The 55,764-nt window shown below is 64.3% G+C and carries 54 protein-coding genes, 1 tRNA gene and 1 pseudogene (2 of these 56 only partly in view); 40 read left to right on the forward strand and 16 right to left on the reverse strand.

The window, feature by feature from the left end:
• The 7 genes from JX25_RS00280 to JX25_RS00310 all read left to right on the forward strand — a co-directional run.
• Nucleotides 1-577, forward strand: the final stretch of a protein-coding gene (locus JX25_RS00280; protein WP_128253144.1) for a glutathionylspermidine synthase family protein. Its footprint begins 626 nt before the window's first position; only the last 577 of its 1,203 coding nucleotides appear in the window; its start codon lies off the left edge, out of view; it ends in the stop codon at nucleotides 575-577.
• 5 nt (nucleotides 578-582) lie between these two features.
• A complete protein-coding gene (locus JX25_RS00285) occupies nucleotides 583-1,149 on the forward strand; it encodes a DUF1190 domain-containing protein (RefSeq protein ID WP_128253145.1) in 567 nt (188 codons plus the stop codon).
• 3 nt (nucleotides 1,150-1,152) lie between these two features.
• Nucleotides 1,153-2,277, forward strand: a complete 1,125-nt coding sequence (locus tag JX25_RS00290) for an NAD(P)H-dependent glycerol-3-phosphate dehydrogenase (RefSeq protein WP_128253146.1) — start codon at nucleotides 1,153-1,155, stop codon at nucleotides 2,275-2,277.
• A 150-nt stretch (nucleotides 2,278-2,427) separates the two neighbouring features.
• The gene (locus JX25_RS00295; RefSeq protein ID WP_241557822.1) at nucleotides 2,428-3,867 is read left to right on the forward strand and encodes an efflux transporter outer membrane subunit; all 1,440 of its coding nucleotides are present in this window, start codon (nucleotides 2,428-2,430) and stop codon (nucleotides 3,865-3,867) included.
• Between the two features lie 52 nt (nucleotides 3,868-3,919).
• Nucleotides 3,920-4,504 (forward strand): uracil-DNA glycosylase family protein, encoded by a 585-nt coding sequence (locus JX25_RS00300; protein ID WP_128253147.1) that lies wholly within the window; start codon nucleotides 3,920-3,922, stop codon nucleotides 4,502-4,504.
• An 8-nt stretch (nucleotides 4,505-4,512) separates the two neighbouring features.
• Nucleotides 4,513-5,283, forward strand: a complete 771-nt coding sequence (locus JX25_RS00305) for a 2-dehydro-3-deoxygalactonokinase (RefSeq protein WP_164876012.1) — start codon at nucleotides 4,513-4,515, stop codon at nucleotides 5,281-5,283.
• Nucleotides 5,284-5,331: 48 nt separating this feature from the next.
• On the forward strand, nucleotides 5,332-6,204 hold the full coding sequence (locus tag JX25_RS00310; protein WP_128253149.1) for an SMP-30/gluconolactonase/LRE family protein: 873 nt from the start codon (nucleotides 5,332-5,334) through the stop codon (nucleotides 6,202-6,204).
• Here the strand turns inward: JX25_RS00310 and pssA are convergent, their stop codons facing one another.
• Together pssA and JX25_RS00320 are read right to left on the reverse strand one after the other, a co-directional pair.
• Nucleotides 6,205-6,945: a CDP-diacylglycerol--serine O-phosphatidyltransferase gene (pssA, locus tag JX25_RS00315; protein WP_128253150.1), complete on the reverse strand. Its 741-nt coding sequence runs from the start codon at nucleotides 6,943-6,945 to the stop codon at nucleotides 6,205-6,207.
• Nucleotides 6,945-7,637 (reverse strand): phosphatidylserine decarboxylase, encoded by a 693-nt coding sequence (locus JX25_RS00320; protein WP_128253151.1) that lies wholly within the window; start codon nucleotides 7,635-7,637, stop codon nucleotides 6,945-6,947. The genes pssA and JX25_RS00320 overlap by 1 nt, the downstream gene beginning before the upstream one ends.
• 157 nt (nucleotides 7,638-7,794) lie before the next feature.
• On the opposite strand from JX25_RS00320, the gene JX25_RS00325 reads away from it, so the two are divergent.
• Complete coding sequence (locus JX25_RS00325; protein WP_128253152.1) at nucleotides 7,795-9,900, forward strand: TonB-dependent siderophore receptor; 2,106 nt, start codon at nucleotides 7,795-7,797, stop codon at nucleotides 9,898-9,900.
• A 192-nt stretch (nucleotides 9,901-10,092) separates the two neighbouring features.
• Nucleotides 10,093-11,088 (forward strand): siderophore-interacting protein, encoded by a 996-nt coding sequence (locus JX25_RS00330; protein WP_128253153.1) that lies wholly within the window; start codon nucleotides 10,093-10,095, stop codon nucleotides 11,086-11,088.
• 94 nt (nucleotides 11,089-11,182) lie between these two features.
• On the opposite strand, the gene JX25_RS00335 is transcribed toward JX25_RS00330, so the two are convergent.
• Nucleotides 11,183-11,267: transfer RNA gene (locus tag JX25_RS00335), tRNA-Leu, on the reverse strand.
• A gap of 142 nt (nucleotides 11,268-11,409) precedes the next feature.
• Here JX25_RS00335 and JX25_RS00340 point away from each other — a divergent pair.
• The 9 genes and pseudogenes from JX25_RS00340 to JX25_RS14700 all read left to right on the forward strand — a co-directional run bounded on the left by JX25_RS00340 (nucleotide 11,410) and on the right by JX25_RS14700 (nucleotide 22,139).
• Nucleotides 11,410-12,390 (forward strand): complex I NDUFA9 subunit family protein, encoded by a 981-nt coding sequence (locus JX25_RS00340; protein WP_128253154.1) that lies wholly within the window; start codon nucleotides 11,410-11,412, stop codon nucleotides 12,388-12,390.
• A 6-nt stretch (nucleotides 12,391-12,396) separates the two neighbouring features.
• The gene (locus JX25_RS00345) at nucleotides 12,397-13,194 is read left to right on the forward strand and encodes an undecaprenyl-diphosphate phosphatase (protein ID WP_128253155.1); all 798 of its coding nucleotides are present in this window, start codon (nucleotides 12,397-12,399) and stop codon (nucleotides 13,192-13,194) included.
• Between the two features lie 155 nt (nucleotides 13,195-13,349).
• Nucleotides 13,350-14,786 carry an NAD(P)-dependent oxidoreductase gene (locus JX25_RS00350; protein WP_128253156.1) on the forward strand — a complete coding sequence of 479 codons (1,437 nt, stop codon included), beginning with the start codon at nucleotides 13,350-13,352 and terminating at the stop codon, nucleotides 14,784-14,786.
• The gene (locus JX25_RS00355) at nucleotides 14,783-15,439 is read left to right on the forward strand and encodes a hypothetical protein (RefSeq protein ID WP_128253157.1); all 657 of its coding nucleotides are present in this window, start codon (nucleotides 14,783-14,785) and stop codon (nucleotides 15,437-15,439) included. The genes JX25_RS00350 and JX25_RS00355 overlap by 4 nt, the downstream gene beginning before the upstream one ends.
• An 11-nt stretch (nucleotides 15,440-15,450) precedes the next feature.
• A complete protein-coding gene (locus tag JX25_RS00360) occupies nucleotides 15,451-15,873 on the forward strand; it encodes a GFA family protein (RefSeq protein WP_128253158.1) in 423 nt (140 codons plus the stop codon).
• Nucleotides 15,870-20,399: pseudogene (gene gltB, locus JX25_RS00365) on the forward strand (glutamate synthase large subunit). Before JX25_RS00360 ends, gltB begins: the two are co-directional and overlap by 4 nt.
• Before the next feature lie 67 nt (nucleotides 20,400-20,466).
• Nucleotides 20,467-21,189 carry a monofunctional biosynthetic peptidoglycan transglycosylase gene (gene mtgA, locus JX25_RS00370; protein ID WP_128253159.1) on the forward strand — a complete coding sequence of 241 codons (723 nt, stop codon included), beginning with the start codon at nucleotides 20,467-20,469 and terminating at the stop codon, nucleotides 21,187-21,189.
• Between the two features lie 64 nt (nucleotides 21,190-21,253).
• Nucleotides 21,254-21,910: an FtsZ-binding protein FzlA gene (gene fzlA / locus JX25_RS00375; RefSeq protein ID WP_128253160.1), complete on the forward strand. Its 657-nt coding sequence runs from the start codon at nucleotides 21,254-21,256 to the stop codon at nucleotides 21,908-21,910.
• Between the two features lie 52 nt (nucleotides 21,911-21,962).
• Complete coding sequence (locus tag JX25_RS14700) at nucleotides 21,963-22,139, forward strand: hypothetical protein (protein WP_164876013.1); 177 nt, start codon at nucleotides 21,963-21,965, stop codon at nucleotides 22,137-22,139.
• Nucleotides 22,140-22,175: 36 nt separating this feature from the next.
• On the opposite strand, the gene JX25_RS00380 is transcribed toward JX25_RS14700, so the two are convergent.
• On the reverse strand, nucleotides 22,176-23,045 hold the full coding sequence (locus JX25_RS00380) for a branched-chain amino acid aminotransferase (protein ID WP_128253161.1): 870 nt from the start codon (nucleotides 23,043-23,045) through the stop codon (nucleotides 22,176-22,178).
• Nucleotides 23,046-23,189: 144 nt separating this feature from the next.
• Between JX25_RS00380 and JX25_RS00385 the strand changes: the two genes are divergently transcribed.
• The 6 genes from JX25_RS00385 to JX25_RS00410 all read left to right on the forward strand — a co-directional run bounded on the left by JX25_RS00385 (nucleotide 23,190) and on the right by JX25_RS00410 (nucleotide 28,763).
• The gene (locus tag JX25_RS00385; protein WP_128253162.1) at nucleotides 23,190-23,687 is read left to right on the forward strand and encodes a MarR family winged helix-turn-helix transcriptional regulator; all 498 of its coding nucleotides are present in this window, start codon (nucleotides 23,190-23,192) and stop codon (nucleotides 23,685-23,687) included.
• Nucleotides 23,684-24,385 carry a response regulator gene (locus JX25_RS00390; RefSeq protein WP_128253163.1) on the forward strand — a complete coding sequence of 234 codons (702 nt, stop codon included), beginning with the start codon at nucleotides 23,684-23,686 and terminating at the stop codon, nucleotides 24,383-24,385. Before JX25_RS00385 ends, JX25_RS00390 begins: the two co-directional genes overlap by 4 nt.
• A gap of 58 nt (nucleotides 24,386-24,443) precedes the next feature.
• Nucleotides 24,444-24,674: an exodeoxyribonuclease VII small subunit gene (locus JX25_RS00395; protein WP_128253164.1), complete on the forward strand. Its 231-nt coding sequence runs from the start codon at nucleotides 24,444-24,446 to the stop codon at nucleotides 24,672-24,674.
• A gap of 50 nt (nucleotides 24,675-24,724) precedes the next feature.
• A complete protein-coding gene (locus JX25_RS00400) occupies nucleotides 24,725-25,537 on the forward strand; it encodes a polyprenyl synthetase family protein (protein ID WP_128255123.1) in 813 nt (270 codons plus the stop codon).
• A gap of 6 nt (nucleotides 25,538-25,543) precedes the next feature.
• A complete protein-coding gene (dxs, locus tag JX25_RS00405) occupies nucleotides 25,544-27,454 on the forward strand; it encodes a 1-deoxy-D-xylulose-5-phosphate synthase (protein WP_128253165.1) in 1,911 nt (636 codons plus the stop codon).
• Between the two features lie 112 nt (nucleotides 27,455-27,566).
• Complete coding sequence (locus JX25_RS00410) at nucleotides 27,567-28,763, forward strand: MFS transporter (protein ID WP_128253166.1); 1,197 nt, start codon at nucleotides 27,567-27,569, stop codon at nucleotides 28,761-28,763.
• Here the strand turns inward: JX25_RS00410 and JX25_RS00415 are convergent.
• Both JX25_RS00415 and JX25_RS00420 read right to left on the reverse strand, forming a co-directional pair.
• On the reverse strand, nucleotides 28,673-29,533 hold the full coding sequence (locus tag JX25_RS00415; protein ID WP_128253167.1) for an SDR family oxidoreductase: 861 nt from the start codon (nucleotides 29,531-29,533) through the stop codon (nucleotides 28,673-28,675). The genes JX25_RS00410 and JX25_RS00415 overlap by 91 nt on opposite strands.
• 36 nt (nucleotides 29,534-29,569) lie before the next feature.
• Nucleotides 29,570-30,574: an MGH1-like glycoside hydrolase domain-containing protein gene (locus JX25_RS00420; RefSeq protein ID WP_128253168.1), complete on the reverse strand. Its 1,005-nt coding sequence runs from the start codon at nucleotides 30,572-30,574 to the stop codon at nucleotides 29,570-29,572.
• 115 nt (nucleotides 30,575-30,689) lie between these two features.
• Between JX25_RS00420 and JX25_RS00425 the strand changes: the two genes are divergently transcribed.
• From JX25_RS00425 to JX25_RS00445, 5 genes are read left to right on the forward strand one after another with little or no spacing between them, the layout of a single operon-like run.
• The gene (locus tag JX25_RS00425; RefSeq protein ID WP_164876014.1) at nucleotides 30,690-31,859 is read left to right on the forward strand and encodes an efflux RND transporter periplasmic adaptor subunit; all 1,170 of its coding nucleotides are present in this window, start codon (nucleotides 30,690-30,692) and stop codon (nucleotides 31,857-31,859) included.
• Nucleotides 31,859-33,790, forward strand: coding sequence for a MacB family efflux pump subunit (locus JX25_RS00430; RefSeq protein WP_128253170.1), 1,932 nt, complete (start codon nucleotides 31,859-31,861; stop codon nucleotides 33,788-33,790). Before JX25_RS00425 ends, JX25_RS00430 begins: the two co-directional genes overlap by 1 nt.
• Before the next feature lie 56 nt (nucleotides 33,791-33,846).
• Nucleotides 33,847-35,550, forward strand: a complete 1,704-nt coding sequence (locus tag JX25_RS00435; RefSeq protein WP_128253171.1) for an ABC transporter ATP-binding protein — start codon at nucleotides 33,847-33,849, stop codon at nucleotides 35,548-35,550.
• A 60-nt stretch (nucleotides 35,551-35,610) separates the two neighbouring features.
• Nucleotides 35,611-36,309 carry an endonuclease/exonuclease/phosphatase family protein gene (locus JX25_RS00440; RefSeq protein ID WP_128253172.1) on the forward strand — a complete coding sequence of 233 codons (699 nt, stop codon included), beginning with the start codon at nucleotides 35,611-35,613 and terminating at the stop codon, nucleotides 36,307-36,309.
• Nucleotides 36,306-37,841: a phospholipase D-like domain-containing protein gene (locus tag JX25_RS00445; RefSeq protein ID WP_128253173.1), complete on the forward strand. Its 1,536-nt coding sequence runs from the start codon at nucleotides 36,306-36,308 to the stop codon at nucleotides 37,839-37,841. Before JX25_RS00440 ends, JX25_RS00445 begins: the two co-directional genes overlap by 4 nt.
• Here JX25_RS00445 and JX25_RS00450 read toward each other — a convergent pair.
• On the reverse strand, nucleotides 37,838-38,332 hold the full coding sequence (locus JX25_RS00450) for a hypothetical protein (protein WP_128253174.1): 495 nt from the start codon (nucleotides 38,330-38,332) through the stop codon (nucleotides 37,838-37,840). The two genes, JX25_RS00445 and JX25_RS00450, sit on opposite strands and share 4 nt — an antisense overlap.
• Nucleotides 38,333-38,505: 173 nt before the next feature.
• Nucleotides 38,506-39,315, reverse strand: a complete 810-nt coding sequence (locus JX25_RS00455; RefSeq protein WP_128253175.1) for a response regulator — start codon at nucleotides 39,313-39,315, stop codon at nucleotides 38,506-38,508.
• A 101-nt stretch (nucleotides 39,316-39,416) separates the two neighbouring features.
• Here JX25_RS00455 and JX25_RS00460 point away from each other — a divergent pair, with 101 nt between their 5' ends.
• The 4 genes from JX25_RS00460 (at nucleotide 39,417) to JX25_RS00475 (ending at nucleotide 43,515) form a co-directional block, all read left to right on the forward strand.
• Entirely contained in the window at nucleotides 39,417-39,560 is a 144-nt protein-coding gene (locus JX25_RS00460; protein WP_128255124.1) for a NepR family anti-sigma factor, read from the forward strand.
• Complete coding sequence (locus tag JX25_RS00465; protein WP_128253176.1) at nucleotides 39,560-40,144, forward strand: RNA polymerase sigma factor; 585 nt, start codon at nucleotides 39,560-39,562, stop codon at nucleotides 40,142-40,144. Before JX25_RS00460 ends, JX25_RS00465 begins: the two co-directional genes overlap by 1 nt.
• On the forward strand, nucleotides 40,141-41,904 hold the full coding sequence (locus tag JX25_RS00470) for a sensor histidine kinase (RefSeq protein ID WP_128253177.1): 1,764 nt from the start codon (nucleotides 40,141-40,143) through the stop codon (nucleotides 41,902-41,904). Before JX25_RS00465 ends, JX25_RS00470 begins: the two co-directional genes overlap by 4 nt.
• Before the next feature lie 69 nt (nucleotides 41,905-41,973).
• Complete coding sequence (locus JX25_RS00475) at nucleotides 41,974-43,515, forward strand: phospholipase D family protein (RefSeq protein ID WP_241557823.1); 1,542 nt, start codon at nucleotides 41,974-41,976, stop codon at nucleotides 43,513-43,515.
• Here JX25_RS00475 and JX25_RS00480 read toward each other — a convergent pair whose 3' ends face one another.
• The 3 genes from JX25_RS00480 to JX25_RS00490 form a co-directional block, all read right to left on the reverse strand.
• Nucleotides 43,516-44,586: an AI-2E family transporter gene (locus tag JX25_RS00480; protein ID WP_164876015.1), complete on the reverse strand. Its 1,071-nt coding sequence runs from the start codon at nucleotides 44,584-44,586 to the stop codon at nucleotides 43,516-43,518.
• Nucleotides 44,587-44,693: 107 nt separating this feature from the next.
• Nucleotides 44,694-45,500, reverse strand: a complete 807-nt coding sequence (locus tag JX25_RS00485) for a hypothetical protein (RefSeq protein ID WP_128253179.1) — start codon at nucleotides 45,498-45,500, stop codon at nucleotides 44,694-44,696.
• A 41-nt stretch (nucleotides 45,501-45,541) separates the two neighbouring features.
• Nucleotides 45,542-45,844, reverse strand: a complete 303-nt coding sequence (locus JX25_RS00490; RefSeq protein WP_128253180.1) for a hypothetical protein — start codon at nucleotides 45,842-45,844, stop codon at nucleotides 45,542-45,544.
• Nucleotides 45,845-45,911: 67 nt separating this feature from the next.
• Here JX25_RS00490 and JX25_RS15015 point away from each other — a divergent pair, with 67 nt between their 5' ends.
• Entirely contained in the window at nucleotides 45,912-46,181 is a 270-nt protein-coding gene (locus JX25_RS15015; protein WP_241557824.1) for a DUF1328 domain-containing protein, read from the forward strand.
• Nucleotides 46,182-46,222: 41 nt separating this feature from the next.
• Here the strand turns inward: JX25_RS15015 and JX25_RS00500 are convergent, their stop codons facing one another.
• The 4 genes from JX25_RS00500 to exbB are packed head-to-tail and all read right to left on the reverse strand — an operon-like array spanning nucleotide 46,223 to nucleotide 48,752.
• On the reverse strand, nucleotides 46,223-46,504 hold the full coding sequence (locus tag JX25_RS00500) for a DUF2218 domain-containing protein (RefSeq protein WP_128253181.1): 282 nt from the start codon (nucleotides 46,502-46,504) through the stop codon (nucleotides 46,223-46,225).
• A gap of 7 nt (nucleotides 46,505-46,511) precedes the next feature.
• The gene (locus JX25_RS00505) at nucleotides 46,512-47,351 is read right to left on the reverse strand and encodes an energy transducer TonB family protein (protein WP_128253182.1); all 840 of its coding nucleotides are present in this window, start codon (nucleotides 47,349-47,351) and stop codon (nucleotides 46,512-46,514) included.
• Entirely contained in the window at nucleotides 47,348-47,785 is a 438-nt protein-coding gene (gene exbD, locus JX25_RS00510) for a TonB system transport protein ExbD (RefSeq protein WP_128253183.1), read from the reverse strand. The genes JX25_RS00505 and exbD overlap by 4 nt, the downstream gene beginning before the upstream one ends.
• 4 nt (nucleotides 47,786-47,789) lie before the next feature.
• Nucleotides 47,790-48,752, reverse strand: coding sequence for a tonB-system energizer ExbB (exbB, locus tag JX25_RS00515; RefSeq protein ID WP_128253184.1), 963 nt, complete (start codon nucleotides 48,750-48,752; stop codon nucleotides 47,790-47,792).
• Nucleotides 48,753-48,930: 178 nt separating this feature from the next.
• Here exbB and JX25_RS00520 point away from each other — a divergent pair, with 178 nt between their 5' ends.
• Genes JX25_RS00520 through JX25_RS00545 form a run of 6 tightly spaced genes read left to right on the forward strand, consistent with a single transcriptional unit; the run spans nucleotide 48,931 to nucleotide 55,570 of the window.
• Nucleotides 48,931-49,755, forward strand: a complete 825-nt coding sequence (locus tag JX25_RS00520) for a flagellar motor protein MotB (RefSeq protein WP_128253185.1) — start codon at nucleotides 48,931-48,933, stop codon at nucleotides 49,753-49,755.
• 59 nt (nucleotides 49,756-49,814) lie between these two features.
• A complete protein-coding gene (locus JX25_RS00525; RefSeq protein WP_128253186.1) occupies nucleotides 49,815-51,095 on the forward strand; it encodes a flagellar hook protein FlgE in 1,281 nt (426 codons plus the stop codon).
• A 7-nt stretch (nucleotides 51,096-51,102) separates the two neighbouring features.
• Nucleotides 51,103-52,398, forward strand: a complete 1,296-nt coding sequence (flgK, locus tag JX25_RS00530; RefSeq protein WP_128253187.1) for a flagellar hook-associated protein FlgK — start codon at nucleotides 51,103-51,105, stop codon at nucleotides 52,396-52,398.
• Between the two features lies 1 nt (nucleotide 52,399).
• Complete coding sequence (locus JX25_RS00535; protein WP_128253188.1) at nucleotides 52,400-53,383, forward strand: flagellin; 984 nt, start codon at nucleotides 52,400-52,402, stop codon at nucleotides 53,381-53,383.
• Entirely contained in the window at nucleotides 53,383-54,468 is a 1,086-nt protein-coding gene (locus tag JX25_RS00540) for a flagellar basal body P-ring protein FlgI (protein WP_421779861.1), read from the forward strand. Before JX25_RS00535 ends, JX25_RS00540 begins: the two co-directional genes overlap by 1 nt.
• Nucleotides 54,469-54,526: 58 nt before the next feature.
• On the forward strand, nucleotides 54,527-55,570 hold the full coding sequence (locus JX25_RS00545; protein ID WP_128253190.1) for a saccharopine dehydrogenase: 1,044 nt from the start codon (nucleotides 54,527-54,529) through the stop codon (nucleotides 55,568-55,570).
• Here JX25_RS00545 and mutL read toward each other — a convergent pair.
• A protein-coding gene (gene mutL / locus JX25_RS00550) for a DNA mismatch repair endonuclease MutL (RefSeq protein ID WP_128255127.1) crosses the window boundary here: on the reverse strand, nucleotides 55,567-55,764 show its final stretch. It continues 1,593 nt past the right edge of the window; 198 of the gene's 1,791 nt are visible here — the last part of the coding sequence; its start codon lies beyond the right edge, outside the window; its stop codon occupies nucleotides 55,567-55,569. The genes JX25_RS00545 and mutL overlap by 4 nt on opposite strands.

Consider the following 55,764-nt stretch of genomic DNA (forward strand, 5'->3'; position numbering starts at 1 on the left):
GACGGAGGAAGGTCAGTTCTCTGATGCCGAGGATCGCGTCATCGGCACGCTGTTCAAGCTTTATCCGTGGGAAGACATCTTCCATGACGAATTCGGCGCGGCCATCGGGCCATCGGGCTGCCGCTTCATCGAGCCGCCGTGGAAGGCGCTGGTGTCCAACAAGGCCATCCTGCCCGTGTTGTGGGAGATGTTCGAGGGCCACCCGAACCTGCTGCCCGCGTTCTTCCTTGATGATGTGGGCGGCGCACTGCGCGACGGATCGCCGTCCGTTCCCTTGTTCGACCGGGCCCGCGATGCGCTGAAGTCGCACGTGGTCAAGCCGATCTTCTCGCGAGAGGGGTCGTCCATCGACATCATCGAGAACGGCCGCCCGCTGGAGGTCGCAACCGATCGCGGTTACGATAACCAGCCGAAGATCGTGCAGGCCTATGCACCGCTGCCGGTGTTCGACGGCTTCCGGCCCGTCCTTGGCGCATGGGTTGTCGGCCCTACCTGTGTCGGCCTTGGCATCCGCGAAGACCGCGCCCGGATCACGCAGGATCTTTCGCGTTTCAAGCCCCATTTCATCGAAGGATGAGTCCCATGCGCAAACGTTCAGCCACTGTGGCCCTCACGTTGATGGGGGCGGCCTTTGTTCTTTCCGGCTGCAAGGAAGACCAGACGGAGGCTGCGTCCTTTCCCGATCTCGCCTCGTGCAGGGCGCAGGCCGATCAAGGCAGCCTGGCCTTCACCGCCGAGGATTGCGAGGCGGCTTTCGCGCAGGCGCAGGCGGATCACCAGGAGACGGCCCCCCGATATGACGCGCTGGCCGTGTGCGAGGAACAGCACGGTGCAGGCAATTGCGAACAGCAGGCGCAGCAGGGCGGCGGCTTTTCCTTCATGCCGCTGCTGGCGGGGATGATGATCGGGCAGATGCTGTCGGGCGGCCGGGGTTTCATGAGCCAGCCGCTGGTGAACACTGCCAACGGGCGCTATGCGACGCCCGGCGGGGCGCAGGTTGCCTCCAACTCCGGCCGTGGGGCGATGAACACCGCCGCGTTCAACAAGGCGCCCACCACGGCAGGGCGTCCGCCGATGACGCAGGCCGATGTGATGCGGCGCGGCGGTTTCGGTGCCAGCGGCGCCGCCCGTTCGTCGTTCGGGGGGTAAGGCATGGACAAGAAGATCACCTCGCTTGGCACCACCCACCCTTTTGACCGCATCGCCGTGATCGGCGGCGGGGCGTGGGGCACGGCCCTTGCCAGTGTTGCCGCCCGCGCAGGGCGGGAAACGCGGCTGTGGATGCGGGATGCCGAACTGGCCTCGGAAATCGCGACCACGCATCGCAACAGCCGCTATCTTGGCAAGATCGGCCTGCCCCATGCCATCCGCCCCATGACGGACATGGCCGCAGCGCTGAAGGATGCCGAGGCGGTGCTGCTTGTCACGCCGTCTGTCACCATCCGCGCTGTCGCGGCCGAGATCGGACGCCTTGCCGCGCCGGGCGTTCCGATTTTCGTTTGTGCCAAGGGGATCGAAGCCGAAACCGGCCTTCTGATGTCGGCCCTTGTGGAAGAGGTTGCCCCGGGCCGCCCCGTCGGCACCGTGACCGGCCCCACCTTCGCTGCCGAAACCGCAGCCGGCCATCCCACGGCGGTGACGGTTGCCTGCACCACGGACCCGGGGCTGAGCGCGAGCGAACAGGCCGCCACGCGCATGGCGATGTCGCTGACGACCGGAAGTTTCCGTCCCTATGTCTCGGATGACATGGCAGGGGTGGAGGTTGGCGGTGCCGTCAAGAACGTCATCGCCATCGCTTGCGGGATTCTTGCCGGTGCCGGCTTCGGGGACAATTCCCGCGCCGCGATCATCACGCGCGGCCTGGACGAGATGAAGGAACTCGCCGTGCGTCTTGGCGGGCGGCGCGAAACCGTGGCGGGGCTTGGCGGGCTGGGGGATCTGATCCTCACCTGCTCCTCCCGGCAGTCGCGAAACTTCTCCTATGGCATGCAGCGGGGGCAGGGCATCCCCGACGACAAGGTGTTCGAGGGGCGTCCCGTCGTGGTGGAAGGGCGCCATGCCGCCATCACCGTGACCGATCTGGCGCGACGTCTGGGCCTGCACATGCCGATTTGCGAAATGGTGCGTGCGATCACCGCCGATGGCCAGCCCATCGCGATCGCCTTTGCCGGTTACTGGGCCGCGCCCATCCACGCGGAAGCCCGTACGGCGGATCTGGCCTTCGAACATCCGGCCGCCGAAGCCGTAACCCGCCATTTCGAGGAGAAGTTTCCCTGACACCCGCGTTGTCAGGGCGTGCCAACGGGTGTTTACTCGTCCCCGATGCCAAAGTAAGCAATGACAAGTATCCGAACGAACGTTCCGTTTTGGCGGAACCCGTAACGGATCGCGCAAACGGAACCGAGGAACGGGCTCATCCCGCCCGTCATGAGTGAGATCGATATGATGAGCGAGATGCCCTTTTCCCTGCTTCGCGTCGCCCGCAACGGAACGGCGCTGGCGCTCGTGGCGGTCATGATGGCCGGTTGCGGCCTTGCCGATTACACCCCGCCGACGGCCGAGCTTCCCGCCAGCTTCAGCGCCCCCGCGCCCGAACGCGACGCGACGCGCAACATGCTGTGGTGGACCGCGTTCAACGATGCGCAACTGAACGCGCTGATGCAGGCCGGCCTTGCCCGCAACCTTGACGTGGCACAGGCGATCGAGGCGATCAACGAAGCGCGCGCCAATGCGCGGCTGGTCGGTGCCAATGACCTGCCCGAAGTGTCGGCGGGCGCTTCGGCCACGCGCGGCGACCGCGACGGCGTTGGAAACGTGACCGACACGACCGCGGCCACGGCCAATGTTTCGTGGACGATCGATCTGTTCGGGCGCAACCGCAATGCGCGGGCTGCGGCCTCGGCGCAGCTTGATGCGGCCTATTTGTCGGTGGACGTGGCACGGCTGACGATCCTGCAGGCCATCGCTTCGGCCTATATCGACGTGCGCTATTTCCAGGAAAGCATCGCGCTGACGCGGCAAAGCATCGCCAGCCGCCGCGAGTCGCTTGGCCTGACGCAAAGCCAGGTGGAATATGGCAGCGCCCCGCGCCTTGATCTTGTGCAGGCCCAGCAGCTGGTCGCGCAGGCCGAGGCGCAGCTTCCGGCGCTGGAGGTCGGGTTCGACCAATCGGTGAACCGCCTTGCCTCGTTGACGAACCAGCGCACCGCAGCGCTGAAGGCGCAGTTGCAGCGCGGCGCACCCCAGCCCCGCCCGCGCTTCCGCGCCAGCGTCGGCGTTCCTGCCGAAGCCATCCGCAACCGCCCCGACGTCATCGCGGCAGAACGGCAATATGCGGCGAGGGTATTCAACGTGGGCGTGGCGCGCGCGGCTTTCTATCCGTCGCTGTCGCTTTCGGGCACCGTCACCCCGACAAACATCTCGGGCGGGGGCAGCCTCAAGACGTGGAGCTTCGGCCCGCAGCTGAACCTTCCGATCTTCAATGCGCAGAACAACGCCAACCTGACCGTCGCGCAATCGCAGGCCGTGCAGGCGCGGCTGACATGGCAGACAACGGTTCTGGGCGCGATCGAAGAGGTGGAGAACGCCCTTGCCGCCTATAACCGCGATGCGCGCAACATCGAAGCGCAGCGGCGCCTGGTGGAGGCGGCACAGGAAACGGTGAACCTGTCGCGCACCAGCTTCGATATCGGCGAGACGGAGTTCTTCACGGTGCTGGATGCCGAACGATCCTTGCTGGAGGCGCGCAATTCGCTTGCACAGGCAATCCGGCAGCAGGCGGCCAACTTCGTCACGCTCAGCGTTGCAACGGCAGGGGCGGGTATCGGATCGCGCCCGGCGGCCACGCAGGTTGCCGCCGCCGAATAACGGCCTGGCCCCGCCACTTCATCGCAAGGGCGGGGCTGCATATCTGAAGGGGATGGACGATCTTCAAACCCTTCTGGCGCAGGCGCGGTCCTGCACCGCCTGCGCGGCCCATCTTCCGCTGGGCCCGCGCCCCATCCTTCAGCTTTCCGCCGGGTCGCGCATCCTGATTGCCAGCCAGGCCCCCGGCACGAAGGCGCATCTGTCGGGGGTTCCGTTTGATGACGCTTCGGGCCGGCGGCTGCGCGAATGGCTGGGGGTGACGCCAGCGCAATTCTATGACTCTTCGAACTTCGCCATTCTGCCGATGGGCCTTTGCTATCCCGGTCGCAGAACGGGCGGGGATGCGCCGCCCCGGCCCGAATGCGCACCGCTTTGGCGGGACCGCCTGTTGCGGCAGGCCAAGGGTATTCGGCTTACGCTTCTGATCGGAAGCCATGCGCAGGTGCATGTTCTGGGCGCCGGCACGATGACCGACAGGGTGCGCGATTTCCGTTCCTTCCTGCCGGACCACTTGCCGCTGCCACATCCGTCATGGCGATCCACCGGCTGGATGCGCCGCAACCCTTGGTTCGAGGACGAGGTTTTGCCGGAACTGCGTCGGCGGGTGGCCGAACTGCTGCGCCCCGTCACCTATTGACCTTGGCCTTGCCCCGGCCCATCTGGCGCGAGATGGACTGGATTGCTGTTGACCGAAGCTCCCGCCTGCGCCTTTGGCGCATGTCGGGCACCGATGTTCTGGATCGCGCCGAAGCCCCGCGCCCTGAAACAAGGGATGCGCTGCTGGCCGCGCTGCCGGATTGGCCGGGCCCTGTCCGCGTTTCGGGGGCGGCCGATCTTTGGGGGCTGTGGGTGCCCGTTCCCTGCGCCGTTCCGGCACCGGTGGCAAAGGGGCGGATGACGGTCCTGCCGGGGCTGACGCAGGAACGCCCGCTGCCGGACGCAACAGCCGGAACGGCCGCCGTGGCGGGCCTTCTGGCCGTTCATCCGCAGTTCGATGGCACGCTGGTAACCACGGGCGCCCGCACGGTCTGGACCTCTGTCAGCGCGGGCGAGGTGACGGACATGCGCAGCACCGTCACGGGACGACTCTTTGCCTCGCTGGATCGTCCCGGCCCGCTGGACATGCCCGCGTTCGACGAAACGCTGCGCGCCACGCTGTCGCGCCCCGAAACGCTGGCGGCCCAACTGGCCTCGGCCCCGCTGGCGGCGCCCGACCAGGCCCGTGCGCGGCTGTCAGGTGCATTGCTGGGCGCAGAACTTGCCGCGACCAAGCCGTGGTGGCTTGGCCGCGAGGTTCTGGTGGCAGGCGAAGGCGATCTTCCCGCGCTTCTGGTGCGGGCCTTGCAGGCGCAGGGCGCTGCCGCCCGTTTCCTGCCGGAGGAGGATCTGTTGCTGAACGGCCTTCGTTCCCGCTGACAGACGCCTTCGCCCACACTATCGTCTGGCGGAGGAGTGGGAGGAAACATGCAGATTTTCGACGAAACACGGTGCGAGTTGGGCGAGGGGGTCTTCTGGCACCCCGAGCGGGGTCAGGTCTTCTGGTTCGACATCACTCGCAAGCGGCTGCACACGCGTACCGCTGAAGGCCATCGGTCATGGGAGTTCCCCGAGATGATCTCTGCCGGGGGGTGGATCGACCACGACCATCTTCTGATCGCTTCGGAAACGGGCCTGTGGCGGTTCGACCTGCGCGACGGCAGCCATGAACGGCTGGTGCCGATCGAGGCCGACGACGACCGCACCCGCAGCAATGACGGCGGACCCGATCCGTGGGGTGGGTTCTGGCTTGGCACCATGGGCAAGAAGGGCGAGACGGGCCTCGGAACCCTTTACCGCTGGTACAGGAACGAGCTGCGCGTGCTTCGCACGAAGATGAACATCCCCAATGCCATAGCCTTCGATGCAGACCGCTCGCTTGCCTATGTCAGCGATACGCCCACCCATACCGTCTGGGCCTATACGCTGGACAAGGACGGCTGGCCCGAGGGGGAGTCGCGGGTATTCCTGGACCTGTCGGACGAAGGGCTGCGTCCCGACGGGGGCACTGTCGATTCTGAAGGGCGCTTCTGGTCGGCGCCATGGGGATTGGGGCGGGTGGCCGTTTACCGCCCCGCAGGGCAGTTCATCACGGCAGAGGAGGTTCCCGCCGCGCGCAGTTCCCGCCCCGCCTTCGGTGGGCCGGACCTGACGACGTTGTTCGTGACTACAGCACAGGAAGGCATGGATGCCGCGGCCCGCAGGGACGAGCCGAAGGCGGGGATGACCTTTCATGGCAGCGTCACCGTGCAGGGTCGACCGGCGGTCGGGGTGCCGACGCCCCGCGTGGTGATCGGCTGATCACTCGGCCTCGGTGGTGCGCCTGCGATGGCGCATCCCGCGGCGCAGCGACCACAGGACCACCAGAAGATAGGCCAGATCCAGTGCCAGCAGCGCCTGCCATGGCCATGTGAACAGGATTGCCCCGACCGCGATGACGCCAACCACGACAAAGCGCATCCGGTCGGACCGCAGCCGCACCAGTTTCAGCGACGGGGTGCGGATCCTGCTGATCAGCAGCCAGCCGACCAGAACCAGCCACACCGCGATGAGGATGGGCGGCAGGCTGATGCCGGTACGGTCCAGCGCGATGGGCATCAGCGCCAGCATTGCCCCGGCGGGCGAAGGGACGCCCGTGAACCAGCCCGGAACGGCCTCGGGGTCGGGTGCCTTGGTGTCCACATTGAATCGTGCCAGCCGCATCACGCAGCAGATCACGTAGATCAGCACCGCAACCCAGCCAAGGCTATGTCCGCTGCCGAACACCGTCAGATAGACAAGGATGCCGGTTGCCGCGCCGAAGTTCAGGAAGTCGGCAAGGCTGTCCAGTTCAGCCCCGATGGCGCTTTCGCTGCGCAGCATGCGCGCCACGCGCCCGTCCAGTCCGTCAAGGATTGCGGCAAGGATGATCAGGGCAATCGCCTGATCGGGCCGCCCTTCAACCGCGAAACGGATGGAGGTGAGGCCGGCGCAGCTGGCGGCCAGCGTCATCAGGTTGGGCACCTGCTGTGCCAGCGAAAGGCGGCGGGGCTGCTTGTCCATCAGTCACTCCGCACCGCGCGCGGAACCTGCTCGCCCGTCAGGCGGGCAAGGACGGTTTCACCCGCGACCATCTTCTGGCCAACCGCGACCAGCGGTTCCACCCCTTCGGGCAGATAGATATCAAGGCGGGAGCCGAAGCGGATCAGGCCGAAGCGTTCGCCTGCCTGAAGGGGCGCGCCGTCCTTCACGAAAGGCAGGATGCGGCGGGCAACCAGCCCTGCGATCTGCACGCAGGCGATGTCCTGTCCCGTATCCGTCCGCAGCAGCAGGGCGTTGCGTTCGTTATCCACCGAAGCCTTGTCCAGCGAGGCGTTCAGGAACTTGCCGGGGGTGTAGGCCATCTTCACCAGCGTGCCGGTGACGGGCGAGCGGTTCACGTGCACATCGAACACCGACATGAAAATGGAGATGCGCATGCGCGGCGTCGGGTCCATCCCGAGTTCGGGCGGCGGGGCTGCCGGCTGCAGCAACGAGATGATGCCGTCGGCGGGGCTGATGACAAGGCCGTCGCCTTGCGGAACATGGCGCACCGGATCGCGGAAGAAGTAATAGCACCAGATCGTCAGGATCGTACCAAGCCATCCCAGCGGCTCCCAGAGCCAGAACAGGAGGAGGGTGATCACGGCGAAGATGCCGACAAAGCGCCACCCTTCCGGGTGCATCGGTTTCAGGACAACTTCGGACATGCGCATGCGGGTGGTTCCTTTCGGGGGCAATTCCTACCGATAACGTCACTGGGCCCTTGCCCGCAACTCCTCCGGAAATTCTTACTAAATTTATAGGAATAATTTGCGCGGTAATTGCCCGGCTGGTAAGGCGTGCACGTTTGTCCTTTCGGAGCATCGCGAAATGTCCCTATCCCGCCCATTCCTTTTGGGTGCCGGCGTAATGACGCTGGCCACGCAGGCTGTCGCGCAGGAAACCGTCACGGCCCTTCCGACCATTGTGGTGCAGCGGGAGGATGATCCCACCGCACCTGCGGGCGGGTTTGTCGCCGCCACTCTGGCCAGCACGACCAAGACCGGCACCCCGCGGATAGAGACGCAGCAATCCGACAGCGTCATCACGGCCGAACAGGTGCAAGCGCAGGGCGCAAGAACGCTGGGTCAGGCGCTGAACTATGCCGCAGGTGCGTTTGGAGAGCCGTTCGGCAGCGATTCACGCGGCGACAGCCCGCGCCTGCGCGGCTTCGATGGCGGAAACTCGCAATTCCTGAACGGGCTGAAGGTGCTGCGGACCTTCACAACCCCCGCCATCGAAACCTATGGACTGGAGCGGATCGAGGTACTGCACGGGCCCGCCGGCGTGCTGTATGGCGCGGGTAATCCGGGCGGGGTGATCAACCAGATCCAGAAGCGGCCCCAGTTCGCCGATTTCAACGAGGCCGGGCTGTCCTTTGGCACGAACCAGCGCGTGGCCGCCTTCTTCGACCTGAACCGCATGATCACCCCGGACGTGGCGTATCGCTTCACCGGCCTGCTGCGTGACCAGAAGGGCGACGCCGACCAGATCAACGACGATCGCGTGTATCTGGCCCCGGCGCTGACATGGAACATCAACGGGCAGGACAGGCTGACCTTCCTTGCCTCCTATCAGTGGGACAATCCCGAACAGCTCACGGCCAGGGACACCTCGGTGCTGCAAACGGGGCGCGATCCGCTTGGCCGCGACTTTTATCTGGGCGAGGAGGACTACAACCGCTCCGACCGCAAACAGGTCAATCTGGGGCTGGAGTGGGAGCATCGCTTCAACAGCGATTGGTCGCTGAACCAGTCCTTCCGCTACCAAAGCTTCGACTGGGATTACCAGTGGCTGTATCTCAATGCCTTTGGCGCGAATGGAACGGTGGAGCGTCAGGCCACCCGTCAGCACGAGGAAACCTTGTCGCTGAACCTTGATACGCGCCTGACGGGGCGGGCAACAACCGGTGCCGTGGAGCATAAACTGCTTTTCGGCCTTGATATCCGCAAGTCCGATGAGAAGTTGAGCACCGAGTTCGGGAATGGCGTTCCGCCGCTTTCCATGTCGGACCCGCAATACGGCGCGGCCATCGATCCGAACTGGTGGTATGTTGCCAACAGCGACCTGACGTTCCGCCAGACCGGCATCTACGTGCAGGACGAACTTGCGCTTGGCCGTTGGCGCGCCACGCTTGGCCTGCGTCACGACTGGTCCAGCCGCGAAGGAACCACCTATAACAATATTGCCGGGGAAACCGACATCTCTGAAAACAGCAGCGAGACGACCGGCCGTGCCGGTCTGTCCTATGTTTTTGGAAACGGGATCGCGCCCTTTGCCAGCTATGCCACCACGTTCGAGCCGCTGACGGGAACGGATGCGCTGACCGGCGACACCCTGGAGCCCACCACGGCAAAGCAGTGGGAACTTGGCGTGAAGTACAAGCCGACCTTCTTCGACGGCTTCTTCAGGGCGACGCTGTTCGATATCGAACAGAAGAACGTCAGCGTCCGCGTGCTTGATCCGGCAACCGGGGCCCCGACAGACCGGCCGCGGGGCAAGGTGCGCTCAAAGGGTCTGGAGCTTGAGGGCGTGGCGGATCTGACCGACAACTGGTCCCTTCGTGCCGCCTACAGCTATACCGACGCGGAAACCCGCAGCGGCGATTATGTCGGCCTCGTGCCCGAGAACACGCCGCAGGACGTGGCGAGCCTTTGGGTCGATTACACCTTCGGCGAGGGCAGCCGGTTGGACGGTTTCGGCCTTGGCGGCGGTGTCCGCTATGTCGGCGAACGATTCGGGGATGCCAGCAACAACTTCCGCATGGGCGACGAAACCCTGCTGGATGCCTCTGTCAGCTATGAGCGCGAGGCATTCAGGGCCAGCCTGACCGTCCAGAACCTGGCGGATGAAGAGTATCTGGCAAATTGCGGGCTGTTCGGCTGCACCTATGGCGCGGGCCGCACTGTTGTGGCGGATCTTGCCTATAAGTGGTGAGCTTCTGTCTTCTTGCGGCACCATGTGGGATGCCCCAGCGGGCAATTTGCCGGCCTGATGTGGCCGGGAAAGGGCAGCGCCATCCTGCCAAGGAAGACCGCTTGGAAAATCTTTACGAAAATAGTATGGATATCTTGGCCCAGCCATTGACCGGCATTCCGGTTGCGTTGGCGCGCTGAAGGAGATGTGGCGATGGAAAGAACGACGGCCTGTCTGGATGTTCCCGTTGGGGCGTTTCTGCCCGGTCTGATCCGCCGTGCAGCCGAGCTGGAGGTGGAGGTGCTGGACACCCCGCGCGGCAAGTCCGTGAACCTGTTCTATGGCACGCTGGAAGTGATCGAGACCGGCCTCCGCACCACGGTGGAACTGACCTCGACCGATGGTGCGCATCTTGTGAACCTGCGCGATACGCTGACATGGCATCTGGATCAGGAGGGCCTGAACCATTGCATCACATGGGCGCGGATGCGCGCCGGTGCCAGCCCCGCCAACATGGCAGTGGGGCGCGTGGTCGGGGCCTCCCAGATCTCTCCCAACTTCACGCGGGTGCGGCTGGCGGGTGATTATACTCGGTTCCTGGGAGGTGGGCTGCATTTCCGGCTGCTGCTGGGGCCGGCAGGTCTTGGCTGGCCTTCGACCGATGAAACCGGCGGCACCGTCTGGCCCGGCGGCGTGGAGGTGTGGCATCGCCCGGCCTATACCGTGCGCGACATTTGCCCCGAGGGGCGCTGGATCGAGTTCGACATCTTCCGCCACGAAGGCGGGCGTGTGAATGACTGGGCCGCTGCCCTGACCCCGGGCGAAGAGGTCGCGCTGACCGGCCCCGGCGGCACCGGCCTGACCGAAGCGGCGTGGGTCGGCCTGATGGGGGATGAAACTGCGCTGCCCGCCATCATCCGCATGATTCGCGGCGCACCCGAAGGAACGCGGGGCGAGGCTGTGATACTGGTTCCCGAACAGGCCGATGTTCAAGCGGTGGAGTGCCCTGTAGGCATCACCCTGCGCTGGATCTTCCGCAAAAACGGCGACACGCTGATCGATGCCTTCCGGTCGATGCAGGTGCCCGAAGGGCCGCGTTACGTTTATTTTGCGGCTGAAAAGGCCGAAGCCGCGGATGCGCGCGAACATGCTGCGAAGATCGGGCTGAAACGCGGCGAGGTGCATGCGCTGGCTTACTGGGCGAAGTGACGCCAAAATCGGTGCGCCCTGCTTCGGCGGGGCGATTTCATTTTTTTGAATACAAAAGAACCCGCAGTCGATGACTGCGGGCTCTTTTGTGGTATGGTGCCCAGAAGAGGACTCGAACCTCCACGCCTTGCGGCACACGGACCTGAACCGTGCGCGTCTACCAATTCCGCCATCTGGGCTGATGTCGTGGCGGGGGTTTACCTATTGGCATCAGGGGTGTCAACGACAAAACGCAACTTTTTTGCAGGAAGATGACAAGACTTGCCGGACCCTTGTTCGGCGCGTATTTCCAGCATGTGCCAAGACCCGGGAGGAATGGGGATGAGCAAGCTGGTCACGATCTTTGGTGGTTCGGGCTTTGTCGGACGCTATATCGCGCGGCGCCTGGCCCGCGAAGGCTGGCGTATCCGTATCGCAGTGCGCCGCCCGAACGAGGCGCTGTTCCTCAAACCCTATGGCAATGTGGGGCAGGTGGAACCGGTTTTCTGCAATATCCGCGATGATGCTTCGGTGCGGGCGGTTCTTCAGGGGGCGGATGCGGTCGTGAACTGCGTCGGAATCCTACAGGCCAGGGGCGCCAATAGCTTTGCTGCGGTTCAGGTCGAAGGTGCGGGCCGTATTGCGCGCCTTGCGGCAGAGGCGGGGGTCACCCGGCTGGTCCATCTTTCGGCCATCGGCGCCGATGCCAGTTCGGCCAGCGCATATGCCCGCACGAAGGCGGAAGGCGAGGCTGCGGTTCTGGCGGCTTTCCCACAGGCGATGATCCTGCGTCCTTCGATCATCTTCGGCCCCGAGGATGATTTCTTCAATCGCTTCGCCGAAATGGCACGCCGCTCGCGGTTCCTGCCGATCGTGCATGGCGACACGAAATTTCAGCCTGTCTATGTGGACGATGTGGCGCAGGCGGCGGTCATGGGTGTGAACGGCCTTGCCACCGGCACGTTCGAATTGGGCGGCCCCTCTACCGAGACCTTCCGCGAGCTGATGAGCCAGATGCTGACCGTCATCATGCGCAAGCGCCGGCTGGTGGATCTGCCGGTCGGGCTGGCCGGTGCGATGGCGGCCGTTCTGGACGGTTTGCAGAAGATCAGCGGCGGCCTTATCACCAACACCCTGCTTACGCGCGACCAGCTGCGCCTTCTGGCCCGCGATAATATCGTCGCACCGGGTGCGCGGGGTTTCACGGAACTTGGAATCGACTCCCTCGCGTTCGAGGCAGTCATCCCCGAATACTTGTGGCGCTTCCGTCCGAACGGACAATACGCCCGCATGCGGCCCACCGAAAAAAATCTGAAGGCTTGATACCTTATGCATGAAGCGCTTGAAGCCCTCTTCCTTGGCGTGGTCGAGGGATTGACCGAGTTCATTCCGGTTTCCTCTACCGGGCACCTTCTTCTGATCGGTCACTTCATCGGCTTCGAAAGCGCGGGGAACACCTTCGCGGTCATGGTTCAGTTGGGTGCCGTTCTGGCCGTGCTGTCGATCTATGCCGGCAGGTTGTGGAACGTGATGCGCGCGGCCCCGCATGATCCGGAGGCGCGGCGGTTCGTCTGGACGGTGCTGGTTGCCTTTGCGCCTGCGGTGGTGATCGGTGTCATGGCGCATGACATCATCAAGACGGTTCTGTTCGAAACCCCCCGCCTGATCGCGATGATGCTGATCCTGGGCGGCGTCGTGTTGCTGTTCGTGGATCGCCTTGCCATTGCACCCAAGCATGATGATGCCATGCGTTTGCCGATATGGACGGCGCTGCGCATCGGCGTGATCCAGTGCCTTGCGATGATTCCGGGCGTTTCCCGTTCGGGGGCAACCATCGTGGGCGCCCTTGCGCTGGGGTGCAGCAAGCGCGCCGCGGCAGAGTTTTCGTTCTTCCTGTCCATGCCGACCATGCTGGGCGCCTTCACCTATGATTTCTGGAAGAACCGCGATGTTCTGGATGCAGAGCAGTTCGGCTTGATCGGTCTCGGCTTTGTCGCGGCCTTTGTTTCGGGGCTTTGCGTGGTCCGGTGGCTTCTCGGGTTTGTTGCGCGGCGGGGCTACGCTGCCTTTGGTTGGTGGCGAATCATTGTGGGAACCATCGCGATGATCTGGCTTACGTTTGGCTGATGCGGAAACTGTGCTGACCTAATTTTCTCCAATCTGGACTGGATGGTTAGCGAGCGCTCCATAAATCTTCCATATAGGTCAGCGTGAGTGACTTTTTATGGCTTTGGCTTGTGGTAAGAAGGCGGTGACCGCCTTTCTGCAAGGATTGCCCAGCCATGGCCACGCAACGTATGCTGAAATTCGTCTCGACCTCGCGCGAGATGCCGGAGAAACGTCTGCCTGACCTCCGCTCTCGCGATTTCGACGAGATCTACCGCGAATTCGCGGATGCCAAGGCTGCCGAACAGTCCAGCCGGTGCAGCCAGTGCGGCGTGCCCTATTGCCAGTCGCACTGCCCGCTGCACAACAACATTCCCGACTGGCTGCGCATGACCGCCGAGGGCCGTCTGGAAGAGGCCTATGCCATCAGCCAGCTGACCAATACCTTCCCCGAGATTTGCGGCCGCATCTGCCCACAGGACCGTTTGTGCGAAGGCAATTGCGTCATCGAACAGTCGGGCCATGAAACGGTGACCATCGGCGCGATCGAGAAATACATCACCGACACCGCGTGGGACCGCGGCTGGGTGAAGCCCGGCCTTCCGGTGGCAGAGCGTACCGAATCCGTGGGCATCATCGGCGCGGGCCCCGGCGGCCTGGCCGCGGCCGACATGCTGCGCCGCCAGGGCGTACAGGTCACGGTTTATGATCGTTATGATCGTGCCGGCGGGCTGATGACCTATGGCATCCCCGGCTTCAAACTGGAAAAGCACGTCGTCATGCGGCGGGTGGAGCAGTTGGAAGCGGCAGGCGTGCAGTTCGTGCTGAACTGCAACGTGGGCGTGGATATCAGCTTCGATGCGATCCGCGGGCAGCATGATGCTGTTGTCATCGCAACGGGCGTTTACAAGGCGCGCGACCTGTCCGGTTCCGGTCTGGGTGCGGCGGGTATCGTGCCGGCGCTATCCTATCTGACCGCGTCGAACCGTAAAAGCTTCGGCGATGATGTGGAGGCCTACGACAACGGCCAGCTGAACGCGGCCGGCAAACGCGTCGTGGTGATCGGCGGCGGGGATACGGCGATGGACTGTGTGCGCACGGCGATCCGGCAGGGCGCGACCAGCGTGAAGTGCCTTTACCGCCGCGACCGTGCCAACATGCCCGGATCGAAGCGGGAAACGCAAAATGCCGAGGAGGAGGGCGTCGAGTTCGTCTGGCTGACAGCGCCCACCGGCTTCACCGGCGCAGATCACGTCGAAGGCGTGATCGTGCAGAAGATGCGCCTCGGGCCGCCCGATGCCTCGGGCCGCCAGTCCCCCGAACTGATCGAGGGGGCCGATTATGTCGAGCCTGCTGATCTGGTCATCACCGCCCTCGGTTTCGAGCCCGAAGATCTGCCCACGCAATGGAACGCGCCCGATCTTGGCACGACCCGCTGGGGCACGGTGAAGGCCGATTTCCGCAGCCATGCGACGAATCTTCCCGGCGTGTTCGCCGTGGGCGACATCGTGCGTGGTGCCTCGCTGGTGGTTTGGGCAATCCGCGACGGCCGCGAGGCGGCTGCGTCGGTCCTTGACTACCTTTCGGCGCCCGCACAGGTGGCGGCGGAATGATCCGCGCCGCGCTGATTTGTCTGGCGCTGCCGGTTTCGGCGCAAGCGGCGGGGTTTACCCCGCCACAAGGCTGCACCACGAAGATGACGGTGCAGTCCAAGCAATGCCGCGTTTCGAACTACTATACCTGCGGCAATGATCCGGCGGGAACGTCATGGCGCGTCGATTCCGATCAGGAAGGGCCGTTCTTCGCAACCCTGACCAATGCCGAGGGCGAGTGGCTGGAAAGCCTTGATGCCAACGGCCGGCGGATCATGGGCGAACGTGCCGACCCCGCCTCCATCAGCACGCTTTTCGCTGAAGGGCGGGACGAATACGATTTCTGGCTGAACCATGAACAGGGCACCCGCACCCATGTGACGGGCCGCGATGTGCTGACGGGACGGGCTGTCACGATCGACGGGCAGGTCCTGCAGCAGACCAAGTTCGCCTTCACCGAAATGGACGAGACGGGCCGCGTCCTGCGCCATTCGCACGGGAACGAATTCGTCAGCCAGGATCTTGGAAGTTTCTTTGCAGGTCCGTCCGAACATGATGACGGCAGTGGCAATGCCCTGGCCGTGGATGGAAGCCCAATGTCATTCGCCTTTCCGGGCGAGGACGGGTTCGAAGCCGGGCAACCGATCTTCGACTGTGACGCCGTGATTTCGTGAGGGAGAACGAGATGACTACCGGACACTGCCTGTGCGGCACGGTGCGCGTCACCCTGACCGATGCCCCCGCCGAGATGCATGCCTGCCATTGCGAGATTTGCCGCCGTCAGGGCCTGATCGGCTTTTCCGTGCAGGTGCCGGAGGGGGAAATCTCCATCAGCGGCGACACGATCCGCACCTATGCCTCGTCCGACTGGGGGCATCGTGCCTTTTGCGGCACCTGCGGCACCAACCTTTGGTTCCGCCTGAACGAAGGCGGCCCGTACTTTCTTTCCCCCGGCCTGCTGGACGATATGACCGGACTTGCCCTTGCGGACGAGATTTTCATCGATCGCAAGCCTGCCGGCTATGCCCTTGCGGGCGAACGTCCCCGCCTGACCGGCGATGAATTCTACAAAATGATCGCAAGCTCCTCGGAAGGAGGCCAGCCATGACCATCTATGACGAAAACTGGGTTGCTGCCGAGGAAGCCAAGCGCCAGTGGATGAACGATAACGGCCTGTTCCGCTTCGAGGATGAGAAATCCTCTTGCGGCGTCGGCCTTGTGGTGTCGCTGAACGGCAAGCCGGCGCGGCGCGTCGTGGAAGCCGGGATCGAGGCGCTGAAGGCCATCTGGCACCGCGGCGCCGTCGACGCCGATGGCCGCACGGGCGATGGCGCGGGCATCCATGTGCAGATCCCGGTGCCGTTCTTTTATGAACAGGTGCGCCGCACGGGGCACGAACCCGACACCACCAACCACATCGCGGTGGGTCAGGTCTTCCTGCCGCGCACGGATTTCGCCGCGCAGGAACGGTGCCGCACGATCGTGGAAACCGAAGTGCTGCGCATGGGCCATTACATCTATGGCTGGCGGCACGTGCCGGTGGATATCTCGGTTCTCGGCGAAAAGGCGAATGCGACCCGCCCCGAGATCGAGCAGATCCTGATCCGCTGCGACAAGGACATCGACGAAGAACAGTTCGAGCGCGAGCTTTACATCATCCGCCGCCGGATCGAGAAAGCAGCGCTGGAAGCCAACATCACCAGCCTTTACCTGTGCTCGCTGTCCTGCCGGTCGGTGATCTACAAGGGCATGATGCTGGCCGAACAGGTTTCGGTCTTCTACCCGGATCTTGAGGACGAGCGTTTCGAGTCCGCCTTTGCGATCTATCACCAGCGCTATTCGACGAACACCTTCCCGCAATGGTCGCTGGCCCAGCCCTTCCGCATGCTTGCCCATAACGGCGAGATCAACACGCTGAAGGGCAACGTCAACTGGATGAAAAGCCACGAAATCCGCATGGCGTCTTCGACCTTTGGCGATGCGGCGGGCGACATCAAGCCGATCATTCCGGCGGGCACGTCGGATTCCGGCGCGCTGGATGCCGTGTTCGAGGTTCTTGTGCGTGGCGGTCGCAATGCGCCGATGACCAAGACGATGCTGGTTCCCGAGGCATGGTCCAAGCAGACCGGCGAGATGCCGAAGGCATGGGCGGACATGTATGCCTATTGCAACGCCGTAATGGAGCCGTGGGACGGCCCTGCGGCGCTGGCCATGACCGATGGCCGCTGGGTGTGCGGCGGCCTTGACCGCAACGGCCTGCGCCCGATGCGCTATGTCGTGACGGGTGACGGGCTGCTGATCGCCGGATCCGAGGTCGGCATGGTCACGATCGACGAAGCTACGGTGCGCGAAAAGGGCGCGTTGGGGCCGGGCCAGATGATCGCTGTGGATATGGCCGAGGGGCGCCTTTATCACGATCAGGAACTGAAGGACAAACTTGCCGCCGACCGTCCCTTCGGCGATTGGATCGAAAAGGTGGTGGATCTGTCCGTCCTGCTGAAGGACGTGCCGGAAACCGCCCGCTTCACCGGCGCCGAACTGCGCCGCCGCCAGATTGCCGCCGGCTATTCGCTGGAGGAGCTGGAGCAGGTGCTGGCCCCGATGGCCGAAGACGGCAAGGAAATGATCGCCTCGATGGGCGATGACACGCCGGCTGCGGTGCTGTCCTCGGTTTATCGGCCGCTGTCGCACTTCTTCCGGCAGGCGTTCAGCCAGGTCACGAACCCGCCGATCGACTCGCTCCGCGAGGCGCGGGTGATGAGCCTGAAGACCCGTTTCGGCAACCTCAAGAACGTGCTGGACGAAAACTCGGGCCAGACCGAGATTCTTGTGCTGGAAAGCCCCTTCGTGGCCAATGCCGACTTCGAGGTGATGCTGAAGCAGTTCGGCGATCAGGTCGCGGTGATCGACTGCACCTTCCCCGCAGGCGGCGACATGGCCGACGCGCTGTCCCGCATCCGCGCCGAGGCGGAGGATGCTGTGCGGTCCGGTGCGGGCCATCTGGTGCTGACGGATGAACACCAGTCGGAAACGGCGGTGCCGATGCCGATGATCCTTGCCACCAGCGCGGTGCATTCGTGGCTGACGCGCAAGGGCCTGCGGACGTTCTGTTCCATCAACGTGCGGTCGGCCGAATGTATCGATCCGCATTATTTCGCGGTGCTGATCGGCTGCGGCGCCACCACGGTGAACCCGTATCTGGCGCAGGATTCCATCGCTGACCGGATCGAGCGGGGCCTGATCGAGGGCAACCTGACCGACGCCATGCGCCGTTACTGCGCCGCCATCGATGCGGGCCTTCTGAAAATCATGGCGAAGATGGGGATTTCGGTCATCTCCTCCTATCGCGGTGGCCTGAACTTCGAGGCGGTGGGTCTGTCGCGTGCGCTGGTGGCGGAATTCTTCCCCGGCATGCAGTCCCGCATCTCGGGCATCGGCCTGACCGGCCTTCAGCGCAAGGTCGAGGAGGTGCATGCCCGCGGCTGGCTGCAAGGCCAGGACGTGCTGCCCATCGGCGGCTTCTACAAGGCCCGCCGTTCGGGTGAAAAGCACGCATGGGAAGCGCAGACCATGCACATGATGCAGGCGGCCTGCGACCGCGCCAGCTATGACATCTGGAAACAGTATTCGGCTGCGCTGCGGGCCAACCCGCCCATCCATCTGCGCGATCTGCTGGACATCAAGCCGCTGGGCAAGCCCGTCCCGATCGAGGAGGTGGAAAGCATCACCTCCATCCGCAAGCGCTTCATCACGCCCGGCATGTCGCTGGGGGCGCTGGGGCCGGAGGCGCACAAGACGCTGAACATCGCGATGAACCGGATCGGTGCGAAATCCGACTCGGGCGAGGGCGGCGAGGATCCGGCGCACTTCCTGCCGGACGAAAACGGCGACAACCCCAGTGCCAAGATCAAGCAGGTCGCCTCGGGCCGGTTCGGCGTCACCGCCGAATACCTGAACGCCTGCGAGGAGCTGGAGATCAAGGTCGCGCAAGGTGCCAAACCGGGCGAGGGCGGCCAGCTTCCGGGCATGAAGGTGACCGAACTGATCGCGCGGCTGCGGCATTCCACGAAGGGCGTGACGCTGATCTCTCCCCCGCCGCACCACGACATCTATTCGATCGAGGATCTTGCCCAGCTGATCTACGACCTCAAGCAGATCAACCCGCGCGCCAAGGTCACGGTGAAGCTGGTCTCGTCCTCGGGCGTGGGCACGATCGCTGCGGGCGTGGCGAAGGCGAAGGCCGACACGATCCTGATCTCGGGTCATAACGGCGGCACAGGGGCATCGCCCGGCACCTCGATCAAGTAGGCGGGTCTGCCGTGGGAAATGGGCCTGACCGAGGCGCATCAGGTCCTTTCGATGAACAACCTGCGCGAGCGGGTGACCCTGCGCACCGATGGCGGTTTGCGCACGGGGCGCGACGTGGTCATGGCCGCGATGATGGGTGCCGAGGAATACGGCATCGGCACCGCCGCCCTGATTGCCATGGGCTGCATCATGGTGCGCCAGTGCCAGTCGAACACCTGCCCGGTGGGCGTCTGCACGCAGGACGAGGCGCTTCGCAAGAAGTTCACGGGCACTGCGGACAAGGTGGTGAACCTGATCACCTTCTATGCGCAGGAAGTGCGGGACATCCTTGCCTCCATCGGCGCACGGTCGCTGGACGAGATCATCGGCCGGGCGGACCTGCTGAGCCAGGTTTCGCGGGGTTCGGCGCATCTGGACGATCTGGACCTGAACCCGCTGCTGATCACGGTGGATGGTGCCAGCCGCATCACCTATGACCGTTCCAAGCCCCGCAACCACGTGATGGATACGCTGGACGCGGAAATCGTGAAGGACGGTGCCCGCTTCTTCGAAGAGGGTGAGAAGATGCAGCTGTCCTATGCCGTGCGCAACACGCTGCGCACCATCGGCACGCGGGCATCCAGCCACATTGTCAAGAAGTTCGGCATGCGCAACACCCTGCAGGCAGATCACCTGTCGCTGAAACTGTCGGGCAATGCCGGTCAGTCGCTGGGGGCGTTCGCGGTGCGCGGCCTCAAGATCGAGGTGCAGGGCGATGCAAACGACTATGTCGGCAAGGGTCTGTCGGGGGGCACCATCGTGGTGCGCCCGCCCATGGCAAGCCCGCTGGTTGCGGCCGACAACACGATCATCGGCAATACCGTTCTTTACGGCGCGACCGACGGCTTCCTGTTTGCCGCAGGGCGCGCGGGGGAACGCTTTGCGGTCCGCAACTCGGGCGCAAGCGTGGTGATCGAGGGCTGTGGCACCAACGGTTGCGAATACATGACCGGCGGTGTGGCGGTGATCCTCGGGTCGATCGGGGCGAACTTCGGCGCGGGGATGACGGGGGGGATGGCCTATCTTTACGATCCCGACGGCGCGGCCGAAGACATGATGAACCTTGAAACGCTGGTGACCTGCGCCGTGACGCATCCGCATTGGGAAGCGCAGCTGCGCGGCCTGATCGAAAGCCACGCGCGCGAAACGGACAGCCAGAAGGCGAACCGCATCCTGCGCCACTGGGAAACGGAACGGTCGAACTTCCTTCAGGCCTGCCCGAAGGAGATGCTGATCCACCTGCCGCATCCGCTTTCGAACGAAGCGCAGGCCGTGCCTGCCGAATGACCGGAAGGCCCGCGAAAGCGGGCCTTTTTCATTGACCGGACGCGCCCCGTCATGGCTAAAGACGGGCATGGCCGCGAAACGCTCATCATCACGATCCCGGCGCAAGGGCGCGCTTCCCGCCGGGCGGGAAGCACTGCGCAAATGGGGCCGCCGCATCGGCTTGGGGGCGCTGGCTGCTGCCGCTGCACTGGTTCTGCTGTTTGCCGCCATCACGCCGCCCATGACCCCGTACATGATGTCAGAGCGGATGCGCCTTGGCGGCATATCCCACGAAACCGTTTCCATGAATGCCATCGCCCCCGTCATGGCGCGCAGCGTCGTCGCGGCCGAGGATGCAAATTTCTGCCGCCACTGGGGGTTCGACATGTCGGCCATCCGCAGCGCGATGGCGGCGGGATCGAATCGCGGCGCCTCCACCCTGTCGCAGCAGGTGGTGAAGAACGTGTTCCTGTGGCAGGGGCGCAGCTGGGTTCGCAAGGCGTTGGAGGCAGTGCTGACCCCGGCCGTGGAACTCACATGGTCCAAGCGCCATATCCTGAACGTCTATCTGAACGTGGCAGAGTTCGGGGAGGGAATCTTCGGCGTGCAGGCGGCGGCGCGGCATTATTTCGGGGTGGATGCGGCGAATTTGACGGCGGTTCAGGCGGCGCGGCTGGCGGCGATCCTGCCCAACCCCAAGCAGCGCGATCCGGTGAATCCGACCACCTTCGTGCGCGGACGTTCCCAAGCAGCGCTTTCTGGGGCGGCAACGATCCGCGCTGATGGCCGGGCAGGCTGTTTTCAGGGCTGACCGACTTGCATTGCGCGGTGGCGCAAGCCATTCAGGGACACGCTTGCAGTATCGGAAGACTGACATGAATCGCCTGTACCATTTCGCCCTTTCGCCCTTCTGCCGCAAGGTTCGCCTGACGCTGGCCGAAAAGCGCGTCGAGGTGGAACTGGTGGAAGAGCGGTATTGGGAGCAGAACCCCGATTTCCTTCGCCGCAACCCTGCCGGCAAGGTGCCCGTCCTGCGGATCGACGGCCGCATCCTGAGCGAGAGCCAGGCCATCTGCGAATGGCTGGAGGAGAGCTTCCCCCAGCCTGCCTTGATGCCGCGCGACCCAGACAGCCGCTTCGAAGTGCGCCGCCTTTGCGCCTGGTTCGATGACAAGTTCCACCAGGAGGTCACATCGCGCCTGGTATACGAGCGTTTGAAGATCGGTGGCCGCACGCCGGATGCGCGGAACATCAAGTTCGGCTCCAGCCGGATCAAGTATCACCTCGATTACATGGCATGGCTGCTGGATCAACGCCGCTGGCTGGCCGGCGATTCGATGACGCTGGCCGACTTCGCGGCAGCCGCGCATCTGTCGTCGCTGGATTACGTCTCGGACGTGGACTGGAACCGGCATGCGGTGATCAAGGACTGGTATGCCAAGATCAAGTCGCGCCCGGCTTTCCGCACCATCCTTGCCGATCAGGTGCCGGGCCATCCGCCATCCGAACACTATGCCGATCTTGATTTCTAAGGGTTAACCGGCGCGCCTTTTGCCCTATATTGCGGGGCAGGAGGACATCGCCATGACCGAAGATCATAAAGACGATACCCGCCTTAAACAGTATACCGAGATCGAGAAGCGTCAGCAGCCCGAAGGCAGTCATCCTGCCGCAGCCGCGCTGCACCGTCGCCCCGAAACCCCCGACAGCGGGCGCCGGATCGCGGAATTTGCGCGCATCCAGCGCGGCCGCGAGACATGAAAAAGGGGGGCGTCTGCCCCCCTTTTTCCATCGTGATCAGGCGCGAACCAGCTTTTCGTAGGCCTTGGTCACGTCCTGTGTCAGTTGGCCCACCTCGAAACTGTAATCGCCGATCTGGCTGACGGGGGTGCATTCTGCCGCCGTGCCGGTCAGCCAGCACTGCTCGAACCCTTCAAGCTCGTGCGCTTCGATGTGACGCTCATGGACGGTCACGCCCCAGTCGCGAAGCATCTGGATCACGGTCTGGCGCGTAATGCCGTTCAGGAAGCAATCGGCCTTGGGCGTATGAACCTCTCCGTTCTTCACGAAGAAGATGTTGGCGCCCGTCGCCTCGGCGATATAGCCGCGATAGTCGAACATCATCGCGTCGGAAAAGCCCTTGGCCTCGGCCTCGTGCTTGGACATGGTGCAGATCATGTAAAGGCCGGCAGCCTTTGCCTGGCTGGGGATCGTTTCGGGCGAGGGGCGCTTCCACTTGGAAATGCCCAGCTTTGCGCCCTGCATCTTGGCATCGCCGTAATAGGCGCCCCATTCCCAGCCCGCGACCACCAGCTGCACCTTGTTGCGCGCGGCCGAAACGCCCATGTCATCGCCGGCCCCGCGGAAGGCCACGGCGCGCACATAGGCATCGGTCCAGCCATTGGCCTTCAGCATGGCGTACTTGGCTTCCTCGATCTGGTCGACCGTGTACGGGATCGGCATGTCCAGCAGCTCGCCCGATTTCAGAAGACGCTCCGAATGCTCGCGGCTCTTGAAGATCTTGCCGTTGTAGCAACGCTCGCCCTCGAAGACCGACGAGGCGTAATGCAGCGCGTGCGTCAGGACGTGGACCTTGGCATCGCGCCATTCCACCAGCTTGCCATCCATCCAGATCTTGCCGTCGCGGTCATCATAGGCACCAGCCATCTTTTCTCTCCTTCGCGCTGAACGTTGCGCTACATCCGGCCTTTCGGTCATATTGTTGCGCTGTGATGTCACTTTCGCTAACGGTCGTGTCTTGGAATGTCAACAACCCTGACGTAGAAGGTTATGACGATTATGGGAGGATCAATGGCGCAGGGACCGACAAGCGGCGAGCAACTGCTGTTTCTGACCGACGAGCAGTTGCGGAAAGGGGTGGAGGCGATGTTCTTCGCCTATCGCGGGTTCACCGCCGATCCCGACCGGATCCTGGAGGAATACGGCTATGGCCGTGCCCATCACCGTGCGATCCATTTCATCCATCGCAGCCCCGGCACGACTGTCAGCAACCTTCTGGCGGTGTTGGGGGTGACCAAGCAAAGCCTGAACCGCATCCTGCGCGTCTTGCTGGAGGATGGGCTGGTGGAGGCGAAGGTGGGCCGCCACGACCGGCGCGAACGCAACCTGCACCTCACCGAAAAGGGCAGGGCGCTGGAGCGGGAGCTGTCGGATGCCCAGCAGGCGCGGATGCGTGCCGCCTATCGCGCCGCAGGGCCGGTCGCGGTGCAGGGCTTCCGGCAGGTGCTGGAGGCAATGATGGACCCCGAGCTTCTTCGTCAGTATCACGGGCTGAAGGAGAAACGATGATGAACGACGCCCCGCACCTTCTGGTCGTGGATGACGACGAACGCATCCGCGGATTGCTGAAGAAATTTCTTGTCCGCAACGGCTTTCTGGTTTCGGCCGCGCGCGATGCGGCGCAGGCGCGCAAGCTGCTTGCGGGGCTGGAATTCGACATGCTGATTCTTGACGTGATGATGCCGGGGGAAGATGGCGTTTCCCTTACCCGCGATCTGCGCGACCGGATGATGACGCCGATCCTGCTGCTGACCGCGCGGGGCGAGACGCAAAGCCGGATCGAGGGGTTGGAGGCGGGGGCGGACGATTATCTGGCCAAGCCGTTCGAGCCGAAGGAGCTGCTGCTGCGCATCAATGCCATCCTGCGCCGCGTTCCGCATGTGAAACCGCAGGCCGGACCCAAGGTGCTTCATCTGGGGTATGTGCGCTATGACATGGAGCGGGGGGAGTTGTGGCGCGGCACCGATCTTGTTCGCCTGACAGCGACCGAGTCGGCCCTGATGCGCGTGTTCGCCGCCAGCCCGCACGAGCCTGTGGGCCGCGACCGCCTGATCGGCGATCTGGCGGGTGACGATCATGGCGAAACGCAGGAACGCGCGGTCGATGTGCAGATCACCCGTTTGCGCCGCAAGATCGAGGCCGATCCGCGCCAGCCCCGTTACCTGCAAACGGTGCGCGGGGCGGGCTACATGCTTGCCCCCGACTGAGGCTGGCCTTGCGCCGCGCCTGCGGCTATGGTCGCGCCCAAGGAACAAGGAGGCAGCCATGCAGATCGCCGAGATGAGCTTCGAAGACGCCATGGCCGAGCTGGAACGTGTTGTGGCAGCGCTGGAAAAGGGCGACGTGCCGCTGGAACAATCCATCGCGCTTTATGAGCGCGGCGCGGCCCTGAAGGCCCATTGCGCCACGAAGCTGAAATCTGCCGAGGAAAAGGTGGAAATGATCCGCGCACAGGAAGGCCGTGCCACCGGCACCGCTCCCGCGGAGGGGCTGTGAACTTTCAGACCCGCCTGGCCGACGCCGCCCGCACCACCGAACTGCATCTGATGAATGCGCTGTCTGCGCGCGGCGATGTGCCGGTGGTGGAGGCGATGCGCTATTCCCTTCGGGGTGGAAAACGCCTGCGGGCGTTTCTGGTGCTGGAATCGGCACGCCTGCACGGGGTGGGGGAGCGGGCGCTGCCTGTTGCCGCCTCGGTCGAGGCGCTGCACGCCTACAGCCTTGTGCATGACGACCTGCCCTGCATGGATGATGACGACCTGCGCCGCGGCCAGCCCACCGTTCATGTGAAGTGGGATGAGGCGACGGCCGTGCTTGCGGGCGACGCGCTTCAAACGCTGGCATTCGAGCTTCTGGCGGATCCCGTCATCGGAACGGCCGACCGGCGGATCGCGCTGGTTGCGGCGCTGGCCAAAGCCTCGGGCGCGGAAGGGATGGTGCTGGGGCAGGCGCTGGATATTGCCGCCGAAAGCGCTGCCAGGCCCCTGACGCTGGAGGAGATAACACGCCTTCAGGCCGGCAAGACGGGGGCGCTGATCGGGTTCTCGGCGCAGGCCGGCGCCTTGATCGCGGGTGCCGATCCCGCGCCGCTTGCCGCCTATGCCGCGGCCGTTGGCCTTGCCTTCCAGATCGCCGACGACATCTTGGACGTCGAAGGCGACGCGGCGAAGGCGGGCAAGCGGCTGAACAAGGATGCCGAGGCCCGCAAGGCCACCTTCGTTTCCCTGCTGGGGCTGGAGGGCGCGAAGAAGCGCGCTGCCGATCTGGTGGAAGAGGCGGAGGCCGCGCTTTCCTTCTACGGTGACGACGCCGCCATCCTGTGCGAAGCCGCGCGCTTCGTCATCTCGCGGGAAAGCTGAGAGAACATGACACAACCCGATACCCCGATCCTTGACCGTGTGACCATTCCCGCCGACATGAAGCGGCTGACGGACCGGGAGCTTCGCCAGCTTGCCGATGAATTGCGGGCCGAAACGATTTCGGCCGTGTCGGTCACGGGCGGGCATCTGGGTGCAGGTCTGGGCGTCGTGGAGCTGACGGTGGCACTGCATGCAGTGTTCGACACGCCCAAGGACAAGCTGGTCTGGGATGTCGGGCACCAATGTTATCCGCACAAGATCCTGACGGGCCGCCGCGACCGCATCCGCACCCTGCGGCAGGAGGGGGGACTGTCGGGCTTCACCAAGCGCAGCGAAAGCGAATACGATCCGTTCGGCGCGGCACATTCCTCCACCTCCATCAGCGCGGCGCTGGGCTTTGCGGCGGCGCGCGATCTGGGGGGGCAGCCGGGCGACGCCATCGCGGTGATCGGCGACGGGTCAATGTCCGCCGGCATGGCGTTCGAAGCGATGAACAATGCCGGCCACCTGGACAAGCGCCTGTTCGTGATCCTGAACGACAACGAGATGTCGATCGCCCCGCCGGTGGGTGCGCTGTCGGCCTATCTGTCGCGCCTTTATGGCAACGCGAAGTTCCACGAGCTGAAATCGGCGGCCAAGGGCGCCGTCAGCCTGCTGCCCGAACCGTTCCAGGAAGGCGCGCGGCGGGCGAAGGAAATGCTGAAGGGCATGGCTTTCGGCGGCACCTTGTTCGAGGAGCTGGGCTTTTCCTATATCGGCCCGGTGGACGGGCATGATCTGGATGCGCTGCTTCCCGTGCTGCGGACGGTGAAGGCCAAGGCCACGGGGCCTGTGCTGATCCACGTGATCACCAAGAAGGGCAAGGGCTATGCCCCCGCCGAACGCGCAGCCGACAAGGGCCACGCCACCGCCAAGTTCGATGTGCAGACGGGCGTTCAGTCCAAGGCCAAGGCAAACTCCCCCAGCTATACCAGGGTCTTCGCCGAGGCGCTGGTGGACGAGGCGGAGCGGGATTCGAAGATCGTTGCCGTCACGGCAGCCATGCCCGATGGCACCGGCCTTAATCTTTTCGACGGCCGTTTCCCCGAACGCTGTTTCGATGTGGGAATTGCCGAACAGCATGCTGTCACCTTTGCGGCAGGCATGGCTGCGGGCGGGATGAAGCCGTTCTGCGCGATCTATTCGACATTCCTGCAGCGTGGCTATGATCAGGTTGTGCATGATGTGGCCATCCAGCGCCTTCCGGTGCGCTTTGCCATTGACCGCGCGGGCCTTGTGGGCGCCGATGGTGCAACGCATGCCGGTTCCTTCGACGTGGCGTTTCTGGCGAATCTTCCCGGTTTCGTGGTCATGGCCGCCGCGGACGAGGCGGAGCTGGTTCACATGGTCGCCACTGCCGCTGCGCATGATGCCGGGCCGATCGCCTTCCGCTATCCGCGGGGCGAGGGCACGGGCGTGCCGCTGCCCCTGCACGGCACCCCGATCGAGATCGGCAAGGGCCGCGTGATCCGCGAAGGGGAACGCGTTGCGCTTTTGTCCTTCGGCACCCGCCTGTTCGAAGTGGAAAAAGCGGCCGAGGCGCTGAATGCCCGCGGCATTTCCACCACCGTAGCCGATGCGCGCTTTGCCAAGCCGCTGGACCGCGATCTGATCCTGTCGCTTGCGCGGAACCACGAAGCGCTGATCACGATAGAGGAAGGCGCGGTTGGCGGCTTCGGCAGCCATGTCGCGCAGCTTCTGGCCGATGAAGGCGTTTTCGATGCCGGACTGAAGTTCCGCTCGATGGTTCTGCCCGATACCTTCATCGATCAGGCCAGCCCCGCCGCGATGTATCACATCGCCGGCCTTGATGCGCCGCAGGTGGAGGCCAAGGTGCTGGAAGTGCTTGGAATCGCGTCGATCCAGAAACGTGCCTGATGTCATAGCCATGCAGCAATTGCATGGCAGTCATCGTTATCGGATCAAGGGCTTGGCGAAGGTGCTGCGCGCAGCATATGCGGGGCTGTGAACGCAGCCACAGGGATCGACGATGTCAGACACCATCAGCACCACGGCCGTCGAAATCCGTCCCGGCATCCTGCACTTCGCGCTGGCCATGGGTGGTTTCGCCATCGGCACGTCGGAATTCGCGGCGATGGCGCTGATTCCGTATTTCTCGCCCTCGCTTCAGATTGCGGAAACGACGGCCAGTCATGTCATTTCGGCTTATGCGCTGGGGGTGGTGGCGGGTGCGCCGGTGCTGGCGGTGCTGGGCGCGCGGTGGCAGCGCCGCAGCCTGTTGATCGCGCTCATGATCATCTATGCGTTGACCCATGTCGCTTCGGCCTTCGCGCAAACCTATCACGGGATGCTGGCCTATCGCTTTGCCTCGGGCCTGCCGCATGGGGCCTATTTCGGCGTGGCTTCACTTCTGGCAGCCAGCGTGGTGCCGCGCGGTCAGCGGTCGAAAGCGGTGGCGCGGGTGATGACGGGTCTGACGGTGGCCACGGTGCTGGGCGTGCCGTTTGCCAACGTGCTGGGGCAGACGGTCGGCTGGCGCTGGGGGTTCGGGGTTGTGGCCCTGCTGGCGGTGCTTTGTGCCGCGATGATCTGGATCTATGCCCCGCGGAACGAGGTGCGGCGAACCTCCTCCCCCCTCGCCGAGCTTTCGGCCCTGCGGAACCGGCAGGTGTTGCTGACGCTTCTGACGGGTGCTGTGGGCTTTGGCGGGTTTTTCGCGGTTTACGCCTATCTGACCACCACCGTGCGCGAGGTGACGCAGGCCGGAGAGGCGGCAGAGCCGCTGGTGTTGTCCGTGATCGGACTTGGGATGGTGGTTGGCACCATCGTGGTGGGCTGGTTCGCTGACCGCTGGCCGAACCTGGCGCCCTTTGTAGTGATGGCGGCCAGTGGCGCGTTGATGCTGCTTTACGCCCCCGCCGCGGCGGCCTTGGGCACGCTGCTGCCGCTGGTGTTCTTCATCGGCATGTCCGGCGCGTTGTCGATCCCGCTGCAAAGCCGCCTGATGGATGTGGCAGGCGAAGCGCAGACCCTTGCCGCGGCGCTGAACCATTCCGCCTTCAACACGGCCAATGCCATCGGCCCGGCGCTGGCTGCTGCGGCGATCGGGGCAGGCTATGGCTATCAGGCGTCGGGTTATGTGGGGGCGCTGCTGTCTGTGGCCGGGATCGTCTGCTTTGCCGTCACGCTGCGCGATGCCAGAAGGTCGGCCAGCCCCGCCCGGTAATCGGGAAAGCGCAACTGTACGCCAAGCGCCTTGATCCGGTCATTCCGCACGCGCTTGGATTCTGCATAGAAGCTGCGGGCCATCGGCGTCATCTCGGCATTCTCGAACGGGATGGCGGGGGGCACGGACAGGCCCAGAAGCTGCGCGGCATGGGCGATCACATCCTCGGGCGGGGCGGGATCATCGTCGCAGACGTTGAAGATGCCGGTTGCCGGCTGGCGGATGGAAGCTTCCAGCACCTGCGCGATGTCTTCCACATGGATGCGGCTGAACACCTGGCCGGCCTTGATGATCCGGCGCGCGGTCCCCTCCTGCACCTTTTCGAAGGGGCCGCGGCCGGGGCCATAGATGCCGGCAAGGCGGAAGATGTGGATGGGCAGAAGCGCCTGCCACTGGCGTTCGGCCTTCAGCCGCAGGACCCCGCGCCGTGTGCTGGGGGCAGGGGGTGTTTCTTCATCCACCCAACCACCGGCGTGATCGCCGTAAACGCCCGTGGTCGAAAGATAGCCTGCCCAGTGCAGCCGCAGCGCGCCGATCTGGTCCGCATGGGTGGCAAGAAACGGATCGCCTCCGTCATCCGGCGCGGCAGAGGCAAGCAGGTGCGTGACCCCGTCCGGAATGGGGGCGGGCCAGACCAGCCGCTCCACCCCCTCTTGCAGGGGTTTGGCGGGATCGCGGGTGGTCCCGATGATGCGCCAGCCCGGCGGCAGCAGGCGGCGCGCAAGGGCCGAGGCAGTGTAACCGTGGCCAAGGGCAAGAAGCGTGGGCATGGCCGAAACGTGACCTGCCCCGCGCCAAGATGCAAGTCAGCGCGACAGCGTGCTGCGCGCCTGCACGGCTTGTTCGATGAACAGCGCCGCGCCCATGATCGTTTCATGCGCCCCGGCGGCGTGGCCCGTCAGTGCGGCCACCCAAGGTTCAACCGGCCCTTCGGCCTGTGCCGTCACCGGAAGGTCGGCCCATGCGGGAAGGATCGTTCCCGCCGACCAAGTCATGACCAGCTGCCCGGAGATGCGGTCCAGCGGCAGGTAGCGCCCTTCGTGGTACAAGGCCATAATTGCCGCCTGCCCACGTTCCGCGATCATGCGGTTGCCCTCGGCGATTTCCGGCTCTTCCACCGAATCCGCAAGGGCGGCAAGATCAAGCGCGCTGCGGATCAGCACCGCGTTCAGTCCCGGATCCACCACGCAGAACGGGGATCCGTCATGCAGTTCCGGCGTTTCCCACCCCAGCGAGCGGAAGCGTTCGATCAGCCACACGGCCCGCGCCTGTGTCGGCTGGGCACCGGCGGGCAGGTAAGGCGCAACACCCTCGGTCGAGACGCGGGCGAAGGGTTCATCCCAATCCGGCGCATCCGGACGCGCCGATTCCCACGGGTGCAGGATCGCGGCCAGCCCCTCGCCATGCGGATCGCGATGCGTGCCGAACCAGCCATGCCAGCGGTCGATCGCCCTCAGTGCGGCACGGGCGCGTACTGTGTCAGGGGCCCGCTGGTGCAGGCGCAGCAGGATACTGCCCAGCAAAGGCATCGCCGTCAGGCCCGATGTCGTGACCGGACGCCCCGTCACCCACAGCCCGCTGGACGGAAAGGCTTCGGACGGCTTGTGGTAGATCAGGTGCGGCACCATCCCGTCGGCCCATTGCGCCGCCAGCACCGTTTCAAGTTCGGTCCAGGCGCGGTCGGGGCGGTCATGCGACAAGGCCAGCGCCACGAAGGCCGAGGTCAGCACGTCCTGTGGCAACCCCTCTGCCGCGATGTGATCCCCGTGATCGGCGGCGCTCAGGATGTCGGTCGCGCTGCTGATGTCCATGACGTCCTCCATTCTTCGAAGGTCAATCGCAAAGGCGGCCGCGCGGTTCCCGCGACGGATATGGCAACCTGCCGCGTTTGAACCCATATTGCGCCCGCATCACGGAAAGGCCCGCATGACCCGCCGGAAGTTCTGGATATTCGCCCTTGTCGCCGCCATCGCCCTGACTGGCGGTGCCTATTTCTGGATGAACGGGCGCAGCGATGCCACGATTCCGCCGGCAACGCTGGCGGTGCAGCGCGGCGACGTTGCGGTGAACGTTCTTGCCGCGGGGCAGATCGAAAGCGCGGCGCTGGTCAGCGTGGGGGCGCGGGTATCCGGCACGGTTGAGGAACTGGCTGTGACGCTGGGCCAGACCGTGCAGGAAGGAGACCTGATCGCCCGCATCGACAGCCGCGATCAGGAAAACGCGCTGGCGCAGGCGCGTGCCTCGCTGGCCGGAATCGAGGCGAAGATATCCTCGGCTGAGGCCAGCCTTGTTCTGGCGCAACAATCCTATGACCGCAGCCGCACCCTGTCGCAGCGCGGCAGCCTGACGGTGGAAGCGTTCGAACAGGCCTCGGCCGATCTGGCCATTGCCAAGGCCGCGCTGGCAGAGCTTGAGGCAAGCCGCGACGATGCCCGCATCGCTGTGTCCATTGCCGAGGTGGAACTGGACCGCACGCGGATCACTGCCCCGATGACCGGCACCGTCGTTGCCATCGTGACCAAGGCCGGTCAGACCGTCAACGCCAATCAAAGCACACCGACCATCGTGAAGCTGGCTGATCTGGAACATATGGTCGTGAATGCCGAGATTTCAGAGGCGGACGTGGTGCGCGTTGCACCGGGGCAGGATGTGACCTTCACCATCCTTGGCGCGCCCGACCGGCAGTTCAGCGCGCAGGTGCGCCAGATCGAACCCGCACCTGCCGGGATCGAGGACAGCGATACCATCTCCACCGAGGAGGCGATCTACTACAACGGGCTGTTCGATGTAGAGAATACGGATGGTGTGCTGCGCATCGGCATGACGGCCGAGGTTCAGGTGTTGCTGGATGCGGCACGCGACGTGCTGACGCTGCCGGCCTCGGCGCTGGGCCAGCGCGGGGCGGACGGTCGCTATACCGTGCAGGTGCAGACCGCATCGGGAGTGGAGCCGCGAGAGGTGGAGGTGGGCCTGAACAACAATGTCACCGCTGAAATCGTTTCGGGGCTGAAGGAAGGGGATCGCATCCTCGTTTCGGGCGCCACGGCGGCGGGCGGTGCCCCGGGCGGCGGGCGCCGCGGACCCATGGGCTTCTGATGGAGCCGCTGATCCGCATCCGGGGCATCCGGCGCGAATACGCGGCGGGGGACCAGCGCATCGCCGTGCTGAAGGATATCGATCTTGATATCCATGCCGGCGAAATGGTGGCGATCGTGGGCCAGTCCGGTTCGGGCAAATCCACGCTGATGAACATCCTCGGCTTTCTGGACCGCCCGACTGCCGGCACCTACAGCTTTGCCGGGCGCGCCATCGCGGATCTGCCGCCCGACGATCTGGCCGAATTGCGGCGCGAGCATTTCGGCTTCATCTTCCAGCGTTATCAGCTGCTGGGCGATCTGGACGCGGTGGGGAACGTGGAGGTTCCCGCCATCTACAAGGGGATGGCGCGGGGGGCGCGGCGGGATCGGGCCCGGGCGCTGCTGACCCGCCTTGGCCTTGGCGACCGGCTGGACCACCGCCCGGGAGAGCTTTCGGGCGGGCAGCAGCAGCGTGTTTCGGTGGCCCGCGCCTTGATGAATGGCGGCGAAGTTATTCTCGCGGACGAGCCGACGGGCGCACTCGACAGCGCATCTGGGGCCGAACTGATGCGGCTGTTGCAGGAACTGCACGGCGAAGGGCACACCATCGTCATCGTGACCCATGATCCGGGCATCGCGGCCATGTGCGACCGGATCGTGGAAATGCGCGACGGGGTCATCATCTCGGACAGCAAGACGGGTGCGGTTGCGCAAACGGCGCAGAGGGATCCGGCAAAGCAGGGGCTTGCCCCTGCCCTTGATCGTCTGCGTGAGGCGTTCGTGATGGCGGTGCGGGCCATGACGGCCCACCGGATGCGCAGTTTCCTGACGATGCTTGGTATCATCATCGGCATCGCCTCGGTCGTGTCGGTGGTCGCGCTGGGGCAGGGCACCCAGCAGCAGGTCTTGCAGAACATCTCCTCCATCGGGTCCAATACGATCGACATCCGCAACGGTGCCGGCTTCGGAGACCGGAGCGCGAACCGCATCCGCGCCCTGACGGCCGAGGATGCCGAGGCGCTGTCGGTGCAACCCTATGCTGCGGGCGTGTCGCCCACCGTTTCGGCCAGTGCCACCATTCGCCACGGCGCGACGGAACTTTCGGCAAGTGTGACGGGCGTGGGCGTGGAATACTTCGCCGCGCGGGCGTTCAGGACAATGAGCGGCGTCACCTTCGACCGCGCCGCCGTCGCGACCCATGCGCAGGAAGCGGTGGTGGACACCGACGGGGCGACCGAGCTTTTCGGCGAGGCCGATCCCGTGGGGCAGGTGGTGATGATGGGCCGCGTGCCGGTGCGCATCGTTGGCGTGGTGGAAGCTTCGGGCACCAGTTTCGGGCCACGTTCGGCGTTAAACCTGTTCATCCCCTTCACCACCGCGATGGCGCGCCTTTCGGGGCAGAATTACGTCGATTCGATTTCGGTCCGGGTTGCGGATGATTACGGAATGGACACGGCAGAAGCGCTGATCACCAGCCTCCTGACCACCCGCCACGGCAAGCAGGATTTCTTCCTGACCAACACCGACACGATCCGCGAGGCGATCACCTCCACCACCCGGACGCTGACGCTTCTGATCTCGGGCATTGCCGTCATCTCGTTGCTTGTCGGGGGCGTGGGGGTGATGAACATCATGCTGGTTTCGGTGACGGAGCGGACAAAGGAAATCGGAGTGCGCATCGCCGTGGGCGCACGCCGGTCCGACATCATCACCCAGTTCCTGATCGAGGCGGTACTGGTCTGCCTGCTGGGCGGCATCCTCGGGATCGCGCTTGCCCTGGGCCTGGGCGAAGCGTTGACGATGGCCGTGCCGCAAATGTCGCTGATCTATTCCACCACTTCGATCGTGGTGGCGGTGATCTCCTCCAGCGTGATCGGGGTGACCTTCGGCTTTCTGCCCGCACGCGCCGCATCGCGCCTTGACCCGGTGGAGGCGCTGACACGGGAATAGGTATGGCCATATGGTGACCAAAACCGTAGGTGAAGTTCAGCAAGATCGGAGGCCCCATGCTGCGCGAGTTCTTCTCCTATTACCGTCCGTGGGTCTTCCTGTTCTGCGTGGATTTCGGCTGCGCCGTTCTTTCGGGCCTGCTGGAACTGGCCTTCCCGCTGGCGGTGCGCGGCTTCATCGACCACCTTCTGCCGCAGGGCGACCTGACCCTGACAGTGCTGGCAGCGGCGGGGCTTTTGCTGGTTTACGCCTTCAACACCGGCCTGATGGCCATTGTGGTCTATTGGGGCCACATGCTTGGCATCAACATCGAAACGGAGATGCGCCGCCGCGCGTTCGAGCATCTGCAAAAGCTGTCCTTCAGCTATTTCGACCGGCAGCGCACAGGCAAGCTGGTGGCCCGCGTCACCCGTGATCTGGAAGAAATCGGCGAGGTGGCCCATCACGGCCCCGAGGATCTGTTCATTGCCGTCATGACCTTCGTCGGCGCGTTCATCCTGATGGCATGGATCAATCTTGATCTGGCCCTGATGACGGCGGTGATCGTGCCGCTGACCATGGCCATCGTGATCCATTTCGGCGGGCGCATGACAAGGACGTGGCGCGGGATCTATTCCCGCGTGGCCGATTTCAACGTGCGGCTGGAAGAGAACGTCGGCGGCATCCGTGTCGTGAAGGCCTTTGCCAACGAGGATCACGAAAAGGCGCTGTTCGCTAGGGATAACGCGCAATACCGCGACACGAAGCTGGCGGCCTACAAGGTGATGGCCCAGTCCACATCGCTCAACTACATGGGGATGCGGGCCATTCAGGTGATCGTCATGGTGGCGGGTGCGGCCTATGTGCTGTCGGGCGATCTGACGGCGGGCGATTTCGTGGCCTTCCTGCTGCTGGTGGGCGTGTTCTTCCGCCCGCTGGAAAAAATCGCCTCCGTGATCGAGATCTATCCGCGCGGCATCGCCGGCTTCCGTCGCTATCAGGAGCTGCTGGATATCGAGCCGGAGATCGCCGACGCGCCCGCTGCGCGTCCCGCCCCCGATCTGACAGGCGCGATCCGGTTCGAGGATGTGCACTTCGGGTATGACGCCGGCCGCGAGATCCTGAAGGGGGTGGATATCGCCGTGCGCCCGGGCGAAACGCTGGCCTTTGTCGGCCCCTCGGGGGCAGGCAAGACGACGCTGCTGGCGCTGGTGCCGCGTTTCTATGACCCGGTTGCGGGCCGCATCACCATCGACGGCATGGACCTGAAGGAAATGACGCTGGCGTCGTTGCGCAGGCAGATCGGGATCGTCAGCCAGGATGTCTTCCTGTTCGGCGGCACGCTGCGTGAGAACATCGCCTATGGCCGGCTTGATGCGACCGAGGAAGATATTCTCGAGGCTGCCCGCCGCGCGCAACTGGCCCCGATGATCGCGGCTCTGCCCGAAGGGCTGGACACGGTGGTGGGCGAACGGGGCGTCATGCTGTCGGGCGGGCAGAAGCAGCGCGTCGCCATCGCCCGCGCCTTCCTGAAGAACCCGCCGATCCTCATCCTGGACGAGGCGACCTCCGCCCTCGATACCGAAACCGAGCGGGAGATCCAGGCCGCGCTGGATGCGCTGTCGGTGGGCCGCACCACGCTGATCATCGCGCACCGTCTGGCCACCATCCGCCATGCCGACCGCATCGTGGTGATGGAGGAAGGCCGCGTGACGGAAGCGGGCACCCATGCGCAGCTTGAAGCTTCGGGCGGGCGCTATGCGCGGCTTTCGGCGGCCTGACCTCTCTGGTCTGGGCGGCGCGGGACCCCATATCCTTTGAATGCAGAAGGGGAAACATGGATGCCCGAGATTACCGTCGCCTCCTATAACATCCACAAGGGGATCGGGGTTGACCGCCGGCGCGACCTGTCCCGCATCGCGGATGTGATCGGAGAGCTGCGCGCTGACGTCGTCGCGCTGCAGGAAGCCGATGCCCGGTTCGGCGACAGGCAGGGGCTTCTGGATCTGGACCTGCTGGCAGATCTTGGCCTGAAGCGGGTGGAGGTGATGGGCCTGCGCGAACGCTCGCATGGCTGGCACGGCAATGTCATGCTGGTGCGCCGCGACGTGGAGGTGGAGAACGTGGAGCGCATTCCCCTTCCGGGGCTGGAACCGCGTGGTGCCATCGTGGCCGACCTGATCGTGTACGGCACACCTCTGCGGGCCATCGGAACGCATCTGGCGCTGCTGGGATCGTCCCGCATCCGGCAGGTCACGGCGGTGCTGGACCGGCTGGCGGCGCTGGCCGACCGGCCCACCGTCCTGATGGGCGACACGAACGAATGGCGGCGTGGAAACTGGACGCTGAAGGGCCTTTTGCCACACTTCCCTAGCAGCCCCACCGCGCCCAGCTTTCCGGCGCCATTCCCCGTCCTGCCGCTGGATCGCATCATGCTGAGCCGTGGCAGCGTGAAGGATTTCGCCCCCCACCGGTCTGCCCTGTCGCGGCGCGCTTCGGACCATCTTCCCGTCAGGGCGCGGCTGGTGCTGCCGGAATGATCCAAAGCGGGATCGGGATACTGGTCTGGCTGGTTGCCGGGCTCGCACTTCTGGCCGCCGCCTCGGCGCTGACATGGCGATCCCATCGCCGCTGGGCGGCACGGATGCGGGGGCCCGTGCAATATGCCCTGCCGCTGGACGGTCCCGCCACCGCGCTGGACGATCACGTTCTGCCGCTTACCCAGGCATCACCTTCGCAAAGCGGGTTCCTGCCTCTGCTGCGCAACCACGATGCCTATGCCGCGCGGGTGGAATCGTTGCGGCTGGCGGGGCGCAGCCTCGATGTGATGTCCTATATCTGGTATAACGACCTGACCGGATGGCTGCTGATCGAGGAGTTGATGCGCGCGGCCGATCGCGGCGTTCGTGTCCGCCTGCTGCTGGACGATGTGAACGTGCAGGGGTTCGACCGGACTTTCCTTGCCCTGAACCAGCATCCCAATATCGAGGTGCGGCTGTTCAACCCGCTGCGCAACCGCGGCCATGTGATCCGGCGGATGATGGAGCTGATGCTGGGCCTTGCCCGCTTCAACAGGCGGATGCATGGCAAGATGTGGATCGCCGACGGGCGGCTGGCCATCATCGGCGGGCGCAATATCGGCGATACCTATTTCGGCGCGACGGACGGGATCACCCGCACCTCGCACGATATCGACGTGGGGATCGTGGGGCCGGTGGTGCAGGATGCCGAACGCAGCTTCGACATGTTCTGGAACCTTGCCCTGTCGCTGCCGATCCTGACCTTGTGGCCGAAGTTCCGCGTTTCGGGGCGGGCCTTCCGGCGGCGGATCGTGCGGCGCAACCGGCGTGGCGCAAGCCGGCTGTTCCTCAGCCATGTGCGGCAGGGGGTGCTGCGCCGCCCGTTCCATTTCACCGACAAGGCATGGTTCATTGCCGATCCGCCCGACAAGGTTTACGGCCATCGGACAGGCGAGTGGATGGTCGATCACTTTGCTGGCTTCTTCACGTCCGCAACCCGGCAGGTAAGGATCATCACCCCCTATTTCGTGCCGGGGGATGAGGGGCTGGAGTATCTGACCGGTTTGCCCGAACGCGGCGTGCAGGTGCAGACGCTGACGAATTCCCTGGTCGCGACCGACAACGTCATCGTCTATGGCGCGTATGCCCGGTACCGCCAAGCGCTCCTGAAGGCGGGGGTGGAGGTTTTCGAATACAGTCCCATCCCCCGTGCCGACGGGCGGCGCGATCTGCTGCACACCAAGCTGTTCATCGTGGACGGGTGCAAGGCGCTGATCGGATCGGTGAACTTCGATCTGCGATCGGCCTACATGAACACCGAGCTTGGCGTCGTGGTGGAAGATCCGGCCCTGGTCGCCGCCATGATGGCCGAATTTGATGCTCATATCAGCCCTGATGCCGCCATTCGCGTTCTGCCCGACGGGCACCGCCACGTGTTCAGGGTGAAGCGTCCGGGGCTTCCGGAAAAGATGAGCGCCGACCCCGAGGCGGGGCCGGCGCTGCGTATCGCCGCGTGGATCGTCGGGCACCTGCCCATCCGGTCCTGGCTTTAATCGTTCAGGTTCTGCACCACGGCTGCGGCAAAGGTCTGCAGCAGCGCTTGGTAGACCGCGTCGCTTGACGGTTCCATCACCGTCACGTTCTGGTTGGCGGGGATGTAGGGCGTGATCTGGTCCATGGAGACAGCCAGGTCGAAGCTGCGCTGGCTGCCCGTGCTGCCAAGATCTTCCACGCTGACGCGCCCGGCCATGGCCGAGGTGGTTGTTCCAGCCGTGCCGGTGAAGGGCGCGGCAAGAGATACCTCGTCCAGATCAACGGTGACGCGAGCCCCACCATGTTCGGAATCCGGATAAGCGACGGTCAGTTCCTGGGCAATGGCATTGGCCAGATCATCGCTGACGGTGGCATAACGCTGGGCTGCCGCAGGGCTGGTGATTTCATTCAGGTCAACGCCCACTTCTACGCTGTCGAACCATTGCTGGGCATGGGCGGGAAGCGCGACAAGCAGGGCCAGCGCGGCAGAAGGCAGGAGTTTCGATAGCATCTCAAATCCTCGCATGAAAGGGTCGCGATGACCGCGACGGTGTCCCTTGAACGCGGAAAAGGGGCGGGAGTTCCGCCCCGCCCCTTTGCATCCGATCTCTGGAACACTTGCCGCTGCCGCAGGTTGACCATCCGATACGACAGGGAGATGACGCCATGACGCGCCGACCGCCCCTAGACCGTCAGCGTCTCGGTCGAGGCAAAGAACATGGCCTGGCTTACGGCCGAACGCACCTGGTCCTCGTGATAGGGCTTGGTGATCAGGAAAGCCGGCTCGTGTTTCTTGCCCGTCAGCAGCCGCTCGGGGAAGGCCGTGATGAAGATCACCGGTACGTCGTCAAATTGCTTGAGAATGTCGTTGACCGCATCGATCCCCGAGGAGTTGTCGGCCAGTTGGATATCGGCAAGGATCAGGTCCGGCCGGTCCGAGGAGGCGAGGGCGACGGCCTCGGAATGGGTGCGGGCGATGCCGGTAATGGTGTGCCCCATCTCCTTGACGATGGCCGAGATGTCCATCGCGATGATGGCCTCGTCCTCGATGATCATGACCTTTCCGGCGACGGAATTGGCCATCTCGCGCTGCGCGATCTCGATCAGTTCGGAAGCCTCGCCATGCTCGATCTGCATGATTGCGCCGATCTCTTCATGCGTGAACCCTTCGATGGCGTGCAAAAGCAGCGCCTCACGCGTGTTCGGCGTCAGATGCGCCATGTGGTTCTGCGCTTTTTGCGACAGGCGGGTGTCCGGCTCTCCCAGGGGGGCGCCGGCACTGGCCCAGACGAGGTGATAGGCGTGAAACAGGGCAACCTTGGCGTTCACGGTCCGCTCGAAGACGCTTGCATCCTCGAGGATCGCTTCCAGCGTGGCGGCTGCGAAAGCGTCGCCGGTCGTCTGGCTGCCGGTCAGCGCGCGCGCGTACCGCCGCAGATAGGGAAGGTTTGCCGCAATGACGGTGGAAAGATCGGAAGTGGCGTCCGACGGCATTGAATGTCCCTTCAAGCTCATTTTCTCGGGAACCAAACGTTTGTCATCGCGTTCGGTTCCATACAAGATTGTAAAATCGAAAGTAGCGAGAATTGGACCAGATGGCGAAAGAGCGCGAGAAGCCCGGCGCGTTCCATCAGATAGATGAGAACCTGAAGCGGGTCTATGAGGAAGCGCTGGAGCAGGACGTGCCCGACAGGTTCACCCAACTGCTGGCAAAGCTGCGGGAAAAGGAGTCCAGGTGATGGAGGCCCCGCTGGACTTGCCCGAAGGCGTGCGCGACCCGCGCGATGAACTGCCCGATCACCTGCCCGCCCTGCGGGCTTTTGCGATATCATTGACCCGCAATGTTTCCATGGCCGATGATCTGGTGCAGGACACCATCGTCAAGGCATGGACGAATTTCGACAAGTTCACCGTGGGGACCAACCTTCGGGCGTGGCTTTTCACCATTCTGCGCAACACATTCTATTCCGACAAGCGCAAGACGCGACGCGAGGTGGCGGATCCCGAAGGAACCCATGCAGCCAGCCTTTACGTCAAACCCGATCATGACGGGCGCATGGCCTTTGCCGAATTCAGCGCCGCGTTCGACAAGCTGACGGCCGAACACCGCGAGGTGCTGATCCTCGTCGGGGCCTCGGGCTTTTCATACGAGGATGCGGCCGAGATGATGGGCGTTGCCGTGGGCACGGTGAAAAGCCGCGCCAACCGCGCACGGACCCGCTTGGCAGAGCTTCTTCATCTTGACGATGGGGAACAGGTGTTTTCCGATGTGGACGGCACCACGCTGGCTGTGATGTCCAAATCGGGTGTGAATGCTGCATGACAAACTGGAAGGCCAGGCTTGAGGGCGTGACGGCAACGCTCGGATTTCGTCTGGCTTTCCTTCTGGCGGTGGCGTTGCTTCCGTTGGGCGTGGTGTCCGCCCTTCAATCGGCGGCGATGGTCAAGGAAACGCGTGCCCGTTCTGAAGCCGCCCTTCTGGGCGACACGATGCGGGCCGCCCAGTCCGACCTTCTTCTGGTGCAGCAGGCGCGCGGATCGGTGAAGGCACTTGGCGAAGCCGTGCTGCCTCTGGTCGATGATCCGGTAAACTGCTCGGCCATGTTGCGCACGTTCGTGCGCAAGGAAAGCCTGTATTCACTGGCCGCCTTCACCAACATGAACGGCGTGATGGTCTGTGCCTCCTCTTCGGCCGGGGCCGATATCAGCGACACGCAGGGCTTCAACTCCATCATCGAGGACATGGAACCTGCCATTCTGCTGATCCCGAACGGCAGGATGTCGGGTCAGGCGGTCATCCTGGTGGTGGAACCGGTGCGGAACGACGCAGATGAAATCGTGGGCTTCATGTCGCTGTCCCTGCCGCACGAGGCCCTGACGGCGCGGCGGGCCGTGCTGGAGGCCGATCCCACAACGCCGGAGCTTTTGACATTCAACGGTAATGGCGAGGTGCTGACATCAACGGTCTCCTTTGCCGATCTGGAGAATATCCTGCCGCGCAATCGCCCGCTGCAGGTTTTGGGCCGGGGCTCGTCCGATCTGTCCTTCACGGCGCGCACGGCACAAGGCGACGCACGGGCTTTTGCCGTCATCCCGATCGTGCCGGACCTGATCTATGCCATGGGCAGCTGGCCGGCAGGGCCTGACGGGAACTGGTATCTGCGTGCGTTGCCCTCGATCACGCTGCCATTGGTGATGTGGATGGCTTGCCTTCTGGTGGCCTTTCTTGCGGTGGAGCGGTTGGTGACGCGGCATGTCCGCGTGCTGCGCGGCGCTATGTCGGGTTTTGGCGACGGCAAGCGCATCATCGGCCGGATGGACATGGCGGCCGCACCGTCGGAGATTCGCGAACTTGCCGAAACCTTCGAACACATGACCGACACCATCCTGCATGACGAGGCGGAGATGGAGGACATGATCCACCAGAAGGAGGTTCTTCTGCGCGAGGTGCATCACCGCGTGAAGAACAACCTCCAGCTTATCGCCTCCATCATGAACATGCAGATGCGCCAGGCCCGCTCGGCCGAGGCGAAGACGCTGATGAAAGGCCTGCAGGAACGGGTCATGAGCCTGGCGACCATCCACCGCGGGCTGTATCAGACCAGCGGCCTGACGGATATCCGTGCGGATGAACTGCTGGTGGAGCTTACGCGTCAGGTGGTGCAGATCGCCCCGGGCCCCGGCCGCCAGATCCGGCTGGAGCATCGTTTCCCCGACATCCGCCTGACCCCCGATCAGGCCGTCCCCTTGTCGCTTCTGCTGACCGAAGCGCTGGCGAATGCACTGAAATATGCAGGCTCGCACGATGGGCGCCCGAAGCTTTGGGTGTCGATGTGGCGCGAGGGTGGAACGCAGGCGGTGCTGGAAGTGCGCAACACCCTTGGGCCGAAGCCTGCCTCGCCCGGTCCGGTTGACGGCACGGGGCTGGGCGCTCAATTGCTGACTGCTTTTTCTCAGCAGATCGGCGGCCGTGTCGACATTTCCACCGAAGAGGATATTTATACCCTGCGCGTCACATTCGAAGTGCGCCCCCTGAACGAGGGAGAGGCACGGATCTCGGGCGGAGACGTGCCGCAGGGGTAGGAAGCTTTCTCGCGTCATTCAAGGCGTCGGGAATTGGAATCGGTGATGCGGGCAGGTGCGGTGCGCGAGATGAGGCGGACGTCCACGCAGGTGTTCATCACCGGCGCCGAAGCCTTCCCCGAACTGGAACGCGCCTTCCTTGAGGCGCAAAGCCAGATTCGCGCCAGCTTCCGCATCTTCGATCCGCGCACCCGCCTTCGGTCCAAGGAAGGGCAGGCTGTCGGTGCCACCTGGTTCGACCTGATCGTGCATGTGCTGCGCAAAGGTGTGGCCGTGCACCTTACGATTACCGATTTCGATCCCATTGCCCGCCCGTCGCTGCATCAGGGAACGTGGCGCAGCCTGCGGATGTTGCGGGCGGCGCAGGAACTGGCGGGACCGGCGGCGAAGCTGGACGTTGTGGCGGCGATGCATCCTGCGCAAAGCGGGTGGCTGATCCGGCTCTTGTTCTGGCCTGCGGTGCAACACCGCCTTGGCCGGATCTGTCGCAGGCTGAACAGCCTTGCCCCTGCCGAACGCGAGGCCGCCTTGCGTGACCTGCCGGGTCTGCGCCAGCGGCTGCAACGCCGGGCTGATGGCACGTGCCGTCCGCGCCGGCTTCATGTTCCGCGTCTTTTTCCGGCCACTCACCACCAGAAACTGGCCGTGTTCGACCGTCGCAAGCTGTATATCGGGGGGCTGGATCTGGATGAACGGCGCTATGACACCCCCACCCATGATCGCCCGGCGGATGAAACATGGCACGATGTGCAGGTGATGATCGAAGGGCCAGTGGTGGCCGAAGCGCAGGCCCATCTGGAAAGCTTTCTTGATGTTGCCGAAGGCACGATGCAGCCGATGCCCCAGCGCCGCCTGCTGCGGACCTTGTCGCGCCGGCGGCGGGTGGAGTTCTGGCGTTATGGTCCCGAAACCGTCGCGCACGAGCTGAACCAGGCGCACGAGGCTTTGGCCGGTCGCGCGCGCCGGCTGATTTATCTAGAAACGCAGTTCTTCCGCAGCCTTCCGCTTGCGCGTCATCTGGCGGCGGCCGCACGGAACAATCCGGACCTTACGCTGATCCTGATCCTGCCTGCCGCACCCGACGATGTCGCCTTCGACGACAGGCCCGGGATCGACGTGCGGTTCGGAGAATATCTTCAGGCGCGGGCGCTGCGTATCCTTCGTGCAGGTTTTGGCAACCGTATCTTCATCGGTGGTGCGGCGCAGCCTCGGCGGGCGCAGAAACGCCTGCGGCTGGATCGTGACCGGCTGCGGGGCGCGCCGCTGATCTATATCCACGCGAAAGTTTCCATCTTCGACGATACTGCGGCGATCGTATCCTCGGCCAACCTGAACGGGCGCAGCCTGTTCTGGGACAGCGAGGCTGGCGTTTATCTGAACGTCCCACGCGATGTGCAGGAGTTGCGCCGCCGCACGATGGCACACTGGCTTCCCGTGGATGCAGGATCGCATTTCTTCGATCCGCGCACCGCAGCCCGCGCCTGGTCCACACTGGCCCTGCAAAATCAGAACAGGGCACCGGAAGACCGCCGGGGGTTCATCCTTCCTTATGATCTGCGCGCGGCCGAGGAGTTCGGCATCAACGTCCCCGTCCCGGACGAGATGGTTTGATCAGCTTCGCGGCGCCTGTGCGACGGGGCGCCCGTCATTCAGTTTCAGGACCCACAGCAGCAGAGGGATTGCTACGATCCCGCCCACCGGCCCCCACAGCCACATCCCGAACACCAGCGCCAGAAAGACCAGAAGTGGGTTCACCGCTGTATGCCGCCCGATCAGCGAAGGTGTGACGAACTGCCCCTCCATTGTGTTCACCAGTAGATAGGCGGCCAGCGGCAGGAAGGCATGCCAGTCCGAGAACACTGCAAATCCCCCAAAGATCAGTGACACGGCAAGGATCGCTGGCCCGATATAAAGAAGATAGTTCAGCAGGAATGCAGCGAAGCCCCAAAGGATCGCCCCTGGCATCCCGATGACGTGCAACAGCAACGCCACAAGGGCGCCTTCGCAGAAGTTGATGACGGTAATGGTCAGGAAGTACCGCGCGACCAGTTTCTCGGCCCGCTGAAGGCGCATCGCAAGTTCGGCCCGTTCTTCCGGAATGGCAAGGCGACGGGCCGCCCAGTTATAGATGTCCACGCGCGTCAGCAGGAAGAAGAACAGCCCGCCGATGAAGATCAGCACCTGTCCCGCAACTGACGGGGCGTAAAGCAGCGCATCTGCCATCGTGGGCACCATGCTTTCCAGCCCCTCCTCTTCCTCGCCGCCGCCGCCGTCTCCGCCGCTATCGGAGGAAAAGGCATCGGCGGGTGGGGACAGCGCATCGCTCAGCCCCTCGGACATCTGGCTGAAGCCGGCAACCATCCGCTGGAACATCTGTACCGCGTTCTGCACGTCAATCCAGATGCGCGGTGCTGCATCCAGCAGCTGCGCAATAAGTGGCTGGGCAGAAGCGGCGATCATCCCGATCACCAGAAGTGTGACGAACAGCGACAGAAGCGCCCCCACCACATGCGGCAAGCCAAGGCGGTCTGTTCGATCCGAAAGGGGGGAAAGAATCACCCCCACGACAAAGGCAACCGCAAGCGGTGCCGTGACCCCCTGCGTGATCCGAAGCGCTGCGAACAGCGCGAAGACACCCAGAAAAATCCCCGCGTAACGTGTCAGTCGTTCCATGCGGTCCATGATGGGCCTCCTGCCCGACATGCAACGCCGGCCCGGCGCGGGGGTTCCACCGGCCGGCCGGGGGACGCGACGAAAAAGGCCCGCCGGGATGGCGGGCCTTTACCGGTTCAGTGGCGTTTCTTTCGGCGGCGCGGGTGATCGTCAGCCTCACCGTCCGTATCCTCGACGCTTCCGCGGCGTCCGCGCACGGCCCGGCTGATGGCAGCGCCAAGCGCCAGCGCGACGGCGGCTGACACCATGGGATGATCCTCGACCATCCGCTTCGCCTCGCGGCCGCTTTTGCCAAGGGCATCCTGCGCCTTCAGTCGTGCAGCATAAGCTTCTTCGCGCGCGTCAATGATACGGGCGCGGGCGCTTTTGGAAAATTCATCCAGCCCTTCGGTAAGACGCTCGCGCATGTCCTCGGCCAGATCGGCAAGAATGGCCGCGCGTTCAGCCACGAAATCCCGAGCTTCTTCCACCTTTTCCGACAACCCGGCGGCGAACTCCTCGCGATAAGCGGCTGCGTCCTCCTCAAGTTCGTGCAGGCGAATAGAGGCGCGGGCGCGCAGGCGGTCCAGCTCGTCAGCCCATGCACCGTGCTGCACGGCCTCGATCTCGTCCTCAAGCTCGTCGCGGGTCCGGCGGGCCTTGCCGCGCAGTTCGCCGGCGTCTTCCTGTGCGTCCTTCTTGCGGTTGCCCAGAACCAGCCATGCAAGGCCAAGGCCCACCACGCCGACGGCCATCGGGTTGCGGCGGATCACCGCCTCGGCCGTTTCACGCGCTCCGCCATTGGTGCGCAGCGTGTGCATCGCCTCCCGCATCAGCATGTCGGCGGTAGGGTTATTCAGAAGCGTTTCGAAGATCGAGCCGAACTGGCCGCGACCAGCGTGCAGATCATCTTCGAAGTCGCGGGGATCTCGTTTGCGGCTCATGTCTCGTCTCTCCTCATTATCGGTTTCGCGGTTCCGCATCATCAGCCGTTCCGGCGGCGGAACAGGCTGGACAGGACCGCGCCTGCCACCAATCCGCCTGCGGCAATCAGAAGCGGATTGCGCCGGACAAAGCTGTCGGCTGCTGCGGCGGCTTCGCGGGGGACACCTCCGGCTTTCATCGCGCGGGCGCGCAGCCGGTCAGCCGCGGCCTGCACATCTGCCGCGGCATGATCCGCCATGGCAGATGCCTTGCGCTTGCGGCGGTGCGCCGCCTTGGCGGCACGGTGGAAGGCATCCTTGATATCCTTTTCGGCGCGATCGCGGGAATGCTTCGATCTTTTCATCACGCCCCGTCCTTTCTGTCGGTCAGGCCCGCGCTGATCTGCAACGGCCTGTTGCAACTGGAAAACGATGAGGAAGCTTCGATGGTTCCGCCTTGCCGCCCGGCTGCGGGAACATTTCCGCGAGGGGACGGTTCAGCCCCGAGCCGCCCCCAAGGAGGATGACATGCTGGGCTGGACGCTAACCTTCGCCATAAGCGCTTTGCTTGCGGCCGCATTCGGGTTCAGCGGCATAGACGGTCCCGTGGCGACGATCGGCAGGATCCTGTTCGCGATCTTCACGATCCTGTTCGCAGCGACGGCCCTGACACGTGCCATACGGGGCAAACCCCCGATCTGAACCGAAAAGGCCGTGCCTGCCAGCGCGGCCTTTTCATCTTTTCAGTTCCGCACCCAGTTGATGGCAAGCGGTTCGCGGAAGGCGAAGCGTTCCAGGTGCCGCCCCATCACGCCTTCCAGCCGCTCCAGCTGCTCGGGCGTTTCGGCATCTGCATGCATCGTCAGCACCGTGTCAGTGGCGGACAGGGTGGCCATACCCATCTCGAACGTGATTCTGCCGGTGTCGGGCGTGAACTCGACCGGGATCTTGTGGCTGAAATGCTTGCAAAGCTGCTGAAGATAGCCGGACGCCTTGGGCGTCGGAATGGTGGCGGTGCTTTTCATGGTCTGCCTATCGAACAACAAGTGGGATGGTGAAGATGTAGCTTGGGTCGTTCAGCCCGGCCGGTGCGGCGGGAAAGCTGCCGGATGCAGCCTGCACCGCCTGCAGCGTACGCTTGTCCAGCGCAGCGTTTCCGGAGGAGGATGCAAGGGACAGCCCGACCAAGCGGCCAGCGGGCGTGACGGAAAGCTGCACCGTAACGGTGCCACGATCGCGCCCGCCGCGAATCCGCCGTTCCACCCGCTGGTGGATCTGAAGGCCCCAGCGCGTCCGCAGTTCCTGCACCTGACCGGCCGACATCGCGCGCTGTGCCTGCCCCTGATCGGAGGGCGCGGCCTGACGGGCCTGCGAGGGCGGCGGCGCAGCGGCTTCGCGGCGCGGTTCCTGCTTTCGGGGTGTTTCCTGCACCACGCGCTCGGGCCGTTGTGGCGGGCGGGCGGCCGGTTTGGGGGGCGGAGGCGGCGCATCGGGCAGCGCCAGTTCGTCGGGCTGCGGTTCGGGCAGATCTTCCGGCACTTCGGCGTCCGGCGGCGGCGCATCCTCGGCCACCGGTTCGGGCGGGGGTGCCGTTTCCTCGATCAGGTCCGGCTGCTCGGGCGCTTCGGTTTCCGGCACGTCGGGTGCCGGCGCCGATATGGCCTGTGCCGGAGGGGAGGCCGCCGGAGGCTCAAGGTTGATCTCGATCACCTGACCGGCTTCGTGCCCGTCGCGCTGGGCCTGCATCGCGATGGCGGTTGTTGCGGCAAGAACGCCCGCCACCGCAGCGGCGGCACCCAGCCAGCCCAATTGCTCGCGCCGCCGGTCGGCGCGCGTCAGTTGTGCCTGCCAGTCGGCGCCGCGGGTCTTCATGGCGCGGCCTGCGGTGTCGGCGCGGCTTCCAGTCCGACCAGCGCGACCTTCAGGTAGCCGGCATCGCGCAGGCGGTTCATCACCGTCATCAGTTCGCCATAAGGAACGGCCTCATCGGCGCGCAGGAAGATGCGCTGTTCCTTGTCGCCGCCCGTTTGCGCATCAAGCGTGGCAGCCAGCGCATCATCCGCCACAGGATCATTGCCCAGCGTCACCGTCAGATCCTGCTGCACGGTCAGATAAACGGGATCCTGCGGGCGCTGCTGCGGGGCGGCGTTGGACCCGGGCAGATCCACGGGCACATCCACCGTGGACATCGGCGCGGCCACCATGAAGATGATCAGCAGCACCAGCATCACGTCGATGAAGGGCGTGACGTTGATCTCATGCGCTTCGTTCAGATCGTCGTTGCTTTCGCGGATACCTCCGGCCATGTGCCTACTCCGCTGCCATGGCCCGGCGGGCGGTGTGGCGGAAATCCAGGTCGCGGCTGACCAGCCGTTCGATCCCTGCGCCGGCATCGCCAAGGCCCTGCTTGTAGGCGACGATCTGCCGCGCGAAGGCGTTATAGATCACGACCGCGGGAATGGCGGCAACAAGTCCGATGGCCGTTGCCAGCAGCGCCTCGGCGATGCCGGGGGCCACGACGGCAAGGTTCGTGGTGTTGCTTTCCGCGATCCCGATGAACGCATTCATGATGCCCCAGACAGTGCCGAACAGCCCTACGAACGGCGCGACCGACCCGATGGAGGCGAGGATGCCCGTACCCTTGCGGCGGCGGCGTCCGGCCTGCGCCTCTATCCGCTCGATGATTGAACGGATGCGTTCCTTCACCCCTGCAACACCTGCGGAATCCAGCGCGGCATCGGATTTGCGCACCTCTTCCAATGCGGCCTGAGCCATGAAACTGGCAGGATCGCGGCGGCCTTCCAGCACCTGCGCCACCGCATTCAGCGTCGCACCGTCGCGGATCACGCTTGCGGCGCGGCGAAGTCGGTTCTTGGCGCCGGCAAATTCCACCAGCTTGAACACGAACACCGTCCATGTGGCAAAGCAGGCCGCCAGCAGGATCAGCATGACGCTTTTGACGACCCAGTCGGCCTGATGATACATGCCCAGAACCGAAAGGTCATGCGGCAGGACCGGCGCTTCGGCTTGCGATGCGGCGGCAGCGGGCTGCGCCGCCTCCGTTGCGGGTGCGGGTTCGGGGGCCGGTTCCGGCGCGGCAGCAGCGTTGGGCCGGGGGGTGGCAAGATCTGGCTGCGCCTGGGGTGCCGCGGGCGCGGATTGTTCGGCCGGTGCCTCCGGGGTGACGGGGGGCGGCGCGTCCTGCGCTGCCGCGATCGATCCCAGAAGCATCGTGGCAATCAGGATGCCCCCTGCGTGAAGCTTGCCCGTCATGAATCCGGCCCTTCCGATCAGATGTCCTTTGGGGGGCTATAGGATTAACGACTAAAATAGTCAATTTTAAATCCCATGCTAAAATGTCAGCTTTTAGGTTGCCCCCGGTAGTGCTTGTGCAACCTGTTAAGCCCGTATTCAGGAATGTTGGGCAATCTGGCACGGAAGGAGCCAGATCATGGACAGGCAAAACCGCCCTTTCATCATAAAGCGAAAGAAGATCAAGGAAGCTGGCGGTCATCACGGTGGCGCATGGAAGGTGGCCTATGCCGACTTTGTCACGGCGTTGATGGCGTTCTTCCTGCTGATGTGGTTGCTGAACGCCACCACGGAAAAGCAGCGCAAGGGTTTGGCGGACTTCTTCAACCCGACTACGCCGCTCAACCGCACGTCGGGCGGTGGTGCCGAACTGTTCAACGGCGACAGCATCTTTACGGAAGAACAGCTGGTCCAAAGCGGTGCCGGTTCCACGAACAAGCTGCCGACGGAAACGAAGCGCGCGCGTGGTGACATGGGGCAGGGTAAAACCGGCCTGGAGGAGGAGCGGCGAAAGCTTGACGAGTTGATGCGCGCGCGCGGCGGCGAAAGCATGACAATGGAACAGGCCCTTCGCCACGTGGTCACGCGGGTGACCGATGAAGGGCTGGTGATCGAGGTTTTCGACCTGCCCGATGTTCCCCTGTTCATCGGCGACACGGCAGAGCCGCAATCCGTCATGCGCGACATCGCGCGGCTGCTGGCCGATGTGCTGGCCCTGACAGCCAACAACCTCGCCATATCGGGGCATGTCCGAAATTACCCCCTGATGATGCTGCACAACCCTGCATGGGATCTATCGGCGGATCGGGCACAGGCCGTGCGTGCCTTGCTGGGCCAGATGGGTCTGCCACAAGAACGTTCGTCGCGGGTGGAAGGTCATGCCGACCGCCGCCCCGTCACCGCCAATCCGATGGCAACGCGCAACAACAGGATCGAGGTGATCCTGCTGCGCCGCGATCGTTAGGCCGCTGTTAAACCCGACACCTGAATCTGAAAGCCAACCAATGAAGGGCGCGAATCGACATGACGATTACCTCCTCGATGAATGCTGGCGTGGCCGGCTTGAACGCCAATGCCTCGCGCCTTGCTTCGATTTCCGACAACATCGCCAATGCCGGAACCTATGGCTACAAGCGCGCGGAAACCGATTTCTATGCCATGGTCAGCGCGGGAAGCTCGGGCGACAAGTATTCGGCGGGCGGGGTGCGGGCGACATCCACGCGCTTGGTCAATGAAAGCGGCGCGTTGACCGGCACGTCCAATGCGACCGATCTTTCGATCAGCGGGCGTGGCTTCATTCCGGTTTCTGCCGATGGCGAAAACGTATCGCTCGCCACCACGGGATCGTTCCGGATGGATGCCACCGGAACGCTGGTGACGGAAGCGGGCCTTACGCTGATGGGCTGGAAAGCTGGCCCCGATGGCACCGTAACTGCCGCTGCGCGCGAATCCATGGCCGCGCTGGAGCCGGTGAAGGTTGGCCTGAACCAGTTCATCTCCAACCCCACCACCCGGATGTCGATGTCCGTGAACCTGCCTGCCACGGCCACGCAGCCGGGGGCGGAAACCAAGACGTTCCGGCAGACGATGGAGTATTTCGACACCACCGGCACCTCCAGCCAGCTTACCGCCAGCTTCACCCCGGTGGAGGCGACGGGCACCGCTGCCAGCAACCAGTGGACGATGGAACTGCGCGACGAAGCCTCGGGGGAGGTGAAGGGAAGCTATCTTCTGACCTTCGACATCAGCGCCACCGCCGGCGGAACCCTGTCCGATGTGCAGAATCTGTCGGGCGCCGAATATGACGAAGAAACCGGCAGCATCGAGCTGGATCTTGGTGAAAGCACCGTCGCCTTCAACATCGGGAAGTACGGCTCCATCAGCGGGATGACGCAGCTTTCCGACACCTATACCCCCGGTTCGATCGAAAAGAACGGCTCGGCCATCGGCAGCCTCACCTCGGTCGAGGTGGACGATGACGGCATGGTGCGTGCAATCTATGATCAGGGCTTCAGCCGCGTGATCTATCAGGTGCCGGTTGTCGACGTGCCGAACCCCAACGGCCTGAAGTCGCTGAATAACCAGACCTATGGCCTGACGAATGAAGCCGGCGCCTTTTACCTGTGGGATGCCGGAACAGGCCCCGCCGGTACCATCGAAGGCTATACGCGCGAAGAATCCACGACCGATATCGCTCGAGAGCTGACATCCCTGATCCAGACGCAGCATGCCTACTCCTCCAACGCCAAGATCATCCAGACGGTGGACGAGATGCTGCAAGAAACCACCAACCTGAAGCGCTGAGGGTATCATGTCGCTTGGCTCGGCCCTTTCCATCGCACAAACCGGCTTGTCCGCAACTTCCCGCGCGGCAGACCTGACATCGCAGAACGTCGCAAACGCCCTGAACGAAGGGTATGCGCGGCGCGAACTGGCCCTTGGCACCCGCTTGACCGGTGGCGTGATGGTGGAGGGAATCACCCGCTTCGCCGATCGCGCCATCATTGCCGACCGGCGCATCGCCCAGGCCGAGGATGGAGGCGCGGCAAGCATCGCCGACTTCCTGCGCCGGATGGAGGATGCTGTCGGCGCGGACGGCTCCACCGGGTCGGTCGGGGGATTGGTTTTGGCACTTGATGCGGCCTTGATTGCGGCAAGCGGGCAGCCGCAGTCGGAGAGCGTTCTGGGGGCCGCGGTGACGGCAGCCGATGCCCTTGCCTCGCGCCTGAACGGTCTGACCGATACGGTGCAGGCCGCACGGCTGGCCGCTGACAAGGGGATCGCGAAAGGCGTTGCGGCCATCAACACGTCGCTGCTGCAGCTTGAAAAGCTGAACGGCCGGATCGTTTCGGCCACGGGGGCGGAAGCGGCAAGCCTGCAGGACCAACGTCAGCAGCTGGTGGACATTGTTGCCGCCCAGATCCCGCTGAGGGAGATCGAGCGGGACGACGGGCGCATCGCACTGATGACGCCCGACGGAACGATGCTGCTTGATGGTAAAGCAGCGCAGCTTGGCTTTGCACCGGCCAATATCATGGCCGACGGCGTCGAAGGGGCGGGGCTGACGATCAACGGGCGCCCGCTGGATCTGACCTCTTTGGGCAATGGCGAACTTGCGGCACAATTCACCATTCGCGACACGCTTGGCCTTGATATGCAAAAGCGGCTGGATGCCTTTGCCGATGACTTGGGTGACCGGCTTGAAGGCACGGGCCTTCTGCAGGTGTCGGGCGGGCAATACGGCGTGGATCCTCGACTTGTGGAAGAACCTTTCCGCCTGCGCGAAGGGCTGTCCGCAGAGGCTGAAACAGCACCGGGTGATGCATCGCGCCTGAACGCGATTCTGAAGTCGTTGGCTGCAGGGGCGGGGGCATCCGGCAGCGTGGCGTCGCTTGTGTCGGGCATCTCCACCAGCCGCGTTGCGGCCGAGGATCGGGCGACCTTCGCGTCCGCCCGCCATGACGCGCTGCGCATGGCCGAACTTTCGGACGGTGTTGATACGGATGCCGAGATGACGAAACTCCTGTCGATCCAGCAAGCCTATACCGCGAATGCGCGCGTGATCCAGGCGGTGGACAAGATGATGCAGGACATTCTGGGGCTTTGAAATGACTAGCATCTCTTTGTCGGACATGGCGCAAAACTTCGCGTTGCGCCGCCAGAACACATCGCTTCAGGCCGATGTCCGCAAACATTCGACGGAAAGCACCACGGGGCTTGTCGCTGACAGGGGGCGTGCCCTTGGCGGTGACTTCACGGCCCTGTCCGGCATCGACAGCAGCCTTGCGCGCCTGAACGCTTATGGCAGCACGTTGACCCAGGCGGAAACCGTTGCCAGCGCCACGCAGTCCGCACTGGACACGATCAACGTTTCTGCCGGGTCCCTTGGCATACAGATGCTGGATCCCACGACGTCCGGCAATACCACCTCGTTGGCGGCACTGGCGGAAATCGCCGCCAGCAGTTTCGAGGCAACCGTTGCTGCCCTGAACAGTCAGGTTGCGGGGCAGTTGCTTTTCGCCGGTGTCGCAAATGTGCAGCCGCTTCCCGATGCGTCCGCCATTCTTTCCGCGCTGCAGGAGGCGACGGCAGGCGCCACCACGGCACAGGAAGTATCGGACCGCGTTGCCGCATGGTTCGCGTCGGATCAGGCCTATCAGGGTGGGGCAGATCGCGCACCGTCGGCGGTGGGCGATCATGATCGGGTTGATGCCACCGTCACTGCCGGCGATCCGGCGCTGATGCGAACGGTTCAGGCCCTTGCGATGGGCGCGCTGCTTTCGCAAGGTGCGCTTGAGGGGCAGGATGACGAACGTCGGGCGCTGGCACGGATCACCGGCACCGCCCTTACCGAGGCGGACGCTGCCCGCACCGAACTTTCCGCCCGCCTTGGGGCAAGCCAGGAACATCTGGCCGACATCCGCACCCGCGATACCGCGCAGATCTCGGCGCTGAAGATGGCGCGGCTTGATATCCTTGCGGTGGATCCCTACGAGTCCGCCGTGCGGCTGGAGGCGACGCAGACGCAGATCGAAACGCTTTATTCGGTCACCGCTCGCCTGTCGCGGATGAGCTTGGCGGACTTCCTGTGATGTGGCGGCTCGTCGTCTTTCTAATCTGCTTTGCGCTGCCTGTTGTGGCGGGACCGATCCGTATCAAGGATCTGGCCGATTTCGACGGGGTGCGGGGCAACGATCTTGTCGGCTATGGCCTTGTTGTCGGCCTGAACGGCACGGGCGACGGGCTGCGCAACTCTCCCTTCACCGAGGAGATCATGTCCAACCTGCTGGAGCGGCTGGGCGTGAACGTCACGGGCGAGATGCTGCGCCCCAAGAACGTGGCGGCGGTTCTTGTCACCGCCAGCCTGCCGCCCTTCGCGCGGTCTGGCAGCCAGATCGACGCGACCATATCGGCCATCGGTGACGCGAAAAGCCTGCTGGGCGGAACGCTGGTGATGACGCCGCTGAACGGGGCGGACGGCCAGATCTATGCCGTGGCGCAAGGCACGATCATCGCGGGGGGCATTTCAGCAGAAGGGGAGGCTGCGCGTGTCGTGCAGGGCGTTCCCACCTCGGGCACCGTTCCCCGTGGCGCGCGGGTGGAGCGGGAGGTGGAATTCGACTTCGGCGGCCTCCAATCCATGCGGCTGGCGCTGCGCAACCCCGATTTCACCACCGCCGCGCGTGTGGAAGCAGCCGTGAACCGCAGCTTCGGCAACCGGATGGCGACCATGCTGGATTCCGGCACGGTGGAACTGAACCTTCGGGGGCAATCGCCCGCACATGTTCTTGCACGTCTGGAAAACCTGACGGTGGAGCCGGAAACGCGGGCGCGTGTGGTTGTTGATCAGCGTTCGGGAACAATCGTGATGGGGGAGGACGTGCGGATCAGCCGCGTGGCTGTTGCCCAAGGCAACCTGACCCTGCGGATCGAGGAAACGCCGCAAGCGGTGCAGCCCAATCCCTTCTCTCCGGGGCAGACCATCGTCCTGCCGCGCACCGAGGCAGAGATCGAACAGGACCCCGGTACCGGCCTTGCCGAGTTGGAGGGCAGCACCAGTCTGTCCCAGGTGGTTGCGGGGCTAAATGCGCTTGGCGTCGCGCCCTATGACATGATCGATATCCTCAAAAGCATAAACGCAGCCGGGGCGCTGCATGCCGAATTCGTCGTGCGGTGAAGGCACTTCCACCGGGTCGCGCATCTGATAGTCTTCCGCGCAAGCAGGGGATGGCATGATGACGACACATCTATGGATGCGGCACGAACAGCGCCCGCATGAGGAACGGACGGGCCTGACGCCCGAAGGCGTAGCCGCACTTGTGGCACAAGGCTTCCGCGTTACGGTCGAAGACAGTCCGACCCGCTGCATCGCCACGGCCGTTTACGCCGAGGCGGGGGCGCAGATCGCACCGGCCGAAAGCTGGCCCGTCGCCCCGCGCGATGCCATCATCTTCGGTCTGAAGGAACTGCCCGAGGATGGTACGCCCCTGATCCATCGCCACATCCTGTTCGGGCATGCCTTCAAGGGGCAACGCGCCGGCCAGCTGCTGCTGGCGCGGTTTCGTCAGGGTGGCGGCACGCTTTACGATCTGGAATCTTTGGTGGACGAAAGCGGGCGGCGTGTTGCGGCGTTCGGATACTGGGCAGGCTATGCCGGGGCGGCGGTTGCGCTGAAGTGCTGGGCGGCACAGCAGGCTGGCGGGATCTGCGGGCCTTTGGCGCGGTTTTCTGGCCGTGTCGCGCTGCTTTCGGATCTGGCGCACGAACTGGGGGATGCACAGCGCCCGCGCGTGCTGATCATCGGTGCCAATGGCCGCGTCGGCACCGGTGCCGACGACCTTTGCTCGGCGCTGGAGGTACCTGTCACCCGCTGGGACATGGCAGAAACCGCCAGCGGCGGCCCGTTTCCCGAGGTTCTGACCCATGACATCTTCCTGAACTGCATCCTTGCGCGGCCGGGCTGCCCCGTCTTCGTGCCCGTTTCGGCCCTGGCGGCGCAGCGGGCGCTGCGGGTGATCGGGGATATTGCCTGCGACCCCTCGTCTGACTATTCGCCCATCAAGGTTTACGACCGCACGACGGATTGGGACAGTCCGGCCCTGCGGGTGGCGGATGCGCCCGTTCTGGACGTGACCGCGATCGACAACCTGCCGTCGCTTCTGCCGGTCGAAAGCTCCGAGGATTATGCGATCCAGCTTCTGCCCTCGCTTCGGGCGCTGGACCGGCTGGATCAGGGCGTGTGGGCGCGCGCGAAGGCCGAATTCGACCGCCACATCTAGCGGCGGCCGAACAGCTTTTCGATATCGTGCAGCGCCAGTTCGACATAGGTGGGGCGGCCGTGGTTGCACTGCCCCGATTTCGGCGTCGCCTCCATCTCGCGCAGCAGGGCGTTCATCTCCTCCGCACGCATCTGGCGGCCTGACCGGACCGATCCGTGGCAGGCCATGCGCGACAGGATCGCGTCCATGCGCGC

The sequence above is a fragment of the Falsirhodobacter deserti genome, from assembly GCF_004015795.1.
GTDB lineage: Bacteria > Pseudomonadota > Alphaproteobacteria > Rhodobacterales > Rhodobacteraceae > Falsirhodobacter > Falsirhodobacter deserti.

Bases quoted from the DNA above. Each gene is read 5' to 3' on its own strand.
- JX25_RS00285 (WP_128253145.1), top strand. From the start codon at position 583: ATGCGCAAACGTTCAGCCACTGTGGCCCTCACGTTGATGGGGGCGGCC.
- JX25_RS00290 (WP_128253146.1), top strand. From the start codon at position 1,153: ATGGACAAGAAGATCACCTCGCTTGGCACCACCCACCCTTTTGACCGC.
- JX25_RS00295 (WP_241557822.1), top strand. From the start codon at position 2,428: ATGAGTGAGATCGATATGATGAGCGAGATGCCCTTTTCCCTGCTTCGC.
- JX25_RS00300 (WP_128253147.1), top strand. From the start codon at position 3,920: ATGGACGATCTTCAAACCCTTCTGGCGCAGGCGCGGTCCTGCACCGCC.
- JX25_RS00310 (WP_128253149.1), top strand. From the start codon at position 5,332: ATGCAGATTTTCGACGAAACACGGTGCGAGTTGGGCGAGGGGGTCTTC.
- pssA (WP_128253150.1), bottom strand. From the start codon at position 6,945: ATGGACAAGCAGCCCCGCCGCCTTTCGCTGGCACAGCAGGTGCCCAAC.
- JX25_RS00320 (WP_128253151.1), bottom strand. From the start codon at position 7,637: ATGCGCATGTCCGAAGTTGTCCTGAAACCGATGCACCCGGAAGGGTGG.
- JX25_RS00325 (WP_128253152.1), top strand. From the start codon at position 7,795: ATGTCCCTATCCCGCCCATTCCTTTTGGGTGCCGGCGTAATGACGCTG.
- JX25_RS00330 (WP_128253153.1), top strand. From the start codon at position 10,093: ATGGAAAGAACGACGGCCTGTCTGGATGTTCCCGTTGGGGCGTTTCTG.
- JX25_RS00340 (WP_128253154.1), top strand. From the start codon at position 11,410: ATGAGCAAGCTGGTCACGATCTTTGGTGGTTCGGGCTTTGTCGGACGC.
- JX25_RS00345 (WP_128253155.1), top strand. From the start codon at position 12,397: ATGCATGAAGCGCTTGAAGCCCTCTTCCTTGGCGTGGTCGAGGGATTG.
- JX25_RS00350 (WP_128253156.1), top strand. From the start codon at position 13,350: ATGGCCACGCAACGTATGCTGAAATTCGTCTCGACCTCGCGCGAGATG.
- JX25_RS00355 (WP_128253157.1), top strand. From the start codon at position 14,783: ATGATCCGCGCCGCGCTGATTTGTCTGGCGCTGCCGGTTTCGGCGCAA.
- JX25_RS00360 (WP_128253158.1), top strand. From the start codon at position 15,451: ATGACTACCGGACACTGCCTGTGCGGCACGGTGCGCGTCACCCTGACC.
- mtgA (WP_128253159.1), top strand. From the start codon at position 20,467: ATGGCCGCGAAACGCTCATCATCACGATCCCGGCGCAAGGGCGCGCTT.
- fzlA (WP_128253160.1), top strand. From the start codon at position 21,254: ATGAATCGCCTGTACCATTTCGCCCTTTCGCCCTTCTGCCGCAAGGTT.
- JX25_RS14700 (WP_164876013.1), top strand. From the start codon at position 21,963: ATGACCGAAGATCATAAAGACGATACCCGCCTTAAACAGTATACCGAG.
- JX25_RS00380 (WP_128253161.1), bottom strand. From the start codon at position 23,045: ATGGCTGGTGCCTATGATGACCGCGACGGCAAGATCTGGATGGATGGC.
- JX25_RS00385 (WP_128253162.1), top strand. From the start codon at position 23,190: ATGGCGCAGGGACCGACAAGCGGCGAGCAACTGCTGTTTCTGACCGAC.
- JX25_RS00390 (WP_128253163.1), top strand. From the start codon at position 23,684: ATGATGAACGACGCCCCGCACCTTCTGGTCGTGGATGACGACGAACGC.
- JX25_RS00395 (WP_128253164.1), top strand. From the start codon at position 24,444: ATGCAGATCGCCGAGATGAGCTTCGAAGACGCCATGGCCGAGCTGGAA.
- JX25_RS00400 (WP_128255123.1), top strand. From the start codon at position 24,725: ATGAATGCGCTGTCTGCGCGCGGCGATGTGCCGGTGGTGGAGGCGATG.
- dxs (WP_128253165.1), top strand. From the start codon at position 25,544: ATGACACAACCCGATACCCCGATCCTTGACCGTGTGACCATTCCCGCC.
- JX25_RS00410 (WP_128253166.1), top strand. From the start codon at position 27,567: ATGTCAGACACCATCAGCACCACGGCCGTCGAAATCCGTCCCGGCATC.
- JX25_RS00415 (WP_128253167.1), bottom strand. From the start codon at position 29,533: ATGCCCACGCTTCTTGCCCTTGGCCACGGTTACACTGCCTCGGCCCTT.
- JX25_RS00420 (WP_128253168.1), bottom strand. From the start codon at position 30,574: ATGGACATCAGCAGCGCGACCGACATCCTGAGCGCCGCCGATCACGGG.
- JX25_RS00425 (WP_164876014.1), top strand. From the start codon at position 30,690: ATGACCCGCCGGAAGTTCTGGATATTCGCCCTTGTCGCCGCCATCGCC.
- JX25_RS00430 (WP_128253170.1), top strand. From the start codon at position 31,859: ATGGAGCCGCTGATCCGCATCCGGGGCATCCGGCGCGAATACGCGGCG.
- JX25_RS00435 (WP_128253171.1), top strand. From the start codon at position 33,847: ATGCTGCGCGAGTTCTTCTCCTATTACCGTCCGTGGGTCTTCCTGTTC.
- JX25_RS00440 (WP_128253172.1), top strand. From the start codon at position 35,611: ATGCCCGAGATTACCGTCGCCTCCTATAACATCCACAAGGGGATCGGG.
- JX25_RS00445 (WP_128253173.1), top strand. From the start codon at position 36,306: ATGATCCAAAGCGGGATCGGGATACTGGTCTGGCTGGTTGCCGGGCTC.
- JX25_RS00450 (WP_128253174.1), bottom strand. From the start codon at position 38,332: ATGCTATCGAAACTCCTGCCTTCTGCCGCGCTGGCCCTGCTTGTCGCG.
- JX25_RS00455 (WP_128253175.1), bottom strand. From the start codon at position 39,315: ATGCCGTCGGACGCCACTTCCGATCTTTCCACCGTCATTGCGGCAAAC.
- JX25_RS00460 (WP_128255124.1), top strand. From the start codon at position 39,417: ATGGCGAAAGAGCGCGAGAAGCCCGGCGCGTTCCATCAGATAGATGAG.
- JX25_RS00465 (WP_128253176.1), top strand. From the start codon at position 39,560: ATGGAGGCCCCGCTGGACTTGCCCGAAGGCGTGCGCGACCCGCGCGAT.
- JX25_RS00470 (WP_128253177.1), top strand. From the start codon at position 40,141: ATGACAAACTGGAAGGCCAGGCTTGAGGGCGTGACGGCAACGCTCGGA.
- JX25_RS00475 (WP_241557823.1), top strand. From the start codon at position 41,974: ATGAGGCGGACGTCCACGCAGGTGTTCATCACCGGCGCCGAAGCCTTC.
- JX25_RS00480 (WP_164876015.1), bottom strand. From the start codon at position 44,586: ATGGACCGCATGGAACGACTGACACGTTACGCGGGGATTTTTCTGGGT.
- JX25_RS00485 (WP_128253179.1), bottom strand. From the start codon at position 45,500: ATGAGCCGCAAACGAGATCCCCGCGACTTCGAAGATGATCTGCACGCT.
- JX25_RS00490 (WP_128253180.1), bottom strand. From the start codon at position 45,844: ATGAAAAGATCGAAGCATTCCCGCGATCGCGCCGAAAAGGATATCAAG.
- JX25_RS15015 (WP_241557824.1), top strand. From the start codon at position 45,912: ATGAGGAAGCTTCGATGGTTCCGCCTTGCCGCCCGGCTGCGGGAACAT.
- JX25_RS00500 (WP_128253181.1), bottom strand. From the start codon at position 46,504: ATGAAAAGCACCGCCACCATTCCGACGCCCAAGGCGTCCGGCTATCTT.
- JX25_RS00505 (WP_128253182.1), bottom strand. From the start codon at position 47,351: ATGAAGACCCGCGGCGCCGACTGGCAGGCACAACTGACGCGCGCCGAC.
- exbD (WP_128253183.1), bottom strand. From the start codon at position 47,785: ATGGCCGGAGGTATCCGCGAAAGCAACGACGATCTGAACGAAGCGCAT.
- exbB (WP_128253184.1), bottom strand. From the start codon at position 48,752: ATGACGGGCAAGCTTCACGCAGGGGGCATCCTGATTGCCACGATGCTT.
- JX25_RS00520 (WP_128253185.1), top strand. From the start codon at position 48,931: ATGGACAGGCAAAACCGCCCTTTCATCATAAAGCGAAAGAAGATCAAG.
- JX25_RS00525 (WP_128253186.1), top strand. From the start codon at position 49,815: ATGACGATTACCTCCTCGATGAATGCTGGCGTGGCCGGCTTGAACGCC.
- flgK (WP_128253187.1), top strand. From the start codon at position 51,103: ATGTCGCTTGGCTCGGCCCTTTCCATCGCACAAACCGGCTTGTCCGCA.
- JX25_RS00535 (WP_128253188.1), top strand. From the start codon at position 52,400: ATGACTAGCATCTCTTTGTCGGACATGGCGCAAAACTTCGCGTTGCGC.
- JX25_RS00540 (WP_421779861.1), top strand. From the start codon at position 53,383: ATGTGGCGGCTCGTCGTCTTTCTAATCTGCTTTGCGCTGCCTGTTGTG.
- JX25_RS00545 (WP_128253190.1), top strand. From the start codon at position 54,527: ATGACGACACATCTATGGATGCGGCACGAACAGCGCCCGCATGAGGAA.